The organism is Aeromonas veronii (assembly GCA_041319085.1).
Lineage (GTDB): Bacteria > Pseudomonadota > Gammaproteobacteria > Enterobacterales > Aeromonadaceae > Aeromonas > Aeromonas veronii_F.
Window position 1 is genome coordinate 3,247,280 of record CP101033.1, and the last position, 55,808, is coordinate 3,303,087.

Annotated in this window: 61 protein-coding genes and 1 pseudogene (1 of these 62 cut by a window edge); 41 read left to right on the plus strand and 21 right to left on the minus strand. The window is 59.6% G+C overall.

Translation table 11 applies throughout. The features are described 5' to 3' along the window. Positions 1-214: 214 nt before the first annotated feature. From NMD14_15300 to NMD14_15325, 6 genes and pseudogenes are all read right to left on the minus strand, one after another. A pseudogene (locus NMD14_15300) lies at positions 215-449 on the minus strand (transposase). A gap of 106 nt (positions 450-555) precedes the next feature. Then, the gene (locus NMD14_15305) at positions 556-1,857 is read right to left on the minus strand and encodes a TRAP transporter large permease (protein ID XEI32111.1); all 1,302 of its coding nucleotides are present in this window, start codon (positions 1,855-1,857) and stop codon (positions 556-558) included. 1 nt (position 1,858) lies between these two features. Next, positions 1,859-2,386: a TRAP transporter small permease gene (locus tag NMD14_15310; GenBank protein XEI32112.1), complete on the minus strand. Its 528-nt coding sequence runs from the start codon at positions 2,384-2,386 to the stop codon at positions 1,859-1,861. Positions 2,387-2,441: 55 nt separating this feature from the next. Further along, positions 2,442-3,440 (minus strand): TRAP transporter substrate-binding protein, encoded by a 999-nt coding sequence (locus tag NMD14_15315; GenBank protein XEI32113.1) that lies wholly within the window; start codon positions 3,438-3,440, stop codon positions 2,442-2,444. Between the two features lie 364 nt (positions 3,441-3,804). Beyond that, positions 3,805-4,938, minus strand: a complete 1,134-nt coding sequence (locus NMD14_15320) for a 3-phenylpropionate MFS transporter (protein ID XEI32114.1) — start codon at positions 4,936-4,938, stop codon at positions 3,805-3,807. A 290-nt stretch (positions 4,939-5,228) separates the two neighbouring features. Further along, on the minus strand, positions 5,229-7,334 hold the full coding sequence (locus NMD14_15325; protein ID XEI32115.1) for a TonB-dependent hemoglobin/transferrin/lactoferrin family receptor: 2,106 nt from the start codon (positions 7,332-7,334) through the stop codon (positions 5,229-5,231). A 192-nt stretch (positions 7,335-7,526) separates the two neighbouring features. Here NMD14_15325 and NMD14_15330 point away from each other — a divergent pair, with 192 nt between their 5' ends. The 3 genes from NMD14_15330 to NMD14_15340 are packed head-to-tail and all read left to right on the plus strand — an operon-like array spanning position 7,527 to position 9,499. Beyond that, positions 7,527-8,498: a ChaN family lipoprotein gene (locus NMD14_15330; GenBank protein XEI32116.1), complete on the plus strand. Its 972-nt coding sequence runs from the start codon at positions 7,527-7,529 to the stop codon at positions 8,496-8,498. Positions 8,499-8,523: 25 nt separating this feature from the next. Beyond that, positions 8,524-9,078: a cysteine hydrolase gene (locus NMD14_15335; GenBank protein ID XEI32117.1), complete on the plus strand. Its 555-nt coding sequence runs from the start codon at positions 8,524-8,526 to the stop codon at positions 9,076-9,078. A gap of 37 nt (positions 9,079-9,115) precedes the next feature. Next, positions 9,116-9,499 carry a hypothetical protein gene (locus NMD14_15340; GenBank protein ID XEI32118.1) on the plus strand — a complete coding sequence of 128 codons (384 nt, stop codon included), beginning with the start codon at positions 9,116-9,118 and terminating at the stop codon, positions 9,497-9,499. A gap of 87 nt (positions 9,500-9,586) precedes the next feature. Here the strand turns inward: NMD14_15340 and hutZ are convergent, their stop codons facing one another. Both hutZ and hutX read right to left on the minus strand, forming a co-directional pair. Next, entirely contained in the window at positions 9,587-10,144 is a 558-nt protein-coding gene (gene hutZ / locus NMD14_15345) for a heme utilization protein HutZ (protein ID XEI32119.1), read from the minus strand. Beyond that, positions 10,141-10,653 carry a heme utilization cystosolic carrier protein HutX gene (hutX, locus tag NMD14_15350; protein XEI32120.1) on the minus strand — a complete coding sequence of 171 codons (513 nt, stop codon included), beginning with the start codon at positions 10,651-10,653 and terminating at the stop codon, positions 10,141-10,143. The genes hutZ and hutX overlap by 4 nt, the downstream gene beginning before the upstream one ends. A gap of 170 nt (positions 10,654-10,823) precedes the next feature. Between hutX and NMD14_15355 the strand changes: the two genes are divergently transcribed. The 5 genes from NMD14_15355 to pepE all read left to right on the plus strand — a co-directional run bounded on the left by NMD14_15355 (position 10,824) and on the right by pepE (position 16,041). Beyond that, positions 10,824-11,675 carry an ABC transporter substrate-binding protein gene (locus NMD14_15355; GenBank protein XEI32121.1) on the plus strand — a complete coding sequence of 284 codons (852 nt, stop codon included), beginning with the start codon at positions 10,824-10,826 and terminating at the stop codon, positions 11,673-11,675. Beyond that, entirely contained in the window at positions 11,672-12,703 is a 1,032-nt protein-coding gene (locus tag NMD14_15360) for an iron ABC transporter permease (protein XEI32122.1), read from the plus strand. Before NMD14_15355 ends, NMD14_15360 begins: the two co-directional genes overlap by 4 nt. An 11-nt stretch (positions 12,704-12,714) precedes the next feature. Then, positions 12,715-13,527 carry a heme ABC transporter ATP-binding protein gene (locus NMD14_15365; protein ID XEI32123.1) on the plus strand — a complete coding sequence of 271 codons (813 nt, stop codon included), beginning with the start codon at positions 12,715-12,717 and terminating at the stop codon, positions 13,525-13,527. A gap of 207 nt (positions 13,528-13,734) precedes the next feature. Next, positions 13,735-15,084, plus strand: a complete 1,350-nt coding sequence (locus tag NMD14_15370) for an endonuclease/exonuclease/phosphatase family protein (protein ID XEI32124.1) — start codon at positions 13,735-13,737, stop codon at positions 15,082-15,084. A gap of 231 nt (positions 15,085-15,315) precedes the next feature. Then, positions 15,316-16,041 carry a dipeptidase PepE gene (pepE, locus tag NMD14_15375; protein XEI32125.1) on the plus strand — a complete coding sequence of 242 codons (726 nt, stop codon included), beginning with the start codon at positions 15,316-15,318 and terminating at the stop codon, positions 16,039-16,041. A gap of 131 nt (positions 16,042-16,172) precedes the next feature. Here pepE and alr read toward each other — a convergent pair whose 3' ends face one another. Next, complete coding sequence (gene alr / locus NMD14_15380) at positions 16,173-17,246, minus strand: alanine racemase (protein XEI32126.1); 1,074 nt, start codon at positions 17,244-17,246, stop codon at positions 16,173-16,175. A gap of 371 nt (positions 17,247-17,617) precedes the next feature. Next, a complete protein-coding gene (dnaB, locus tag NMD14_15385) occupies positions 17,618-19,012 on the minus strand; it encodes a replicative DNA helicase (GenBank protein ID XEI32127.1) in 1,395 nt (464 codons plus the stop codon). A 363-nt stretch (positions 19,013-19,375) separates the two neighbouring features. Between dnaB and NMD14_15390 the strand changes: the two genes are divergently transcribed. The 4 genes from NMD14_15390 (at position 19,376) to NMD14_15405 (ending at position 22,215) form a co-directional block, all read left to right on the plus strand. Next, on the plus strand, positions 19,376-20,236 hold the full coding sequence (locus NMD14_15390; protein ID XEI32128.1) for a Tim44-like domain-containing protein: 861 nt from the start codon (positions 19,376-19,378) through the stop codon (positions 20,234-20,236). A gap of 174 nt (positions 20,237-20,410) precedes the next feature. Beyond that, positions 20,411-20,752, plus strand: a complete 342-nt coding sequence (locus NMD14_15395; GenBank protein ID XEI32129.1) for a DUF2956 domain-containing protein — start codon at positions 20,411-20,413, stop codon at positions 20,750-20,752. A gap of 144 nt (positions 20,753-20,896) precedes the next feature. After that, complete coding sequence (locus NMD14_15400) at positions 20,897-21,232, plus strand: hypothetical protein (GenBank protein ID XEI32130.1); 336 nt, start codon at positions 20,897-20,899, stop codon at positions 21,230-21,232. Between the two features lie 113 nt (positions 21,233-21,345). Then, positions 21,346-22,215, plus strand: a complete 870-nt coding sequence (locus tag NMD14_15405) for a hypothetical protein (protein ID XEI32131.1) — start codon at positions 21,346-21,348, stop codon at positions 22,213-22,215. A 54-nt stretch (positions 22,216-22,269) separates the two neighbouring features. Here the strand turns inward: NMD14_15405 and NMD14_15410 are convergent, their stop codons facing one another. Together NMD14_15410 and fkpA are read right to left on the minus strand one after the other, a co-directional pair. Further along, positions 22,270-23,676: a sigma-54 dependent transcriptional regulator gene (locus NMD14_15410; GenBank protein ID XEI32132.1), complete on the minus strand. Its 1,407-nt coding sequence runs from the start codon at positions 23,674-23,676 to the stop codon at positions 22,270-22,272. A 150-nt stretch (positions 23,677-23,826) separates the two neighbouring features. After that, positions 23,827-24,630: an FKBP-type peptidyl-prolyl cis-trans isomerase gene (gene fkpA / locus NMD14_15415; GenBank protein XEI32133.1), complete on the minus strand. Its 804-nt coding sequence runs from the start codon at positions 24,628-24,630 to the stop codon at positions 23,827-23,829. A 118-nt stretch (positions 24,631-24,748) separates the two neighbouring features. Here fkpA and NMD14_15420 point away from each other — a divergent pair, with 118 nt between their 5' ends. Then, positions 24,749-25,717: a hypothetical protein gene (locus NMD14_15420; GenBank protein ID XEI32134.1), complete on the plus strand. Its 969-nt coding sequence runs from the start codon at positions 24,749-24,751 to the stop codon at positions 25,715-25,717. 14 nt (positions 25,718-25,731) lie between these two features. After that, positions 25,732-25,947, plus strand: a complete 216-nt coding sequence (locus NMD14_15425) for a SlyX family protein (GenBank protein XEI32135.1) — start codon at positions 25,732-25,734, stop codon at positions 25,945-25,947. Positions 25,948-26,047: 100 nt separating this feature from the next. On the opposite strand, the gene slyD is transcribed toward NMD14_15425, so the two are convergent. Beyond that, positions 26,048-26,719, minus strand: a complete 672-nt coding sequence (gene slyD, locus NMD14_15430; protein XEI32136.1) for a peptidylprolyl isomerase — start codon at positions 26,717-26,719, stop codon at positions 26,048-26,050. A gap of 142 nt (positions 26,720-26,861) precedes the next feature. Next, positions 26,862-27,065, minus strand: coding sequence for a YheV family putative metal-binding protein (locus NMD14_15435; protein XEI32137.1), 204 nt, complete (start codon positions 27,063-27,065; stop codon positions 26,862-26,864). Between the two features lie 39 nt (positions 27,066-27,104). On the opposite strand from NMD14_15435, the gene NMD14_15440 reads away from it, so the two are divergent. The 3 genes from NMD14_15440 (at position 27,105) to NMD14_15450 (ending at position 29,871) form a co-directional block, all read left to right on the plus strand. Beyond that, positions 27,105-27,764 carry a hypothetical protein gene (locus tag NMD14_15440; protein XEI32138.1) on the plus strand — a complete coding sequence of 220 codons (660 nt, stop codon included), beginning with the start codon at positions 27,105-27,107 and terminating at the stop codon, positions 27,762-27,764. A 154-nt stretch (positions 27,765-27,918) separates the two neighbouring features. Further along, positions 27,919-28,818 (plus strand): chemotaxis protein, encoded by a 900-nt coding sequence (locus NMD14_15445; GenBank protein ID XEI32139.1) that lies wholly within the window; start codon positions 27,919-27,921, stop codon positions 28,816-28,818. Between the two features lie 66 nt (positions 28,819-28,884). After that, a complete protein-coding gene (locus NMD14_15450; protein ID XEI32140.1) occupies positions 28,885-29,871 on the plus strand; it encodes a hydrolase in 987 nt (328 codons plus the stop codon). Here NMD14_15450 and NMD14_15455 read toward each other — a convergent pair. Further along, the gene (locus NMD14_15455) at positions 29,850-31,001 is read right to left on the minus strand and encodes a membrane-associated sensor domain-containing protein (GenBank protein ID XEI32141.1); all 1,152 of its coding nucleotides are present in this window, start codon (positions 30,999-31,001) and stop codon (positions 29,850-29,852) included. The two genes, NMD14_15450 and NMD14_15455, sit on opposite strands and share 22 nt — an antisense overlap. Positions 31,002-31,100: 99 nt before the next feature. Between NMD14_15455 and NMD14_15460 the strand changes: the two genes are divergently transcribed. From NMD14_15460 to NMD14_15470, 3 genes are read left to right on the plus strand one after another with little or no spacing between them, the layout of a single operon-like run. Beyond that, a complete protein-coding gene (locus NMD14_15460; protein ID XEI32142.1) occupies positions 31,101-31,325 on the plus strand; it encodes a YheU family protein in 225 nt (74 codons plus the stop codon). Between the two features lie 52 nt (positions 31,326-31,377). Then, a complete protein-coding gene (locus NMD14_15465) occupies positions 31,378-32,247 on the plus strand; it encodes a phosphoribulokinase (protein ID XEI32143.1) in 870 nt (289 codons plus the stop codon). A 16-nt stretch (positions 32,248-32,263) separates the two neighbouring features. Next, entirely contained in the window at positions 32,264-32,797 is a 534-nt protein-coding gene (locus NMD14_15470; GenBank protein ID XEI32144.1) for a DUF4136 domain-containing protein, read from the plus strand. A gap of 141 nt (positions 32,798-32,938) precedes the next feature. On the opposite strand, the gene NMD14_15475 is transcribed toward NMD14_15470, so the two are convergent. Next, the gene (locus NMD14_15475) at positions 32,939-33,235 is read right to left on the minus strand and encodes an MliC family protein (GenBank protein ID XEI32145.1); all 297 of its coding nucleotides are present in this window, start codon (positions 33,233-33,235) and stop codon (positions 32,939-32,941) included. A gap of 97 nt (positions 33,236-33,332) precedes the next feature. After that, positions 33,333-33,737, minus strand: a complete 405-nt coding sequence (locus tag NMD14_15480) for an OsmC family protein (GenBank protein XEI34779.1) — start codon at positions 33,735-33,737, stop codon at positions 33,333-33,335. A 304-nt stretch (positions 33,738-34,041) separates the two neighbouring features. Here NMD14_15480 and crp point away from each other — a divergent pair, with 304 nt between their 5' ends. The 4 genes from crp to NMD14_15500 all read left to right on the plus strand — a co-directional run bounded on the left by crp (position 34,042) and on the right by NMD14_15500 (position 37,744). Beyond that, positions 34,042-34,680: a cAMP-activated global transcriptional regulator CRP gene (gene crp / locus NMD14_15485; protein ID XEI32146.1), complete on the plus strand. Its 639-nt coding sequence runs from the start codon at positions 34,042-34,044 to the stop codon at positions 34,678-34,680. Between the two features lie 125 nt (positions 34,681-34,805). Next, entirely contained in the window at positions 34,806-35,606 is an 801-nt protein-coding gene (locus tag NMD14_15490; GenBank protein XEI32147.1) for a methyltransferase domain-containing protein, read from the plus strand. 261 nt (positions 35,607-35,867) lie between these two features. Continuing rightward, entirely contained in the window at positions 35,868-36,935 is a 1,068-nt protein-coding gene (locus NMD14_15495; GenBank protein XEI32148.1) for a porin, read from the plus strand. Positions 36,936-37,108: 173 nt separating this feature from the next. Then, complete coding sequence (locus NMD14_15500; GenBank protein XEI32149.1) at positions 37,109-37,744, plus strand: murein L,D-transpeptidase catalytic domain family protein; 636 nt, start codon at positions 37,109-37,111, stop codon at positions 37,742-37,744. 77 nt (positions 37,745-37,821) lie between these two features. On the opposite strand, the gene NMD14_15505 is transcribed toward NMD14_15500, so the two are convergent. After that, positions 37,822-38,253, minus strand: coding sequence for a universal stress protein (locus NMD14_15505; protein ID XEI32150.1), 432 nt, complete (start codon positions 38,251-38,253; stop codon positions 37,822-37,824). Positions 38,254-38,455: 202 nt separating this feature from the next. Here NMD14_15505 and NMD14_15510 point away from each other — a divergent pair, with 202 nt between their 5' ends. Then, positions 38,456-39,208 (plus strand): hypothetical protein, encoded by a 753-nt coding sequence (locus NMD14_15510; GenBank protein XEI32151.1) that lies wholly within the window; start codon positions 38,456-38,458, stop codon positions 39,206-39,208. A gap of 4 nt (positions 39,209-39,212) precedes the next feature. Here the strand turns inward: NMD14_15510 and NMD14_15515 are convergent, their stop codons facing one another. Continuing rightward, complete coding sequence (locus NMD14_15515; protein XEI32152.1) at positions 39,213-39,674, minus strand: RNA methyltransferase; 462 nt, start codon at positions 39,672-39,674, stop codon at positions 39,213-39,215. 203 nt (positions 39,675-39,877) lie between these two features. Between NMD14_15515 and NMD14_15520 the strand changes: the two genes are divergently transcribed. Next, positions 39,878-40,969: a PfkB family carbohydrate kinase gene (locus NMD14_15520; protein XEI32153.1), complete on the plus strand. Its 1,092-nt coding sequence runs from the start codon at positions 39,878-39,880 to the stop codon at positions 40,967-40,969. After that, positions 40,963-41,871: a pseudouridine-5'-phosphate glycosidase gene (locus NMD14_15525; protein ID XEI32154.1), complete on the plus strand. Its 909-nt coding sequence runs from the start codon at positions 40,963-40,965 to the stop codon at positions 41,869-41,871. The genes NMD14_15520 and NMD14_15525 overlap by 7 nt, the downstream gene beginning before the upstream one ends. Before the next feature lie 44 nt (positions 41,872-41,915). Here the strand turns inward: NMD14_15525 and NMD14_15530 are convergent, their stop codons facing one another. Then, positions 41,916-42,128: a hypothetical protein gene (locus NMD14_15530; protein ID XEI32155.1), complete on the minus strand. Its 213-nt coding sequence runs from the start codon at positions 42,126-42,128 to the stop codon at positions 41,916-41,918. A 23-nt stretch (positions 42,129-42,151) separates the two neighbouring features. Beyond that, positions 42,152-43,213: an SAM-dependent methyltransferase gene (locus NMD14_15535; GenBank protein ID XEI32156.1), complete on the minus strand. Its 1,062-nt coding sequence runs from the start codon at positions 43,211-43,213 to the stop codon at positions 42,152-42,154. A 698-nt stretch (positions 43,214-43,911) separates the two neighbouring features. Here NMD14_15535 and NMD14_15540 point away from each other — a divergent pair. The 14 genes in view from NMD14_15540 to NMD14_15605 are tightly spaced (at most 7 nt apart) and all read left to right on the plus strand, a layout consistent with a single transcriptional unit that may run on beyond the window. Beyond that, on the plus strand, positions 43,912-44,622 hold the full coding sequence (locus NMD14_15540; protein ID XEI32157.1) for a beta-ketoacyl synthase chain length factor: 711 nt from the start codon (positions 43,912-43,914) through the stop codon (positions 44,620-44,622). Then, a complete protein-coding gene (locus NMD14_15545) occupies positions 44,607-45,401 on the plus strand; it encodes a 1-acyl-sn-glycerol-3-phosphate acyltransferase (protein ID XEI32158.1) in 795 nt (264 codons plus the stop codon). Before NMD14_15540 ends, NMD14_15545 begins: the two co-directional genes overlap by 16 nt. Next, the gene (locus NMD14_15550) at positions 45,382-45,648 is read left to right on the plus strand and encodes a phosphopantetheine-binding protein (protein XEI32159.1); all 267 of its coding nucleotides are present in this window, start codon (positions 45,382-45,384) and stop codon (positions 45,646-45,648) included. Before NMD14_15545 ends, NMD14_15550 begins: the two co-directional genes overlap by 20 nt. After that, positions 45,648-45,893, plus strand: a complete 246-nt coding sequence (locus tag NMD14_15555; protein XEI34780.1) for an acyl carrier protein — start codon at positions 45,648-45,650, stop codon at positions 45,891-45,893. Before NMD14_15550 ends, NMD14_15555 begins: the two co-directional genes overlap by 1 nt. Beyond that, positions 45,893-46,468, plus strand: a complete 576-nt coding sequence (locus NMD14_15560; GenBank protein XEI32160.1) for a hypothetical protein — start codon at positions 45,893-45,895, stop codon at positions 46,466-46,468. The genes NMD14_15555 and NMD14_15560 overlap by 1 nt, the downstream gene beginning before the upstream one ends. Further along, positions 46,455-47,846 carry an AMP-binding protein gene (locus NMD14_15565; GenBank protein XEI32161.1) on the plus strand — a complete coding sequence of 464 codons (1,392 nt, stop codon included), beginning with the start codon at positions 46,455-46,457 and terminating at the stop codon, positions 47,844-47,846. The genes NMD14_15560 and NMD14_15565 overlap by 14 nt, the downstream gene beginning before the upstream one ends. Continuing rightward, positions 47,843-48,208 carry a hydroxymyristoyl-ACP dehydratase gene (locus tag NMD14_15570; GenBank protein ID XEI32162.1) on the plus strand — a complete coding sequence of 122 codons (366 nt, stop codon included), beginning with the start codon at positions 47,843-47,845 and terminating at the stop codon, positions 48,206-48,208. The genes NMD14_15565 and NMD14_15570 overlap by 4 nt, the downstream gene beginning before the upstream one ends. After that, a complete protein-coding gene (locus NMD14_15575) occupies positions 48,205-49,881 on the plus strand; it encodes a glycosyltransferase family 2 protein (protein ID XEI32163.1) in 1,677 nt (558 codons plus the stop codon). Before NMD14_15570 ends, NMD14_15575 begins: the two co-directional genes overlap by 4 nt. A gap of 7 nt (positions 49,882-49,888) precedes the next feature. Beyond that, complete coding sequence (locus NMD14_15580) at positions 49,889-51,439, plus strand: aromatic amino acid ammonia-lyase (GenBank protein ID XEI32164.1); 1,551 nt, start codon at positions 49,889-49,891, stop codon at positions 51,437-51,439. Next, entirely contained in the window at positions 51,432-51,854 is a 423-nt protein-coding gene (locus NMD14_15585; protein ID XEI32165.1) for an acyl-CoA thioesterase, read from the plus strand. The genes NMD14_15580 and NMD14_15585 overlap by 8 nt, the downstream gene beginning before the upstream one ends. Then, positions 51,854-52,450, plus strand: coding sequence for an outer membrane lipoprotein carrier protein LolA (locus tag NMD14_15590; GenBank protein ID XEI34781.1), 597 nt, complete (start codon positions 51,854-51,856; stop codon positions 52,448-52,450). Before NMD14_15585 ends, NMD14_15590 begins: the two co-directional genes overlap by 1 nt. Next, the gene (locus NMD14_15595; GenBank protein ID XEI32166.1) at positions 52,440-54,752 is read left to right on the plus strand and encodes an MMPL family transporter; all 2,313 of its coding nucleotides are present in this window, start codon (positions 52,440-52,442) and stop codon (positions 54,750-54,752) included. Before NMD14_15590 ends, NMD14_15595 begins: the two co-directional genes overlap by 11 nt. After that, on the plus strand, positions 54,752-55,309 hold the full coding sequence (locus tag NMD14_15600; protein ID XEI32167.1) for a DUF3261 domain-containing protein: 558 nt from the start codon (positions 54,752-54,754) through the stop codon (positions 55,307-55,309). The genes NMD14_15595 and NMD14_15600 overlap by 1 nt, the downstream gene beginning before the upstream one ends. Next, positions 55,306-55,808, plus strand: partial view of a beta-ketoacyl-[acyl-carrier-protein] synthase family protein gene (locus NMD14_15605; protein ID XEI32168.1) — the 5' end (the start) only. 664 nt of this gene lie beyond the right edge of the window; only the first 503 of its 1,167 coding nucleotides appear in the window; its start codon is at positions 55,306-55,308; its stop codon lies beyond the right edge, outside the window. Before NMD14_15600 ends, NMD14_15605 begins: the two co-directional genes overlap by 4 nt.

The following is a 55,808-nucleotide window of genomic DNA, read 5'->3' on the forward strand; positions in this document are numbered from 1 at the left end:
AAGAGAGATGGAAATAATAAAGGCTCCCAACATGCAGGGAGCCTTGACACAATATGAATCCGATTCGAAATGATAGGGTCTGGCGAACAACATGAAAAACCATCACGACCAGGTATATTTGATGGAATTTGAAGCACCCTGTTTGCAAAACTCATCGGGCAACCGCTTGCCGACATACATGGCTTTGATAACCTCAGAGGCCTCTTTGTAGAGGTCATGTGGCCTGTGCCAGGCGTTGTTTCGGCGTGTAGCCACCCAGCGCCATATTGGGCCGCTCATGGTTATAAACCCACAGCCAGTTCGTGGCAAACTCTTGTAACTCATTCAGTGACTCAAACAGGTAATGGCCCAACGCACCGTGCGGTTAAACCGCTCCATGCAGGCATTCTGCTGCGGGTTTCCCGGGTGGATATATTTAGCTCTATCCCCCCCTGCCACGCCCAGTCCCGAGTGCCAGGTCACTGAGATGCTGCCGGCCGAGGGGATGTGTTATCACGACAAAGAGGAGCCTTGGCTCCCCTTTGTCGTCGTACACCATCACGTATCACGTTCACATTAGTGCATGCCAAACAGTCCCGGCAGGAACAGGCTGAGCGACGGCACATAGGTGACCGCGATCAGCGAAGCCAGCAGCACCAGGAAGAACGGCAGCATGGGACGGATCAGTGACTGGATTTTCACCCCCGACACCGAGCAACCGACAAACAGGGCGCTGCCCACTGGCGGCGTGCACAGCCCGATACAGAGGTTGAACACCATCATGATGCCAAAGTGCACCGGGTCCATCCCAAGGTCAGTGACGATCGGCAGGAAGATCGGCGTGAAGATCAGCACCGCCGGGGTCATGTCCATAAAGATACCGACCACCAGCAGGATCACGTTGATGATAAGCAGAATGACAATCGGGTTATCCGATACCGCCATCAGCCCTTCGCTGATGGTGTAGGGAATATCAGCGTTGGTCATGGCCCACGACATCCCGACCGAGATACCGATCAGCAGCAGCACGATGGCGGTGGTGATCACCGAGTCGAGCAGGATGCGCGGAAGATCGGCCAGCTTCACCTGGCGATACACCAGCACCGAGAGGATAAAGGTGTAGACCACGGCGATGGCCGAGGCTTCGGTCGCGGTAAACACGCCACCGAGGATACCGCCCATCACCACCACCACCAGCATCAGGCTGGGCAGCGCATCCCAGAAGGAGGTGAGCACCACGCGCAAGGTCGGCCGCTCGGCCACCGGATAACCACGGCGCTTGGCGATAATGCCGCCCACGACCATGACCGACAGCCCCATCAGGATACCCGGCACATAGCCGGCCATAAACAGGGTGGCCACCGAAATGCCGCCCGCAGTGAGGGCATAGATGATCAGCACATTAGAGGGCGGGATCAGCAGCCCCGAGATGCAGGAGGTGACATTGATGGCCGCAGAGTAAGCCGGATCGTAACCCGCCTTTTTCTGCATCGGTGCCATGGTGCCACCGACCGCCACCGCAGCCGCCACCGCCGAGCCGGAGATGGAGCCAAACATCATGTTGGCCATCACGTTGACATGACCGAGCGATCCCGGCATCCGCCCGACCAGCACCTGGGAGAAGTTAATCAGGCGCTGGGCAATACCGCCCGAGTTCATCAAGGAGCCTGCCAAAAAGAAAAACGGAATAGCGAGCAGGGAGAAGCTATCCAGGCCGGTGGCCATCTTCTGGCCAATCACGGCGAGAATGGTTTCGAGCGGCAACATCATGACACCGGCAGCCAGGGTAGCCAGGCCGATAGAGAACGAGATCGGCACGCCGGCAAACACCAGCACAAAGAACGAGCCGAACATCACCAGAGCAATAGTCCAATCCATATTAACGACCCTCCTCGGCAATAACGGCCGCGCTGTGGCTGCGAGTGAGCAACTGCTCACTGATGGTCTGCAGCACAAACAGCACGCTGTAGTAACAGATAATCAGACCGCTGAGCGGCAAGACCACATAGACATAGGCCATCGGCATCTGCATCGCCGGTGACAGCTGACCGGTCGAGTAGACCTTGGTCACCAGCGTCAGTCCGCCCCACACCATGGCGCTGGCCGAAAAGAGCAGCACGCAACCGTCAACGAACAGCAGATTGATCACCCGCCGTGTTCCTTTGAGATTGGCGGTAAACAGATCGATAGAGAGATGGCGACGCTGACCGACGGCATAGGCGGCGCCAAACAGGCCGACCCAGATCATGCTGAAACGGGCGATCTCGTCGGTCATGGTACTGGGCTTTTGCAGCACGTAGCGGCTAAACACCTGCCACACCACGCAGACCACCAGCAGCGCCATGACTGTGATGGTAAAACCGGCCAGCAGGCGGTCGATGGGTTTCTTAAATGTCTCGATATTCATGATCTCTTCCTTGTACAACAAAGGGCGGCCTTGGCCGCCCTTCTCTGCTTATCCATTACAGGGTGATGTTGGCGCCCGCCTCCTCCACCTTGGTGATCCAGGGGCCCTTGACCGGATCATGCTTGAACTCGTCATACAGCGGCTTGAGTGCCTGGCGGAACGGCTCCTTATCCACATTGATAAAGGTTGCACCCTGCTGCTCGGCCTGCTTTCTGGTCTCGCTCACCAGCGTGTTCCACATGGTCTCTTGCTCCTGCTCGGAACTCTTCACCACCTTGGTCAGCGCATCACGCTGCTCCTGGGAGAGCTTGTTCCAGCTCTTGTCGGAAATGACCAGATAGTCGGGCATGGAAGTGTGCTGGTTTTCGGTGAAGAACTTGGTCACCTCTACATGACGGGTCTGCACGAAGGAGGGCTCGTTGTTCTCGGCGCCATCAATCACCCCCTGCTGCAGGGCGGTGTAAACCTCACCAAACGGAATCGACACCGGCGAGGCACCGAGCAGCTCGATGAACTTGATGGTGGTCGGGGTGGTGATCACGCGGATCTTCATCCCTTTCATGTCAGCCGGCGAGGTGATGGCCTTCTTGGCGTAGAAGCTGCGGGTTCCCCCCACATAGGCACCAATCGGGAAGAAGCCCTTGGACTTGGTCTCTTCCATCATCTGGTTGCCAATCTCACCGTGGATAACAGCCTTGAAGTGCTCATCGTTTTTGAACAGGTAAGGCAGGCTGAAAATGGAGTAAGCCGGGGTAAAGGCTTCCAGCTCGTTGGCCATGGCCTTGGTCATGTCGAGGGCACCGTTTTGCAGCAGCTCCAGCGTCTCACGCGGGCCACCCATCTGGCCGCCCGGATAGATGCGGATCTTCATCTTGCCACCGGTAGCATCGCTCAGATCCTTGGCCATCTTGACCCAGGTCTGGTGTACCACGTGGCTGGTGTCCAGATTGTGGGCCAGCTTGAGCGTGACGCTCTCCATGGCCTGAGCGGCAAAACCGGTCAGGGTGAGCGGCAGGGCAAACAGAACGCTGGCGGCAATCTTCTTCATATTCATGGATGTTCCCTCAACATGTTTATTTGGTTGCTCGACAATTCACTGGTCATCGATTGGTGGCCAGCTTATAGCTACTCGACCACGCGAAATGTGAAAAAAATCACAAGCAACAAACATAAGGAAACATTGTTTTAATTTTTTCGATCCGCATCACCAAATTAAATTAATATATCCAGCGATCATTCAACCACTACGCCAAATCCTCTCCTGTCGATGAGGGACGGTGCGAACCAGTCCCTATCTCACTCACTGGCCGGTGTCGCCGTTTCCCTTTAACTCCCTGCCGGATTGTTGCCCAGCGTTGCCTCACTCACCGCGGTATTGGGATGTGAATCGAAGGAAGATGCGGACCAAACGTGCCAGATTAGCCAGGCGCAAAGGGGCGCAGCCGCAGGAAGAACACCGGCAACACCACCAGCACCATCAGGAAGAAGATGCCGCCGCCGAGGGGCTCGAACAGCACGCCACAAACCGCCATCAGGGCCGCCACCGTCATGCCAAGGCCAAGGGCCGCATAGAGCGCCTGGGTCGGGATCAACTGCTCGGCGGGCAGCTGGCGAGTCATAAAACGCACCGCCCCCAGATGACTCATACCGAACGTCACCGAGTGGAGCAACTGCCCCAGTACCAGCACCCACAGCTCGGTCGAGGCACCCAGCAATACCCAGCGCACCACACAACCGATGGCACCGGCGATAAAGAGACTCTGGGCGCCAAAGCGCTGCAAGAAACGCTTGTCGGCGGCGAACATGCAGATCTCCGCCACCACCCCGAGCGCCCAGAGATAGCCGATGATGGTGCCGCTATACCCTTGCGCCTTCCAGTAGATGGCGCTGAAACCGTAATAGGCGGCGTGGCTCCCCTGAAGCAGGGCGGTCAGCAGCAGGAAACGGCGCACTGGAGCGCTGCGCAGGGTCGCCAGCAAGGACGCCTTGGCGCGCTCGCCCTGACTATCTTGCGGTGCAGGATAGAGCGGCAGCCAGCTGAGTAGCAGCATCAGCACCAGCCCCGCCACCATGGTGTGCAAAATCCACTCGCTACCGAAGTTGCCCACCAACGCCCCCACCAGCGTCGAGGCGACGATAAAGGCAAAGGAACCGCACAGCCGCACCTTGCCGTAATCGAGGTGGGCCTGCACCACCATGCGGGTCGCCAGCGCCTCTCCCACCGGCATCAGGGTCGGATAGATAAAGTTCGCCAGCAGGGTCAAGCCCACCAGCCACCAGAGGTGATGACTGAGATAGAAGCCGAGAAAGGCCAGCAGACTGAGCAGGGAGAGCAATCGGGTAATCGGCAGCAGATGACCCGCTCCCTTGATCTGTCCCATCACCATCAGGTTGCCGGCAAAGCGGATCGCCATCCCCGCCCCCAGCAGCAGACCAATCATCTCGGCGCTGACGCCCACCCCCTCCAGCCAGAGCGACCAGAACGGCAAGTAAGCGCCGTAGACAAAATAGAAGGCGCCGAAAAAGAGCGCTAACCAGGAAAACGCGGGCATAGATCCTCTGTAACCGGATGACGGGAGCAGAATGATAACCCATCAGCCCCCACAGATCCCGATGGAAACCCTGTGCAAAAAACGAAAAAACTTCAATAAAATTGAACTATTAGCGAAGGAGCCGAGTCTACTTGGTAACACCTCCTCCTGGTTAGTGTTGCAATCCTTCCACCCGCCCATGGCGGGTTTCTTTTTTTAGGCCAACATCCGCCCTGCGCCATCGTCACAACATGGCGGCCGCAAAAAAGGGGCCGAAGCCCCTTTGATCATCTGCGTCTGTTGTTTGCTCTTTAGAATACGTATTTGACCCGTGCACTCAGGTTGCGGCCCGGTTCGGTCATCAGGCTGTTATCGGAGCCTTCGGCACGACCGGCGATGCGCTCGTAGCTGGTGTACTCCTTGTCAAACAGGTTGAAGACCCCGACGTTGAGCTGCAGATCGGTCATCGGCTTGAACTGGGCGTACATATCCACCACACCCCAACCGGCGCTCTTCACGTAATCCTTGCCTGTGCTGTCTTTACGTACTTTGTCCATATCGTCGGCAAAGCGCAGCGCGGTGTTAAAGTTCCATTGGGACTGTTCCAGACGCACACCGACCGAGCCGTTCAGCGGGCTCAGGCTGTTGATGTAGTTGCCATCCCCATCCTTGCCTTCGATGTAGGCGAGGTTGCCCCAGACATTGACGATGTCGTTGAGCCAGTAATCCGCCTTGGCTTCGACCCCCTTGGTGGTCGCCTTGCTCAGGTTCTGGTACTGGTAGACGGCGGTGCGCCCCTCTTTGCCCACTTCCACCATTTCGATGAAGTCGTCGAACTTGTTGTAGAAGCTGGCGACTTCATAGCTGAAGCCGTGGCTGTTGCCACGTACACCGAGATCGATGCCGTCGCTGCTCTCCGGATTGAGGTTCGGGTTAGGCTCGATACGGTAGCCATAGGCCTGATGGTTCAGGGTGGAGAAGGCGCTGTCATACATGGGGGCCTTGAAGCCGTGGCTGTACTGGGCGAACAGGTTGGCCGCCTCGTGCGCCTTAAACACCAGACCCAGCTTGGGTGACAACTCCCCTTCGGAGAACTTGTGCAGCTTGTCGCCTGTGTAGGCCGGATCGTTGTCCGGGGTCATCCGGTAGTAGTCATAACGGGCACCCGGGGTCAGTACCCAGCGCTCGCCAAACTTGATCTCGTCAAAGGCCCACAGGGCGCTGCGCTCGCTGGTGGTAGCCGGGAAACTCAGCTCGTTGTAGCCGACAAAATCACCGGGAGTGGTCGGCCCCTTGTAACGGGTACGCTCGTTGTCGGTGTGCTCGTATTCAACCCCCCAGGCCAGACGGTGATTGGCGACCGCTTTGTGGAACTGCAGCTGGGCGCCGATGTTCTGCTGATCGAACACGTTGTGATCCAGCGAGTTTTTGGTCACATAGGGGTTGCCGGGGCTGACCGGATATTTGGATGAGGCGTACTGATCCAGCGTCTGCTTGGTGCGGGCGAAGTAGACCTTGCTATCCATCCGATCGGCCCAGCCTTGATTCAGCGCAATGCCGTGATCCAGCACCACAGAGAGGTTGTCGGTCTGCTTGTCGGTGATGGGCTGATCAAAGACGCGGGCGGTGCCAGTACCGACCTTGTTGAGCTTGACCGCATCCGGCTCCTCGCCATCGGTCAGGTAGTCAACGGTCAGCTTGAGGAACTGCTCATCGGAGAGGTTCCACTTGCTCTTGAGCAGCAGGGCGTGGGTACCGATATCGAATTCGTTCTTGCTGGAGTCGAAATTCTGGGTCACCCCACCATCGCGCCAGGTGTAGCGCAGCAGGTTCTCCACTTCACCAGTGCGCAGGGCGCCGGTAAAGCCCGCCATCTTCTGGTGGCTGCTGGAGGCGTAACCGCTGGTCACATCCAGATAGCTATCCTTGCCCTTGAGGAAATCGCTGGCATCCTTGGTGGTGATGGCAATCACGCCACCCAGCGCATCGGAACCGTAGGCGGCAGACGCCGGCCCCTTGGCCACTTCCACCTGTTTGATCATGTCGGTATCGAAGTAGCTCTGACCGACACCGCCCTTGCTGTAGGCATCGTTCTGGCGCACGCCGTCGCGCACCACCTTGACCCGGTTTTCACCCATGCCGCGGATGACGAAGGTCTGGGCATCACCCTGACCGCCGAGCACGGTCACACCGGGTTCGTAGCGGAACAGATCGGCGACATTGGTGACGACCTGCTCTTCAATCTGCTTGGCGGTGATCACCGAGATGGGGCCGGAGACATCTTCCAGTTTTTGCTCCATCCGTGAGCCGCTGACGACCAAGACTTCATCCGCCTTCTGGGTGGCAGCAAAGACCTGGGAGGAGAGACCGGCCGCCACGGCGAGGGCAACCAGAGAGAGTGCGTTATGATGGGTCACAGCGAATCCTTATTGAGAACTGTTATCAAACAGGCCGCATATTACCCGGCTCTCGACAAAGATCAACAAGAAACGAAATCATTCTCATTTGTTTTGAACCAAATTGGTTTTACACTGTCGCCCTGTGTTGCCCTTATTCTCTATTAGCCCCCGAGATGCACCGGCATCCGGGCATATAAGCCGTGAGATCCCATGATTAGACGACGTCCCCTGCTCGCCCTGCCGCTGCTGCTGGCAGCCTGTGCCACCCCCACCCAACCGACCGTGTCATCACAGTTGCAGACGCTCTATGACTACCGGCTAAGCGGCGAGGGAGACGCAGACTTGACGCTGGAGCAGGCGATCGCGCGCATTGCCGACGCCGACATCATTCTGGTGGGTGAGCTGCACAGCCATCCCGCCGTGCATCTGTTGCAATCGCGCCTGCTGAGCGGGCTCTACAGCGCCGGTCAGCAGCACGGGCGGCCATTGGCCCTCTCCATGGAGCAGTTCAGCCGCGCCGATCAGAAGACGCTGGATGCCTATCTGGCGAACCAGATTGGTGAAGCGGCCTTGATCCGCGCAGGCAACGCCTGGCCCAACTATCCGAGTGACTACCGCCCGCTGGTGGAGTTTGCCAAAGCGCACCAGATGCCGGTGATCGCCGCCAACGCCCCCAAACCGCTGGTGAGTTGCGTCGGTCAGGAGGGGGCTGAGTGGCTCGACAAACTGCCCGCGTCGCGCCGCAGCCAGCTGGCCCGCCAACTGACGCTGGGGGATGACCCCTATCGCCAGAAGTTTATGGCTTCCATGCATCACGGCGACGCCGACAGCAACACCCGCCGCTTCGCCGCCCAGACCAGCTGGGACGACACCATGGCCGAGAGCATGGTGGATTATCTCGCCAAGCACCCGGGCCAGCAGATCATGCATATCGCCGGCAATTTCCACGTCGAGGGGGGGCTTGGGCTCGCCAGTCGCATCGCCAGCCGCAATCCAGCCCTCAAGGTGGCGCTGGTCGTCCCCCGCACAGATGAGACCTCTGTTGCAGATCGCGCAGCCGATGTGCAGGTAACCATCATGCCGCTGCCTAAGCGCTGGCAAAACAGTGACGAGATGAAGCAAGATATGGGCGCGCTGCATCAATCCCGCAGTCGTGACTGCAGCCAGTGGCTGCAACCCTAATCTTTCAGGAAACGGCGGGTAAAATATGGATGTGTTACTGATCATCGATGTGCAGCAAGGCTTGTTCAACGAGCCCCGTTACCGCCAGGAGCAGGTGCTGGCCAATATCAATCGGGCGGCGGCCCATGTCAGGCAGCAACAGGGACGGGTCATCTATATCCAGCATGACTCGCCCCCTGGTACCGAACTGGAACCGGGCACCCCGGGTTGGCAACTGCACAGTGCGCTGCAGCCAGCCAAGAGCGATAGCCGGGTACGCAAGACAGCCTGTGACAGCTTTCTCGATACCGAGCTTGCCTTCCTGCTGGCCGAGCAGCCGGTCGATCGACTGATCCTCTGTGGCTGCGCCACCGATTTCTGCGTCGATACCACGGTGCGCAGTGCCGCCTCCCATGGGTACGAGGTGCTGGTGTTGAGCGATGGTCACACCACCGCCGATCGCCCCCACCTGAACGCGGCCCAGATCACCGAGCACCATCACTGGATGTGGCGCCACCTCAGCCTGCCGGAGGGGCGCAGTGTCACCCTGCTCACCACCGACGAGCTGCTGGCAGTAACACCCGCCCTGCAGCCGTGCTAATCTGCGAGCCTAGCCTCGTTTCTCACCGGAGTCTGTCGTGCGCCTGTTGTCTGCCACCCTGTTGTTGATTGTTCCCCTGCTGTCGGCCTGCTCCAGCTTGCCCGGACAGAAGTATGACAGGCCGGAACCCCTGTTTCTGACCCACATCAACGAGGAGGGGAGCAAGCGCTTCACCTTTGAAGCCGCGCCCAACGACACCTTGCCGCGCGGCCTCTCGGCGGCCCAGAGCCAGCGGCTGCAGGAACAGCGGGAAGCCTTGCAGGAGAACCTGCTGACCGAGACCCTGGCGACCAAGCAGTATTGCCGCCAGGGGTACATAGTGCTGAGCCAGACCTCCTGGAAGGTGCGGGGGGAGTGCAACGAAACGGCCACCGATGCCGATCGTCGCGCTTTTCCCAACAAGGCCAGCTGGCAGGATTGAACAGGCCGGATGAGATAACGCAATAAAAACGGGCAGCCCAGTGGCTGCCCGTTTTGTTATGACGGCTGTCGTGGTCGGCAGGGATCGTCAGACCGGCGCATCGGCCGGGCTGGTGAGCTCGGCACCGTTGTCGATGCGCTTATGCCCTTCCACCAGATGGACGAAATCCACCAGCTCGTCACCGGAGACCGCAAACGCCTGGCCGAAGCCCTTGACGAACAGCCCCTGCTCCGGCTTGAGGCGGAACAGTTTGAAATCCTTGAGGTTGGAGAGACCCATGATGATCTCGCCAAAACGCCCCTCCAGCGCCGCCACCGCCTTGCTCCAGCGAGCGTCGTCACGGGCCACCACTTCGGCCACCGCATCGAAGGTCAAGCGCTTGCGGGCAAACAGCTCGCGGGCACCGCTCTCATCCTCGATCAGCATCAGGGATACCCTGGGCACCTGTTGCAGGTTGCGGGCGTGGCGGGCGATCTCGGAGATCAGCACATAGTAGCCATCTTCCTGCAGCACAAACGGGGCATAGCTGGCATTGGGATTGCCTTCGCCATCGACGGTGGCGAGCTGCAGGGTACGGCAGCTGTCGCGAAACTCGCGGATCTCCGGTTGCAGGCGGTTCTGCAGACGCTCCTGACGTTCACTCATGCTTTGACTTCCTCTTGAGAGTTGTGGCGCAGCGCCATGAAACGGGTGACCTGATCGGCCAGCAGCTGGCGTTTCTCGTCACGACCCAGATAGACCTTGAAAATGCAGCGGCCGGAGTGACCGAAGAATTGGAAGGAGTGCCCCTCCTTGCCCATGAACAGCTTGCTGACCAGCGCAATCCCCGCCACGTTGTCGAGCTTGAGGTGACCATGCAGCTCACCATCGCGGCCCATCAGGTTGTAGTAGCCGCGTGCGTCCTTGCCTTTCGGGAAGGGGGCTTTTACCTCGAAGATGGAACCTTCTGATTCGACGATGGTGGTCACCGGGCCCCAGTCGGCCAGATCTTCCAGCAGACCTTGCGCGCGATCGGCCGGTAGCAGGGTCACCAGCTCGGCGGGCAGATGGCGAACCACCTCCCATTCGCTGATGGCAAGCTGGGCCGCCATGGTAGACGGATGAGCGCCGGGATCCTGCTCCAGCAGCGCGTGAATGCGTTGTGCAATGCTCATGTTTTCTCCCTCTGCGGAACTAGGTCGTCCCGCTGTTTATCATGGCGGCTACTCTAATAAAGCACCGAAATCAATGCAATTGATAATTGCTATCATTATCAGTGCATTTTTTCCAAAGCCTTGATATTCTCGGCGGCACACCCGTTTCATTCACCCCTTCGGAGGTTAGCATGGGCCGTCGTCTTGCCCTCGCCATCACCCTGCTCTGCAGTTCACTGTCTCACTTCTCTGCCGTTGCCGCCGACGGCCAGCAAGAGCGTATCGTCAGTATCGGTCCCGCCACCACAGAACTCATTCTGGCCCTTGGCGGTGAATCGAGCCTGATCGCCACCGATGTCAGCAGCCCCTTGCCAAAAGGGCTGCCCAAGGTGGGTTATCACCGGGCACTGGCCGCCGAAGGGATCCTGAGCCTCTCCCCCACCCGACTGGTGGGCAGTGACGAGATGGGCCCGGCCCCGACCCTGGATCAGCTGCGCCGTGCCGGGGTCAAGGTGGAGGTGCTGGATACCGCGCCGACCCTCGCCAACCTCAATCAGCGTATCGACACCCTCGCCAGCCTGCTGGGCAACAAAGCAGCTGGCGATCGCCTGAAGGCAGAGATCCGGGCCCAGACCGATCAGCTGGCGACGCAAGCCAAACAGAACAAACCGCTCAAGGTCGCCTTCCTGTTGCTGCACAAGGGGCAACCCACCAGCATCGCCGGGGGGGACACCACCGCCAGCGCGCTGGTCTCGCTGGCGGGCGGCATCAATCCGGTCGCCGAATTGCGTAACTACAAGCCGGTATCCGCCGAATCCCTCATCGAGATGCAGCCCGATCTGGTGCTGGTCAGCGGTCGTGACTGGCAGCAGTATGCCGATCCGGCCAAGGTGCTGGCGGAAGTGCCCGCACTGGCCGCTACCCCGGCTGGCAAGCGCAACGCCATTCACGCCATCGACGGTCACGCCCTGCAAGGGGGCCTGAGCCTCAACTCCCTGCAACAGGCGAACCAGATCGCCCAGTGGATCAAGAAGGGGTCATGATGCGCTTGCCCCTCCCCTGGCTGCTGGCCTTCACCACGGCCGCACTGGCGCTGTTGCTGCTCGGTTCGCTGGCAACCGGCCCCATGGCGCTCACCCTGGGCGAGAGTCTACGGGCACTGTTTGCCGGGCAGGAGAGCGGGATTGAGTCGCACAAGCTGCTGATCGTGCAGGAAATTCGTCTGCCGCGTACCCTGCTTTGCATCGCCGTGGGCGGGATCCTCGGGCTCTGTGGCGCCGTGATGCAGGGGCTGTTTCGCAACCCCCTGGCCGACCCCGGCATCATCGGGGTCTCCGGCGGTGCAGCGCTCGGCGCGGCGCTCGCCATCGTGCTGCTGGCACCACTCGGTCAGCAGTTGCAAGCCACCATCGGGGTTGGCCTGCTGCCGCTGCTCGCTTTTCTCGGCGGCGCGCTCACCACCACTCTGGTCTATCTGCTCGGCACCCGTGAGGGGGGCACCTCGGTCACCGTCATGCTGCTGGCCGGGGTCGCCATCACGGCGCTCTCCGGCGCGGTGATCGGCCTGCTCACCTATCTGGCGGACGATCAGATGCTGCGCAACCTGAGCCTGTGGCAGATGGGAACGCTGGCGGCGGGAAAACCGGCCGATGTGGCGCTGGCCCTGCTCACCCTGGCGGCCCTGCTGTGGCTCTTTATGCGCGATGCCAATCCCCTCAACGCCCTGCTGCTGGGTGAAGGAGAGGCTCGTCATCTTGGGGTCAATGTGCAATCCCTCAAGCGCCGCCTGATCCTGCTCACCGCAGCGGGCGTCGGAGTGGCGGTGGCGGTATCGGGGATGATCGGCTTCGTCGGGCTGGTAGTGCCCCATCTGGTGCGCCTGCTGGCGGGCCCCAACCACGTCAGGTTGCTGCCACTCTCGGCCCTGCTTGGCGCCACCCTGCTGCTGGCGGCCGACATGCTGGCGCGCACCCTGCTGGCCCCGGCCGAGCTGCCGGTGGGCATCATCACCGCCCTGCTCGGCGCCCCCTTCTTCATCTGGCTGCTGGTAAAAGGCCGCCGCGCTCTGTGATACGGACTGTTATGCAACCACTCTCATCCTCACTCTCCGCCCCCCTGTTAAGCTGCACCCGACTCAGCCTGCGCCGTGGCCAGCGCCAGATCCTGGATGGGCTCGATCTTAGTCTCGAGAGCGGTACCCTCACCGCCCTGCTCGGCCCCAACGGGGCGGGCAAGAGCTCGCTGCTCAAGTGCCTGACCGGCGAGCTGGAATATGAGGGTTCCATCACCCTGTTTGGCGCGGATCGCCAGCAGTGGGACAGCAGCCAGCTGGCCCACCGGCTCGGGGTATTGCCGCAAAGTTCCTCCCTCAACTTCCCCTTTCTCTGCGAGGAAGTGGTCGCCATGGGGCGCTTGCCCCACAGTGAACCGGCGGCGCGGCGTGACGAGATAGTGGCGGCGGCCATGACCCATGCCGGGGTCGAGCATCTGGCCAAGCGGCTCTATCCGGGGCTCTCCGGCGGCGAGCGGCAGCGGGTGCAATTTGCCCGGGTGCTGGCGCAGATCTGGCAGGCCCCCTCCCCGACCGAGCAGACCGAGCAACCCCGCCTGCTGCTGCTCGATGAGCCCACCTCGGCGCTGGATCTGAAATACCAGCATCAGCTGCTCACCATGGCGCGTGCCCTGGCCAGCCGCAATACCGCGGTGCTGGTGGTACTGCACGACCTCAATCTGGCGGCGCGCTATGCCGATCGGCTGGTAATGCTGGAGCGGGGCAAGCTGATGGCCGATGGCACACCTGCCGAGGTGCTGACCCCTGAGCTGATCGCCCGTCTCTATGACTATCCGGCACAGGTGATCCACCACCCCGAGAGCGGCCTGCCGATGGTGGTGTAATAGAAAAGGGGGTGTCGACAGCGAAGGGGAACATTTTCGCTTGATTCCCTTAAGCCCATCTAACCACATCAAAATTCATCACTGCATAATAAGTGGTGTGAATATCCTCACACTTTGCTCAGGCAAAATCCCCGCAGCATCTACATCTTCTTATAATGGTGCCGCCTCACAGAAGGCATAACTCATTGATGCTACGGAACAAAAACAATGAAAAATATCAACAAGACCCTACTGGCTGCCGCCATCTCCCTCGGGATGCTGGCTGGCTGCAACAGCGACAACGATTCAAAGGCAGCTGATCCCATGGTTCGTTTTGCCACCTTCAACCTCTCTTTTGACCGCACTGCCGCCGGGATGCTGACCGGTGAGCTGGCGCTAACACGCACCGAGCAGGATGCCCTGCTGGCCCGCCTCGCCGAAGGGAGCCTGAGCGGCGCCACTGAAACCAAAGCCAAGAACGTGCAGCAGATCCGCAACGTGGCGGAGATCATCCAGCGCACCCGCCCGGATGTATTCCTGCTCAACGAGTTCGACAACGATGGCAAAGGCGAGAGCACCGCCGATCTGAAAGCCTTCAATGACAACTATCTGGCCCACGCCCAGCACGCCGAGGTGACGGCCATCAGCTATCCGGTGCTGCAGAACTTCGCCACCAACACCGGCTTGCAAAGTGGCTATGACCTCAATCTCGATGGCAAGACCACCGCCGATGATGGCTGGGGCTTTGGCAACTACCACGGCCAATACGCCTTTGCGGTGATGTCCCAATATCCTATCGACACCAAGCAGATCCGTACCTTCCAGCACTTCAAGTGGAAGGATATGCCGGGCGAACAGAACCCCATCATCGACGACTGCTACAACACCGCAGCCAAGATCCCGGCCAGCCGCCAGTGCGGCGATGCCTGGTATGACGACGAGGTGTGGCAGCAGTTCCCGCTCTCCTCCAAGAACCACGCCGATGTGCCGGTGCGAGTGAAGACCGACAAGGGGGAAGAGGTGATCCACTTCCTGATCTCCCACCCGACGCCTCCCATCTACGGCAACGCGGCACGCCACAACGTCAAGCACAACCGCGCCGAGATCGCCTTCTGGAACGACTACGTCAAGGGTCTCAACTACATGACCGATGACAATGGCACCAAGGGTGGGCTGGCCAAAAACGCCAAGTTCGTGATCGCCGGGGATCTCAACGCCGATCCGCTCACCGGCGATGGTGATCTGACCGCGATTCAGGCGCTGCTGGACAACGCCCTGATGAATCAGGCTGTGACCAATGGCACCCTGATCCCGGTGAGCGAAGGGGGCCCCGAGTGTCTGGACAAGGCGGCCGATTGCAAGCGCAATAATGCTCGCCCACACCCGGAGCGCATCACCAGCAGCAGCGGCTTGCAACTTGATCACGTTATCCCCTCTGCCAACCTCAACGTGGTCAAGAGCGGCGTCTTCTGGCCTGCCAGCTTCGAAGCCGGTTATCACCTGGTCTATGATGCGAAACTCGGCATCGCCAAGGGGGTCAGCTCGGATCATCGTCTGGTCTGGATTGATATCGACTAACTCTGCCATGACCCCGCTGCGGCGGGGTCTTTTATTGGCGATGTGTGCAAGTTGACCGCGGCTCATTCATCCACCGCTTGGCATGGCGTCACCCATCCTCAGCCATTGAATGGGCCACCCGATCACAGAACTGCCGTGCCAATGGTGGTATTATGCCTCCTCTTGCCATCCGGCCGCGCGGCGGATCCGGTGGCCCGCCCTCCTCCGCTTTCACTTTTTGAGGACGTATTGATGGAACTGCTTCTGCTTAGCAATGGTAAAGCCAACGAATTTCCCGGTCTGCTCGGCTGGGCCCGGGATCGGGTTCAAAGCCTGCTGGTCCGCAAACAGGTCAAGCGCATCCTGCTCATCCCCTACGCGGTGATCCGCAGCGACTGGGATGCCCGCGCCAACGATCTGACCGAGAGCCTCGGGATCGAAACCATCAGCATTCACCACTTCGATGATCCGGTCGATGCCGTCAATCAGGCCGACGCCATCTTTATCAGCGGCGGTAACACCTGGCGCCTCAACCAGCTGCTGCATGAAAATGGCCTGATCGTGCCGATCCAGCGCGCCGTGCGCGAACGTGGCGTTCCCTATGTGGGCTGGAGCGCCGGTTGTAACGTGGCAACCCCGAGCATCCGCACCACCAATGACATGCCGGTCTGCAACGCCGCCGTGCTGCCTGCGCTGGGCCTGTTCCCGCTGCAGATCAACCCCCACTATCTGGACGCCAGCATCAGCGGCCATATGGGCGAGACCCGCGACGAGCGGCTGGCCGAATTCTGCGCCATCAACCAGAGCGAATATGTGGTGGCCCTGCGCGAAGCGAGTCTGCTGCAGGTAAGTGGTGAGCATCTGGAGTACTGGAGCGCTCGCGATCAGGACTTCAAGATCTTCAAACATGGCCAGGAGCCGCAAGCCTTTATGGACGCGAGCCCCTTGGCCGAGCTGACCCCCTTCAAGGTCGGCTGAGCCACGCAGAGCGCTTCACCACGGGCAAGCGGATAGCTCGCGAAACCGTAAAAACAAAAGAGGGATGGCTCGGCGCCATCCCTCTGTTTATCTTGGGTCTTTATCTTGGGTCTACAGGCACTGCTGCCACATCAGACGTATTCCATAAAGACGCGGGAGGTGAGCTTGGTGATGAGCTCGTAGGGGATGGTGCCAATCTCGTCGGCCACCCGCTCCACCGGCAGCCCCTCGCCCCACAGCACCGCCTCGTCACCGGCCTTGTCGGTCGCGCCCGGCCCCAGATCGACCGTGCTCATATCCATGGAGACACGCCCCACCAGCGGCACGATGCGGCCATTGATCAGCACGGATGTGCCGTTGGGTGCCATGCGCGGATAACCGTCACCGTAGCCGATGGCGATCACGCCAAGGCGAGTGTCACGATCCGCCACCCAGTTGGCGCCGTAGCCCACCGGCTCGCCCGCCTTGTGATCCCGCACCGCAATCAGCTGGGTCTTCAAGGTCATCACCGGCTGCAGGTCATAATCGGCCGCCACCGTGTTGGGGAAGGGCGACACGCCATAGAGGATAACGCCGGGGCGAACCCAGTCGCAGTGGGAGTCCGGCCAGGCCAGAATGCCCGCCGAGTTGGCCATGGCCCGCTCACCCGCCAGCGGCGCGGTCAACTTGCTGAACAAATCGATCTGCTCGCGGGTAGTGGGCTGCTCCAGCTCATCTGAGCGGCTGAAGTGGGTCATGATGTTGAACGGCTGCACCACGTTCTTGCACTTGCCGAGTCGTTCGATAAAGGCGGGCATCTCGTCGGCACGCACCCCGAGGCGGTGCATGCCGGTGTCGAGCTTGAGCCAGGCCACCACGGGGGCTGGCAGCTCGACCTGCTCCAGCGCTTCGAGCTGCTCCCAGGTGTGAACCGCCGTCTGCAGGTTGTTGGCCGCCAGCACCGGCAGATCGTCAGCGGAGAAGAATCCCTCCAGCAGCACGATGGGCTTGACCACGGCGCAGGAGCGCAGCATCAGCGCCTCTTCGATACGGGCCACCGCATAGGCATCCGCATCCACCAGGGTGCGGGCGACCGGCAGCAGTCCGTGGCCATAGGCGTTGGCCTTGACCACAGCGATGATCTTGCAAGCGGGAGCGTGGCGCTTGACCACGGCGAGGTTGTGGCGCAAGGCCGCAGTGTTGATTTGGGCAGTAGCCGCTTTCATGGTTTTCCCTTACGAGGGCACAAATGGTCTCCCCCTCATCGGGCCGAAGACCGCCACTCACTTATCGTCGTCGAAGGCCGGACCGGCATAATTGTCGAACCGGGAAAACAAGCCCCGACCAGCGGCCACTATCTGCTTGCGCCATCGGTCAGGGCAGTCGTGGTGATGGCTAATCCCCCATCACCCTGGGTTTACATCAATAGTCGTCATCAAACGCCGGACCGGCGTAGTTGTCGAACCGGGAGAACTGGCCCTGGAAGGTGAGGCGCACACGGCCGACATTGGCACCGTTACGCTGCTTGCCGGAGATATCCGCCATCTTTCAGGGCACTCCTGGCAATCCCTATCCGGACGGCCTTATCCATTACTTATCAATAATCATCATCAAACGCCGGGCCGGCGTAGTTGTCGAACCGGGAGAACTGACCCTGGAAGGTGAGGCGCACGCGACCGATGGGGCCGTTACGCTGCTTGCCGATGATGATCTCGGCAATCCCCTTGTCCGGGCTGTCATCGTGATAAACCTCATCACGATAGATAAACATGATCAAATCCGCGTCCTGCTCGATGGAGCCCGATTCACGAAGATCCGAGTTGACCGGACGCTTGTCGGCCCGCTGTTCCAGACTTCGGTTCAACTGGGAGAGCGCCACCACCGGGCACTGCAGCTCTTTAGCCAATGCCTTGAGAGAGCGGGAGATCTCGCCGATCTCCAACGTACGGTTGTCAGAGAGCGCCGGCACCCGCATCAGCTGCAGGTAGTCCACCATGATCATCGAGAGGCCGCCGTGCTCGCGCGCCACCCGACGGGCACGGGAGCGCACATCGGTTGGGGTGAGGCCGGAGGCGTCATCGATATACATCTTGCCCTTCTCCAGCAGCAATCCCATGGTGGAGGAGAGGCGCGCCCAATCCTCGTCGTCGAGCTGACCGGTACGCACCTTGGTCTGGTCGATGCGACCGACCGAGGCGAGCATACGCATGATGATCTGCTCGGAGGGCATCTCCAGCGAGAAGATCAGCACCGGCTTGTCGGCGGTGAGGGCCGCGTGCTCGCAGAGATTCATGGCAAAGGTGGTCTTGCCCATGGAGGGACGGGCCGCCACGATGATCAAGTCCGAACGCTGCAAACCGGCGGTCATCTTGTCGAGATCGCCATAACCGCTCGATACCCCGGTCACGCCGTTGTGCGGGGTTTTGAACAGCTCTTCAATCTTGTCGACGGTCTGTTCGAGGATCAACTTGAGCGGCTGGGGCCCCTCGTTGGCGCTGGTGCGCTGCTCGGCAATCTTGAATACCTTGCTCTCGGCCAGATCGAGCAGATCGCCGGAGGTACGGCCCTGTGGCTCGTAGCCCGCTTCGACTATCTCGTTGGCGACCGAGATCATCTCCCGCACCACCGCCCGCTCGCGCACGATTTCGGCGTAGGCGTTGATGTTGGCGGCACTCGGGGTGTTCTTGGCGATCTCCACCAGATAGGCGAAGCCACCGGACTCCTCCAACTGCTCGGAGCGCTCCAGCTCCTCCTGCAGGGTGATGAGGTCGATGGGGTTGCCCGCGTTGGAGAGGCGGGTCATGGCCTGGAAGATCAGCCGGTGCGGACGGCTGTAGAAATCCTGATCGATCACCCGCTCGGCAACCCGATCCCAGGCATCGTTATCCAGCATCAGGCCGCCCAGTACGGACTGTTCGGCCTCAAAAGAGTGGGGAGGAACTTTCAGCTGTTGTGTCTTGGCGTCTTTTTTCGCCGTCACTTGCTCTGCCATACACATAAAAACCGCAGCGGGAAGGGGACGGGAATTTTACAAAAGAAAGCCAACTACGGCGAGCCCTATCTGGCGGCTCATACCATCATAAAGGGCCAGACCAGGGCCGGCTCACTCTTGTTACTTTTGATTTTGCTACGCATTTTGCGTTCCTTGCGACTCAATCGTCTGCTTTTCATGCGGTGTACTCCTGCTCTTGACGCCTGATGACCAGACAACTCGTTCATGAATAATTCATGCCAACAGTGATAATGATGAATACAAGCTGCGACACAATTAGGGACAGGCAGCCTGCCATGCGCCTTGCTGAGCTTGCCAAAGCGGAGCATGCCCCACCCACAGACGAGAGTGAAAAGAGTCAAAATGAAAAAGATGCTGACCCTGTTTGCCGTGATCCTGGCCATTGGCCTGGGGGCACCTCACGCCGAAGCCAAGAAATTTGGCGGCGGCAAATCCTTTGGTAAAAGTTACAAAACTGCGCCGGCCCAGCCTGCGGCCAAACCGGTCGACACCAAGAACCCGGCACTGGGTGCCCAGACTGCGCCGAAAAAGAGCGGCATGATGGGTGGCCTGCTGGGCGGCCTGCTGGCCGGTGGCCTGTTTGCCTACCTGCTGGGCAGCGGTGCCTTTGAAGGTCTGCAAGGAATGGACTTCCTGCTGATCGCCCTGCTGGCACTGGGTGCCGTGTTCCTGCTGCGCACGTTGCGCCGGGGCAAGGTCGCGATGCCACAGCCACAACAGGCGGCCTATGCGGGCTATCAGCCACCGCAATCCGCGGCCCCGCAGCAGTTCGAGCAGAACAACAGCGCACCGCAAGCGACCGGCTTTGCCGACAGCGACGTGCCGTTCCGCCTGCCGCCAGGCTTTGACATGAACAGCTTCCTGGCCGGTGCCCGCGATCACTATCGCACCCTGCAAGAGGCGTGGAACAAGAACGATCTGGAAAAAGTGCGCGAGTATGTCAGCCCGGAGCTGTTCGAACAGCTCAAAGCCGAGCGCGCCGAACTGACTGGCGACCAGCACACCGAAGTAATGTACGTTGACACCCAGCTGGTGCGCGCCGACTACGGCAGCGACTGGGCTCAGGTGAGCGTACGCTTCAGCGGCCGCTACATGGACCGTCAGGAGCAGGTCGAGGAAGATATCAAAGAGGTGTGGCACCTCGAGCGCGATCTGGCCAAGAACAATGCCCCCTGGCATATCGTCGGTATCGAGCAGCTGTAAGGTTTAAGATTGTCACTGCGCAAGAGGCGGCCCACGGGCCGCCTCTTTTCATTTCATCCCCTCATTTCTCACTGGCAATGGTCATCGTCATGGGTGAGTGAAGCGTTGTGACCACCACCCGGACGTGCCTTTATGGCATACTCCCCAGCCAGCCATGCCCGAGGAGATGATTTGATGGCCAAGTACGACAAGATTTCCCCCGAGACCCAGCAGGAGGCGATGAAAATTGCCCGTGCCAACCAGAAGCCGGGGCAGACCAAGGAGCAGACCCAGCTTATCGCGCAAGGGATCCAGAAAGGCATCGACGAATACAAGAAGCAGATGAAGGCGCGGGCCCGCGAAGCGAGCCGCCAGAAAAAATTGCAGGCCAAAGCCAGGCAGCCACAGGGCACGCCACAAACCGAAGAGCAAGACGATCAGCTCGAACTGGTTGAAGTGAGCCATCAGCATCCCCTGCCCTGGATCTTGCTGGTGCTGAGCTGGCTGGGTTTTGCCGCCTGGTTCTGGTTGCGCTGAGGCTAGCGGTAGCAAACCATTATCCGGGATCCTCTTCACAGCCCGAGCCCGGGCTGCTGGTGATTACCTGCAAAGAGTGATTAAATCCCGCGCCTCTTGCTTAAGACACCCGTTTTTTGACGATCAGTTTTCAGGAAAGATGTTATGAACCCCGCTCCGCTCTATCTGCTGGCCCCTTTTGTGCTGTTCCTTGTGACCATGCTGCTCTATCGTATCTCGCCGCTGCGGGCTGTCGCCGCCGGTGGGGTACGCTGGTTTATCCTGCCGGCCTTCACCCTGTTTATTCTGCTGATCATCATCAACGGTGCCGCCGATCCCGCCCTGCGCAATCCGGCATTCCACTGGCTGATGCCGGGGCTGGGCTTTGCCCTGAGCCTGTTTCCAGCCCTGCCCAAAGCTCTGGTACCACGGCTCGCCATCAAGGAGGGTGCCTTCGCCGCACTCGGCCTGATGCTGATGAGCCTGGCCATGGTCTACTGACCGACTGGCCACCGCCGTTAGCATGACGCAAGGGGCGCTCTGTGACGGGCGCCCCTTGCACCAACAATGGCCTGCAGGCATCTTGGTGACAGGATATCCAGCAAGGAGGCCAGATGGACAATCCGCCCGATTTCATGGCGCTGTGGGACTATCAGGATCCCGCCGCCACCGTACTGCGTTTTCACGCACTCCTTCCCGAAGCACGCGCTGCCGCCGACCTGCAACTCGAACTGGAGTTGCTGACCCAAATTGCCCGCACCCATTCGCTGCAGCGCCAGTTTGCGAAAGCCCATCAGTTGCTCGACGAGATAGCGCCTCGCCTCACCGATGCAACCCCCAGAGCGCGGATCCGGACCCTGCTGGAGCGAGGCCGCACCTTTAACTCGGCGGGTGACAAGACCAGTGCCAAAACCCTGTTTGAACAAGCCTGGCAGTGGGGACTCAAGGAGAAGGAGACCTATCTCGCCATCGACGCCGCCCACATGATCGCCATCGCGGCGCCGCTGGAAGAGCAGAGCCGCTGGCATCAACTGGCGATGGAGCTGGCGGAGCGCAGCAGTGACGAGAAGGTGCGTGGCTGGCTGGCCCCCCTTTACAACAATCAGAGCTGGACCCTGTTCGAGCTGGGCCGCTTTGAGGAGGCGAAAATCCAGCAGCAGAAGTGTCTGGCCTGGCATCTGCAGCATAACCATCCGGCCAAGGCGTTTATCGCCCGCTGGAGTCTGGCTCGGCTGACCCGGGCCATGGGCCTGCATCAACAAGCGCTGGCAGAGCTACACCAGCTCAAGGCCGATATGGCCGAGGCGGGTGAGCCGGAGGATGGTTATCTGTTCGAGGAGTTGGGGGAGAATGCCTTGGTGCTTGACGATCCGCTGGCCGCGGAATACTTCTCCCGCGCCTGGTTTTTGCTGTCGCAGGACCGCGGGTTCAGCACCAACGAGGGGGAGCGACTGGCCCGCCTCAAGCACCTTGCCAAACTCTGATCCCCAAAATAGAAAGGGCGGCACGCTAGCCGCCCTTTACTTCGACAAGATGGTTCAGGCCCGATTGGACTCTTCCCACCCCTGCTTTTTACGGTAAATGGTGGAGGGGCTGATCTCGAGCAGTGCCGCCGCCTTGGGAATATTGCCGTCACAGCTGGCAATGGCCTGTTCGATCACCTCTTTTTCCACCAGCCAGAGCGGGCGGATCGGCCCATTGGCCGCCCCGGTGGCCGCCGGAGCCGATGTCACCGCTGCCGCAATCGCCGCCGGCAGCTGGGGACGAACCCCATTGAGTGGTGGCGGCAGAATATCCGGGCTCACCAGCTCCTTGTCGTTGAGCACCACGATATTGCGCACCACGTTTTGCAGCTCGCGTACGTTGCCGGGCCAAGGGTAGTCGAGCAGCACTCGCGCCGCCTCGACATCGAAATCCTTGAAGCGTTTGTTCTCTTCTTTGGCGTAGCTCTGCAGCAGGGTGCGCGCCAGCAGCAGGATATCCTCGCCCCGCTCCCGCAGCGGCGGTAGGGTGAGCGGAATGACGTGGAGCCGATAGTAGAGATCTTCGCGAAAACGGCCCGCTTTCACCTCCACCAGCGGATCCCGGTTGGTGGCGCAGATAAAGCGCACATCCACCGTCTCTAGCTTGCCGCTACCAACCCGCTGCACGGTGCCGGTCTGAATGAAGCGCAGCAGCTTGCTCTGCAGATCCAGATCCATTTCGCAGATCTCGTCGAGAAACAGGGTGCCGCCATCGGCCAGACAGGCTGCGCCTTTGCGATCCCCCTGGGCACCGGTAAAGGCACCCTTCACATGGCCGAAGATCTCGCTCTCCATCAGATCGTGGGGAATGGCGGCGCAGTTAAGGGCAATAAAGGGCTGTTCGCGGCGGGGACTGCACTGGTGGATCGCTTCGGCACACACCTCTTTGCCGGTGCCGCTCTCGCCAGTGATAAAGACGGTTGCCTTGCTGGGCGCCGCACTCTCGATGATGCGATAGACCGCCTGCATCGACATAGAGGCACCGATAAAGCCAAAAAATGAGCTGCGTTCGAAACTCTCCCGATAGTGGGCTATCAGCGAGCTCAACTGCTGGTGTTGCAAGGCGTTGCGGACGGTGGCGCAGAGCCGCTTGCTATCAAACGGTTTAGTCAGAAAATCTAAGGCACCGAGGCGCATCGCCTCTACCGCCACATCTACCGAGCCGTGGGCGGTGATCACCACCACCGAGCAGGGCAGTTGCTGTTCGGTGATCATCTGCAAAATATCCATGCCGGGCATATCCGGCAGCTCCAGATCCAGCAACACCACGGGGGGAGGACTTGCCAGCAACAGCGCTAGCGCCTGCTGACCGCAGTCGGCCAGCACCACCTCGTACCCCTCCTGGCGCAGGTACTGTTCATAGACCACCGCCAGACTACGAGTATCTTCCACCAGCAGGACACGTGATTTATTTTGAACCACTGGACTCATCCTTGTATTTGATTCTGCGATCTATTTTGCCTTATTTTCGCGCGCAAACCCAACGCCAAGACAGCTCTGTTATCCCGCGATTGCAGAGAATACACAAGTAAAAACGGCTCCTTAAGGAGCCGTTTTTCACTACAAGAAGAATTACTTCTTGGCGTCGTCAGCAGTCGGCTTCTCGATAGCCAGCAGCTCAACGTCAAACACCAGCACGGCATTCGCCGGGATGGAACCTGCACCGTGCTCGCCATAGGCCAGCTTGGACGGCAGGAAGAACTTGAACTTGGAACCCACCGGCATCAGTTGCACGCCTTCGGTCCAACCCGGGATAACCTGGTTGAGCGGGAAGGTAGCCGGCTCACCGCGATCGACGGAGCTGTCGAACTTGGTGCCGTCGGTCAGGGTGCCGGTGTAGTGAACCTTGACGATGTCGGTAGACTTCGGCTTGGCGCCGTCACCCATCTTCTCGACCACGTATTGCAGGCCGGATTCGGTGCTCTTCACCCCCTCTTTCTTGGCGTTGGCCGCCAGGTACTCTTCGCCTTTCTTCAGATTTTCAACGGAGTCTTTCTCGGCCTTGGCCTTGGTCAGCTCGTTGATCTTGGCATCGTAATCCTGCAGTACTTTTTGGATCTCTTCATCCGTCATCTTGGCTTCTTTGCCCAGACCATCGGTGACCCCTTTCAGGATCACGGCGTTGTCCAGTTTGATGCCCAGTTCCTGCTGACGCTCGAGGGTGTTTGCGATATAACGACCCATGGAGAGGCCAATTGCGTAGCCGGATTGCTCTTCAAAGCTCTTGGCTTCGGCCTTGGTCGCCTCTGCCGGCTTGCTGGCTTCTGCCTTCACTTCGGCGGTATTGGCCGCAGCAGGCTTCTCGTCTTTTTGGCAAGCAGTCAGACCGACGGCAACCGCCGCCGCCAACAGGGACACCTTCAGAAATTTGTTCATCAGTTTCTCCAAACTCCAAATACCGCTCTCGGTTCCATCGTGAAATGAGAGGTTTATCGTGATAAGCGCCTTATACTAACGCCGTGATCGCAGGTAACAAAAGCGTGAGACCGCAAAAATGATAAAAAGTGCCATTTATCTGGTGAGCCTCTGTTTAATGCTCACCGGTTGCGAGCAGAGCTCCCAACCCAACCAGCAAATGACCCTCGCCAGCACGGGTCTGCTGACTGCAGATCTCTCCAGTGATGGCAAGCAGGCCATTGTCTCCAGCATCCGCCAGGGCATCATCGTCTGGGATCTGGAACAGAACCGTCAACGCTGGCGCTGGAAGCAATCCGACTCAGCTGATGATCTGGTGTTCATTACCCGCTTTTCCGAAGGCAACAGCCATGCCGTCACCGCCACCTCCGACACCTTTGCCATCTGGCGGCTGCAGGACGGGCAGTCACAAGGCTACTACTCCCTTCCTGAATCCAAACTGAGGGATATAGCGCTCTCTGCCGACGGGCGTTATGCGCTGATAGGTCGGGAAGATGGCAAAGCCGAGTGGCTCGATACCCGAAGCGGTCGTCGCCTGCAGTTCCTGGGGCATACCGAACAGGTCAATACGGTGGATCTCTCCGCCAACGGTCGCTACGCCCTGACCGGCGGCAACGACTATAGCGCCTATCTGTGGGACACTCGCAGCGGGCAGGTGATCTGGCGGTTCAACCATGGTGGCCGGGTGATCATGGCCAGACTGGAGCCGAGCGGCCGCTACGCCTTCACCGCCGACAGCAGCCGGGCCAGCATCTGGGATCTGAAAACCGGCAAGGAGGTGAGTCAGCTGCAATATGATCACCGCTTCGAGGTCTACACCAGCGCCCGCTTTGTCAATGATGGCAAGTGGCTCATCACTGGTGCCCCTTCCCGCCAGCTCTCCCTGTGGCAAGTGAGCGATGGCGCCCTGTTGCAGAGCTGGCGTGTCTCCCCCACTCCCAAGGTGAAACCACCCAGTGCTGTGGTTTATGGCGTTGCTTTGCGCGACAATAGTCACCTTGTCAGTGCCAGCTCCAGTGGTCTGGCCGAAATCTGGACAATCAAGTAAGGACCCGAAGGCCCATGAGTCAGCATTTAAACGAACGAATCGAAACCCTGGAAACCCGTCTCGCCTATGCGGAGTACACCATAGAGCAGCTCAACGACGAGGTAACCACCCAGGGCCGTGAACTCGATCGACTCAAATACCAGATCCAGCTGCTGATCGACAAACTGCAAAGCGTACAACCCAGCCAGATTGCCAGCATGGCCGAAGAGACCCCGCCGCCGCACTACTGAACCGGCGCTATCTCTGCTCAGGCAATATGGTCTGGCACCACCGTCAGCCAATAAAAAACCCGCGATAATCGCGGGTTTTTTATCATCGGCCTGGCCGTGATCAGTGGTGATGGCCCTTGCCACCACAGCCGCCGCCACCGCAGCAGCCGCCCTTACCCTGACCATCAGCATGGTCGTGGCCATGATCGTGACCGTGGCCAGCACCACCACAGCAACCGCCCTGGTCGTGATCGTCATCATGGTCGTGACCATGACCGCCACAGCAGCCGCCGTGATCGTGGTCATGACCGTGATCGTGGCCGCAACCACCGGCACCGTGAACGTGACCATGGGCCAGCTCTTCGGCAGTGGCAGCGCGCACGTCCTTGATCTCGACCTTGAAGCCCAGGGTCACGCCAGCCAGCGGATGGTTGCCATCCACTTTGACGAACTCTTCGGACACCTCAACCACGGTCACCGGGCGGTGGCCATCGTCGGTTTCAGCCACAAAAGTATCCCCTTCGGAGACTTCCATGCCGTCGAACAGCTCGCCCGGTACTTCTTGTACCAGCGTCTCGTCATATTCGCCGTAGGCCTGGCTCGGTGCCAGTGTCACTTCGAAGGCTTCACCTACCGCGCGACCTTCCAGCTCGGCTTCCAGGCCAGAGACCAGGTAACGGGTGCCGTGCAGATAGACCAGCGGCTCTTTGCCGACAGTGCTGTCGATGACTTCACCGTGCTCGTCGGTGACTGTGTATTCCAGCGTAACCACGCTCAGAGGAGCTACTTTCATGTCAGGATCCTGCGGATAGAAAAAAACGGGCTCAGAATACCCTAAAAAGCGGGCCGCGCATATGCCGTGCGCCGCCACTGAGTGATGAAAAAAGCGGCAATTGCGTCAGCGAGGGACCCGCATTCCAACCACCGTAGCCTTATCAGGGACGAAACACCCCGATCACCTCTTCCGCCTCGCGCGTCTGCTTGTCAACCTCGGCAGGCGTTTGCACCTGGGTATCGCCGCAGGCGACGCAGGTCACCTTCTCGACTCCATGCTCCAGATACAGCATCATGTTGTCCAATTTGCCGCACGCCGGGCAGACCGCACCGGCAATGAAGCGTTTTTTACGTCTGGTTTCCATATTTGTTACCTCCAGGCAGCATCATATCAGGGTTTTTACATGCATCACGCCATCGAGTACCACCATTTTTCCTGCCAGGGCCTGCACGCTGGCAACCGCAAGCGGAGCCCGGTCGGGCAGCTGTTGCGGATCACCCGGGGCGCCGCGCTGCTGAAACTGGGCCAGCATGAGCTGTTATTGCCCGCAGGCAGCAGCTTCTGGCTCTGTGCCGATGCCCTCGCCGCCTTCAGCCCCCTCAGCGGTTGCGATTACGATCAGCTGAATGTCTCTTTGCGCGTGGCTCAGCCGCAGCAGGCTGGCTGGCTGCAGGCCACCCCGCTGCTCGATGCCCTGCTCGACTCGCTGGCCCAGTGGCAACGCCCGAAAGAGTGGCAAGGGGCACATGGTCAACGACTGCAGGTGATCCTGGATGAGCTGCAACAGTGCGCCATCAGCCAGCAGGGTCACTGTGAGCTGCAAACCTGCTGGCAAGCGCTGGCCAGTGGCCAGCCGGAGTCTCTGCAACGGTGGGCACAACAGGCCGATGCGCCTGTAGAAGGCCTTGCTCTGCAACAGCAGTGGCAACTGCTGCAGGCGCTCAGATTGCTCAAAGGCGGCAGCAAACCCCCCCAGGTGGCCAGCAAGCTGGGCTATGCCGATGCGGCCACACTGCAAGCCGCCTGCCAGCTGTGGGGCGTTAGTGGTGATGATGGCCAGTAGCCGATTGTCAGCGTGATAACGCCAATAAAGTCTGTGAAACGAGTCCAGTTTTTTGCCAGATGGTCGTTAACAAGGAAGGGCCATCTCCCCCCGTAATCCTTTATGCTAGAGGCATGAAGTGACGACCAACGTTTCGACCAACAGGACATCTGCCATGACGAGCAAAGCCAATCAATCCCAGGGCATGTTGCTGTTTCACCTTTCGGCCAAACAATCCTTTGCCATCGGCACCCTCAAGGTGAAGGAGATAGTGCCCTACACCCAGCTGACGGCAATGCCGCACTCGCACCCGACTGTGCTGGGGGCCGCCAATATGCGTGGCTCCACCATTCCGGTGATCGATATGGCGATGGCCGTAGGTTATCGCGCCATCAGTAAGGCGGAGATGCCCCACTGCTTCATCATCATCACCGACTGCCGCCGCACCCTGGTAGGCTTTCTGGTACGGGGCATCGACAAGATCACCGAGTGCAACTGGCGCGATATCGAGTCACCGCCCGCCGCCCTCGGCCACAATGTGTTCGTGACCGGTGTGACCCGGGTCAATGACCAACTGATCCAGCTGCTAGATGTGGAGCTGATCCTCTCCCGGGTCTATCCGGATGATCCGAGCCACCTCTATCCGGTGCTGACCGATGTGCAGCGGGAACGGATCAAACCGATGCGGATCCTGCTGGTCGATGACTCCTCGGTCGCTCGCCGTCAGCTGATGGCAGCGCTGGACTACATCAATATCCCCTATGAGGTCTGCACCAATGGCAAGGATGCACTGACTCTGATGCAGCAGCGGGCAAGCCAGAAGAGCCCCATCGACATTCTGGTAAGCGATATCGAGATGCCGGGGCTCGATGGCTATGAGCTGGCCTTCGAGGTACAGAGCAACAGCAAACTGGCGGGGGCCTACATCATTCTGCACACCTCGCTCTCCAGCGAGATCAGTGTGGAGCGAGCCTATCAGGTGGGTGCCCATGAGGCACTGACCAAGTTCGAGGCCAACGAGCTGATCCAGGCCATGCTGCGCGGCGCTGAACATCACGATCGCCTGCTGAAATAAGCCAATGACTGGCGGGAGGTGCACACCTCCCGTCCTCCTTATCTTCGACCCAGACCGACTGACCCCATGCTGACCGAGAGCCACTTCCACGCCCCCTGGTGGGCCCGTAATCCTCATCTGCAGACCATATTGCCCAAGTGGCTGCGCCGCACGCCTGCCCGTTTTGTCGCGGAGCGGTTTGAACTGCAGGATGGGGACTTTGTCGACCTCGCCTGGAGCGGGGAGGTCAGCCTTGACGAGCGGCCATTGGTGGTGGTGTTTCACGGGTTGGAGGGGAGCATTCACTCCCACTATGCCAAGGGATTGTTCGGCCATCTGCAGCAAGAGGGCAACGAGGCGGTGCTGATGCACTTTCGCGGTTGCAGTGGCGAGCCCAATCGCCAGCTGCAGGCCTATCACTCCGGCGCCATCGGTGATGCGCAGGAGCTGATTGCCGAGCTGAGCCAGCGCTTTCCGGGCAAACCGCTGATCGCCATCGGCTTCTCACTTGGCGGCAATATGCTGGTCAATCTGCTGGCGCGGGCCTGCCCCGCAGCACTGCAGGCGGCAGTGGTGGTCTCGGCCCCGCTGCAACTGGCGAGCTGCGCCGAGCGAGTCAATCAGGGCTTCTCGAAGGTCTATCAGAACTATCTGCTACGCACCATGCGCCACAACCTGCTCAGCAAGATACGCCAGCAGCAGCAAGCAAGTGAACGCTGGCAACCCCGACAAGTGGAGCAAATTGCTACCCTGCGTGATTTTGACGAGCAAGTCACCGCCCCCCTGCACGGCTTTCACAGCGCCAGCCACTACTACCAGAGCTGCTCCGGTCTGCCGCTGCTGCGCCAAATCCCGATCCCGACCCTGGTCATCCACGCCGCCGACGATCCCTTTATGTCACACGCGGTCATTCCCCGACCGGAACAACTCTCGCCCACGGTGTGCTATGAGTTGAGCCAGCGTGGCGGCCATGTCGGCTTTCTGCACGGCACGCCCTGGCGGCCACGGTTCTGGCTGGATGAGCGGATCAGCCGCTGGATTGCCGAACAGCATCACTCTGCGACGCAGAACTGATTGCGCCCCAACGCCTTGGCCCGATAGAGCGCCTGATCGGCCCGCTCCAGCAACGGGTCCGCCCCTTCGCCAGACACTCTGCTGGCAATTCCCTGACTCACCGTCACCCAGGCGGCGACATCGGATGCCAGATGTTCCAGCTGCAGGCTGGCCAAGCTATCTTGCAGCCGCTGCGCCACGCTGGCCGCCGCCTGACGGTCGGTATTGGGCAGCAGCAGCACAAACTCCTCCCCGCCATAACGGGCCACCAGATCAGATGGCGTGCGTACCGCACGATTGAGCGCTTGTGCCACCTCCTTGAGGCAAATATCCCCCACCTGATGGCCGTAGTGATCGTTGAAGCGCTTGAAATGATCCACATCGATCAGGATGAGCGAGAGCGGGGCGCCGCTTTCCAGGCTATGGGCCAGTGCACGCTCCAACTCGATATTGAAATGCCGTCGGTTGGCGACGCCGGTCAGGGGATCTTGCCTGGCGAGCAGATCAAGTTGCCGCAGCAGCATCAGATTTTCATGCTCCCGCACGCTCGCCAGCTCAAACCTGCGGTGCAACATCCGCCGCCCCACTTCCAGTGCGATAACGCCAAACAGCACACCCAGCAGGTAGATCTGGGGAAAATTGACGCGTAAAAAGAGCTCGAACCCCACGCCTATCGTCATCGGGCCAACGAGATAGCCGTAAAACACCTTGCGATCGGGATACAAAGCGATGAGCGCGGCCAGCAGGTTGAGCTGCATGATCCCGTTGGCATAACTGAGCCCACCCCGCAGCTCCACCTGACTAATGGTGTAGATATGCAGAGTCCAGAGCCCGCCCCAGAGCACCATCACCAGCGCGGCGATCCGTAACCAGAGGCGATCTTGAAGAGGGTCACAAAACAGGTTGACAGCAGGTAACAGCAACAGCGCCATCATGACCAGGGCAAGTTCACTCTGAAAACGCCATGGCAAGTGGTCATCACTGGCGAGCCCGACCTGATGGTAAACTTCGTAACGTATCGCAAAAAAAAACACCATCAGCCAGTTCAACAACCAGAACCACACCATGCCACGGGCAATCGCCTGTCGACGTGCGCGGTCCAGATGCTCAGTCAGGGTTAACGGCGCGCGGCGCTGCGCTTCAGACAACATCTCTCAGACTCCGGTGAAAGGGTAAAAAGTGATTGCATTCACAGGATTCAGCACAACAATAAGCTGGATAATTATCTCTATTCGCATTGAGACCCCTGCATGATCATTCCCTGGCAAGAACTGAACGGCGACACCCTGACCCACCTGATCGAACACTTTGTGTTGCAGGAAGGAACCGAGTATGGCGAGCAGGATGTGCCGCTTGACGTCAAAGTCGACGCAGTGAGAACACAATTACAACAAGGCAAGGCAGTCATCGTCTATAGCGAGCTGCACGAATCGGTGAATATCGTGATGAAAGACCGCTTCATCGAGCAGTCTTGACCAAACCGAAATCCTGACCTTATAACGGAATTCCCAAGGAAGAGAGAATCCCATGTCGGCCAAGCACCCCATTATTGCCGTCACCGGTTCATCCGGTGCCGGCACATCTACCTCCACCAACGCCTTTCGCTCCATGTTCCATCAACTGGGATATACCGCGGCGGTGGTGGAAGGTGACAGTTTTCACCGCTACACCCGACCGGAAATGGATGTAGCCATCCGCAAGGCGCGCGAACAGGGGCGCCATATCAGCTATTTTGGCCCGGAGGCCAATGACTTCGGCCTGCTGGAGAGCTTTTTCCAAGGCTATGGGCAGGATGGCAATGGCCAGTATCGCCGCTACCTGCACAGCTTTGACGAGGCGGTGCCCTTCAACCAGATGCCCGGCACCTTCACCCCCTGGCAGCATCTGCCCAGCAATACCGATCTGCTGTTTTATGAAGGGCTGCACGGCGGCGTAGTCACCGAGGATCACAATGTGGCGCGCCACGTGGACTTTCTGATCGGCGTGGTGCCCATCGTCAACCTGGAGTGGATCCAGAAGCTGATCCGCGATACCTCGGAGCGAGGACATTCGCGCGAGGCGGTGACCGACTCCATCGTTCGCTCCATGGATGACTACATCAACTTCATCACCCCGCAGTTCTCGCGCACCCATATCAACTTTCAGCGCGTACCGACGGTGGATACCTCCAACCCCTTCAGTGCCAAGGTGATCCCGAGTCTGGACGAGAGTATGCTGGTGATCAGGTTTCGCGGTATCAAGCAGGTGGATTTTCCCTACCTGCTGTCGATGATCGATGGCTCATTCATGTCGCGGATGAACACCATAGTGGTGCCGGGCGGCAAGATGGGTTTTGCGATGGAGCTGATCCTGCGCCCGCTCATCCAGCAATTGCTCGAAACCGGCAAAATAACCTGATTCAAAGGAGTTCACCATGCGGCTTGCTTATCTCTCTGTGGCGCTGCTCGCCCTGCTGGGCGGTTGCAGCAGCGGGCCGGCGGCCCCCACGCTGGAGTCCGGCACCATGCTGGTACGCCCGCTTGGCACTTGGACCTATGGCGCGGCCCCGCGCTACGCCTTGGCCGAGCAGTATCAATTCGCCGGTGAGTTGGCGGAAGGGTGGCTGGAGCCGATGCAGCAGGCGGTGAGCCAGGAGCTCAATGGTAAGGGGTGGCAGAGTGCGCCGCTCGACGAGGCGGATCTGTGGGTCGCCATCGGCGTTGCGGGCAGCAAGGATATGAGCGACGGCGAGATTTTCGCACGCCTTGGCATGACGCCCGGGGTATACGCCTCGGCCAACCAGCGCAAAGGCTCGCTGGCCATCGTGCTGCTCGATCGCAAAACCCAGAAAGCGGTCTGGAGCAGCATCATCCAGCTGACCAGCGATGTGAGCATTGCAGACAGCCAGCGTCAGGCGCTTAGCCAGCAGCTCGCGGCCGAGCTGCTTCATCGCGTCCCGACCAACTAACGCTTGTTTAGTGATAATGGATAGATAGAAAAACGGCTTGCCTCCCGGCAAGCCGTTTTTTGTAGCCTCAACCTCTTGATCCAATCCAGCCTTGGCCAGACTCGGACACAAAGCCGCACACCTTCAGATATCTGTGGTCACTTATTTAAGCGTACAGGTCAACAGCGTCACCCCTTTCTGGGTGAGGAGCGCTTGTTTGTCCTGATTCCAGAAGGTGGTAACGCTGTCAGAATATTTGGCACCGGACTCTGACTCCACACGCGCCAGCTTGTAGTAAACCCCGGCATAGGGGAACTGCACCATGTCAGCCTGGGCATCATAGGTAACGGCCAGCATCTCTTCGCCACACTGATATTGACTGTATTGATACTGGGTGGGTTGCGGGCTGCTGCACGCCGCCAGACCCAACAGGGGAAGCAGAGCGATCAATTTTTTCATTGCACTTTCCTTATTTAATGGCCTTCTATCATGGCCTCATGCAGGGGCATTGCGTGATGGCTTTATGCCAGGCTACCAACGAAACAATCGTCAGTTATCAAGCTTCAACAATTTGATAACTATGGGTAATTTGTACCGCTTTTTCCAACATCAGGGAAACAGAACAGTATTTTTCCATCGACAGATCCACCGCTCTGGCTACCTGCTTCTCTGCCAATCCCTTGCCTGTCACCACGAAGTGCAGATTAATCGTCTCGAAAACCCGCGGCACGCTATCGACTCGTTCGCCACTGACATCGACATGGCATGCGGTCACCGACTGGCGCGCTTTTTCGAGGATAGATACCACATCAATAGAGCTGCAACCACCGACCGCCAGCAGGATCATCTCCATCGGACTGGCCCCCTCACCGGGGTTGGCACCATCCAGGATCACCTGGTGACCAGACTCACTCTCCCCGACAAACTTCATCCCCTCGACCCAGCTGACCTTGGCTTTCATCTCGCACACTCTCCGGTTAATCATGATGATGGATCCCTAGCATAACGCAGCAGTATATCTCTGCCGAACAGGCGAAGTTGGAATATAACTAGATCAAAATCAACATATCCCCCTCCCATCTTCCCTAGAATGGCTAACGTAGCGCAGCAGGCATTACTCAAAGGGCTCTTTCAAAAACCCGCAAAGCCTTGTCAGCACAGGCAAAGGCTCTTATCCTACTGCGACTAATGAAAGGAATGGCAAGCAAGATTGGCGGCTTGCCCGGACGCACAAGTCCATAAAAAGACACTACAGAGGAATTCTCATGGTTATTGGCAAACCGCAAAGCGATCCCACCCTGGAGTGGTTCTTGTCGCACTGCCACATTCATAAGTATCCCGCCAAGAGCACCCTTATCCATGCGGGTGAAAAAGCGGAGACTCTCTACTACATCGTCAAGGGCACTGTGGCCGTCTTGATCAAGGACGATGAGGGTAAAGAGATGATCCTCTCCTATCTGAACCAGGGCGACTTTCTGGGCGAAATGGGGATGTTCGAAGAGAACGAGAATCCGGAACGCTCCGCCTGGGTTCGCGCCAAAGGTTCCTGCGAAGTCGCAGAGATCTCTTACAAGAAGTTCCGCCAGCTGATCCAGGTCAACCCGGACATTCTGATGCGTCTCTCTGGCCAGATGGCCAAGCGCCTGCAGCACACCAGCCAGAAAGTGGGTAACCTCGCCTTCCTGGATGTGACCGGCCGGATCGCCCAGACCCTGCTCAACCTGGCCAAACAGCCGGATGCCATGACCCACCCGGATGGCATGCAGATCAAGATCACCCGTCAGGAGATCGGCCAGATCGTCGGCTGCTCCCGTGAAACCGTGGGCCGCATCCTCAAGATGCTGGAAGAGCAGGAGCTCATTTCTGCTCACGGCAAGACCATTGTGGTATTTGGCACTCGCTGATGACCCGTCCGCAGGCCTGACTGAGGCCGTGGGATAAACAAGGCTGCTACGGCAGCCTTTTTTGATCCTCTCCCCTATAATCCCGAACGCCCTTCACTGTTCCGGCATTCGCCAAGAGAGTTTCTATGCACCTTCAATGTCCCCGTTGCCGCTGCCCGCTCCATCTTCATGAAGCCTCCCAGGGGCGCTATTGCGACAATAAGCATCACTTCGATCCGGCGCCGGAAGGTTATCTGGATCTTATTCCCGGCAAGAAGAACCCCAAAGACAGCGACAGTCGTGCCCTGATGCGCGCCAAGCACCATTTTCTGGAAGCCGGACACCAACTGCCGCTGGTCGAGGCCATGGCCTCCCTGCTCTCTCCCCTTGCCCCGCAAGAGCTGATCCATCTGGGATGTGGTGAAGGCTACTACTGCCGCGCGCTGGCAGAGCGCCTGCCCGGCTGGCAGTTTGCTGGCATCGACATCGCCAAGAACACCATTTTTGCCGCCAAAAAAGCGCAACCGGACGGCCAATTTGTCATTGCCGATCCCGCCCGTGCGCCGCTGCAACCGGGCTCGGCTCAAGTGCTACTGGTCAACGATCTCAAGATCAAGACCGAACAGCTAGTCAGCTGGCTGGCCCCCGGTGGCTATCTGCTCTATCTGCAGCCAGGCCCCCGCCATCAGTGGCAACTGCGGGTCAGTATCAACCCGGTGAGCATGGAGCACCCCCTCAGCTGGCCAACCCTCGGCGGCCTCAATCCAGTGGCCCAACAGCGCTGCCAGTTCAGCCTCACCATGGATCAGGCCCTGCGCAGCTTCATTCTGGAAACCAGCCGCCTCGGCTGGCGGGCAACCGGTGAGCAGCGTCACGCTTTCGCTCAACAGGGCCCGGATGAACTGGCACAGGATCTGCTGCTGACCCTGTGGCAAAAACCGCTCTGATAGCGTTCAAAACGGCAGTGTTTTTTGCAAACACTGCCGCGTTCATGTTTACCAACAAAATCTAATCAATTGATTTTTAACAACAAAAGTACAGTTCGCTCGCCCGCCCAATAATGACAAGAAATGCATCAAAAAGTAACTCTCCTCTGATTCAGCTCCAGTCAAGGTTGACCGCTCTACCTTGTTCCCATCGGTTCAATCCCGATCCAACGAACAAAGACCGAAACAGGTCCACGTGTTTACATCAGAGGAATAACGCATATGAAGAAGTCTGCACTGACTATTGCTATCTCCAGCCTGCTGCTGGCGAGTGGCGCTCATGCTGCTACCGTTTACAACCAGAATGATACCAAACTGGACATCGGCGGCCGTGCACAAGGTGCTTACTACGGCACTGACGACAAGGGTTCCGAAGGTGACCAGAGCTACTTCCGTGTAAACATGCGCGGCGAGACCAAGATTGCTCCCGAGATGAAGGCATTCGGTTTTGCCGAGTACAACCTGCCGACCTCCGGTTCTGACAACGACGAGTTGCGTTATGCCTATGCCGGCATCAAGCACGACCGTTTCGGCGCATTCAGCTATGGTCGTCAGGATGGCCTGTTTGCCATCGTGAACGACTACACCGACGTTCTGCCCGAGTGGGGCGGTGACGGCCTGGGCAAAGGCACCGAAGTATTCGGTACCGGCCGCACCAATGGTGTTGCCAAGTACATGTTCAACCAGAATGGTCTGACCCTGGGTGCCCAGTTCACTGGTAACAACACCGCCCAGAATGAGGACCGTTCCCTGACCTCTTGGAAGAAAGGTTCCAAAGAAGGTTTTGCCGTAGCGGCATCCTATGATTTCGCTATGGGCTTGGGTCTGTCTGCAGCTTATAACCAGGCTGGCAAAACTGCAGACCAGGTTAAATTCGCCTCTTTCGGCGCTGACAGCGATGCCAAATTGATGGGCTTCGGTGCCAAATATGCGGTCGGTGATCTCTACTTGGCTGCTACCTATGCTCACGGTGAAGATCACATCTTCGTCAAGAATGGCTATGCCGAGAAGAGCGATGGTTATGAAGTTGTTGCCCAGTACACCCTCGGCAAGTTCAAGCCTTCTCTGGCTTACCTGCGCACTGACGTGAAGAATGACACCAATGTCAGCTTCGATGACACCCTGACCGAATATGTATCCATCGGTGCCTGGTACAACTTCACCAACAACTTCAACGCCTACGTTGATTACAAGCTGAACCTGCTGGATGACGGCGCTGTTTCCGGTACCAGCAAGCTGGGCCAGAACACTGACGACGTAGTTGGTGTGGCTCTGCAGTACAACTTCTAAGCAATTGGAAGTCAGTTATACCCTGTAATACCAATGTCTACTGTTTGAATTACTTCCGGCCGCTCTGCGGCCGGTTTTTTATTGCGCCTTTTCAGCGCCTTGCATATAACTATCGAGCGGATTGATGGCAATATCCGCGCCGTTGGCAGGGAGTGACAAGGAGATATTCACGGATGAGACAAGCGCGCGGGAACAGAGGCTGGCAACGCGGGTGGCTGCTGTTGCCACTGCTGTTGATATCGCTCATTTGGAGCAGCACGGCAGATGCCAGCGGGGATCCGAGCCTCTATCGTCAGCTGGGTCTGGCCGGCAAGCTGGATAAACAGACCTTCCGTCAGGCACTCAACAGTTATCAAACCGTGCGCCACAAGCGCAAAGCCATTCTGACCATCATCGATTACAGCAAGCCATCCACCCAGCGCAGGCTGTTTGTCATCGACATGAAACGCCACAAGCTGCTCTATCACACCTGGGTCAGTCATGGCCGCAACTCCGGCGAACTGGCCGCAGAGCGCTTTTCCAACCAGCTCAACTCCCGTCAAAGCTCCCTCGGCGTCTATCGCACCGCAGAAACCTATCTGGGCAAGCATGGCTACTCCCTGCGGCTGGACGGGCTCAGCCCCGGCAAGAACAGCAATGCCCGCAAGCGTGCCATCGTGGTACATGGCGCCGCCTATGCCAGCCCGACCCATCTGCGCAAATATGACAAGCTGGGCCGCAGCTGGGGTTGCCCCGCCCTGCCCAAGGAGCAGGCCAGAGCCATCATAGATACCATCAAGGGAGGGAGTGTCATCTACGCCCACGGCTAGCGGGCGCAACACCAGAAAATGCAAGGCCAGCACTCGCTGGCCTTGTTTGTTACGCTTTTCACACTAAACATGGTGCGTTATTGGCGCACCACCAGTACCGGACAGGGTGCATGACGCACCACAGACTCGGCGACACTGCCTACCAGCAGATGGCTGATACCGGAACGACCGTGGCTGCCCATCACGATCAACTCAACCTCATCCTCCTTGGCCTGAATGATGATCTCATCGGCGGCACGGCCAAAGCGAATATCAAAGGTGGCCGGGATCGCCAGGGTAGCAATCAGCTCTTTGAGCTGGGTTCTGGCCTGACGCTCCATCTCGTGGCTGATCTCGATGGCCGTCATATGCAGGATCTTGTAACTGTCAAAACCGTGCAGCTGATCAACCACGTGGATCAGCTTGAGCTGGGCCTGATGGCTCTGCGCCATAAATACGGCATAGTCGAGTACCGCGCGGGACATTTGGGAAAAATCGACCGGACAGAGCAGCGTTTTGATCGATGGCATAATGCAGTCTCCTCTCCTGATTGGGCTACTATTGAATCTTTTCTTGATCATAACAACCCGACCGCAAATAACCCTCGACCCGGTCGCAAAATGGAGATGCGAGATTTTTTCTACGCTCGGTCACGCTCAATGCCATGGTATAAAATAGGGTATCGTTTTTTCCTCTGTCCCAACGAGGCCAGCAACGAGGCCCGCTCTGATCATGCTACGCATCTGTCTGTTGCTCTGTTGTTTGTGCACGGTGGTTAATTGCCGAGCAGAGTCTATTGACGTTTATTGCGATGACTGGACCGGCTTTTGCCAACAGGATGGCAAAGGCATTTATCTCGATCTGGTTCGTGCCATCTACCAACCACTCGGCTATCAAGTCGTTCCCCATATCGTGCCCTACAAACGCGCCATCGCTATCATTGCCAAAAAAGGAGGCGATATGGCGATGGGGGTATATCGCGATGAAGTCACTGGTGTACTACAACCGAGCTATCCCGCCGCCGCCGATGACCTGACCGTGTTCATGCTGAAAAAATGGCTGCCCACGTGGCAAGGAGAAAAAAGCCTGCAGGGACAATCTGTGTTATGGCGACGGGGCTGGGCATTCGACAAATACATTGCTGTCACCATGCAGTGGCATGAAATCGATAGCGATGAGATGGCTCTGCAGCTGCTCGGCAAAGAGCGCTATCGCTATTTTCTGAGTGCGGGCGTGCTCTACAAGGAGGATGACCTCCCCCCCAGTTTGCATCGCGCCTTCCTGCGCTGGATCCCGACCTACCCCATCTTTGCCGACACTCCCCAAGGCCATCGGCTATTACAACTCTGGGATAAGGGGATGGTTGGGTTGATCCGCAGCGGGACGCTGGCTGCAATATATAAGCACTATCGGCTCTATCACTACCACCGAGGTTTTATCAGGGAGCTGGAACAGAAAGCCGCCGCCAGCCCGACCTCGAAATGATCGCCTAGCGCTGATTGTCCCCCCTCATCCCCTTCGCCAAGCGGTCATAGAGGATCACGTTGACCGAAGCAGCCAGATTCATGCAGCCCTGAGTCGGGACATAGACCACATCTTTCACCGCCCCGTAGCGCGCGGGATCGAGCGTGCCATCCTCCGGTCCGAAGATGTAGAAGGCGCGCTCCGGGTGAACATAGTCGGGCAGCGGTGTAGCGCCATCGATCAGATCGACCACCACGGGCACACATCCCTGCGGGATAAACGCCATCAGGTCATCCACCCCGAGCAGCGGGATCTTCTCCACCATCTGCTTGGTATCGGTGGCAAAGCGGCGCGCCAGCTCGAAGCGGTTACCGGTGTAGTAGACCTCGTCCACCCCGTAGCAACCCGCAGCCCGCATCACGGCGCCGACATTTTCCGGGGACTTGGGATTGACCAGCCCCACGCAGCAGAATGCACTCTTTTCCATCATCGCTCCTCATCTTGTGGCGGCCATTATAAGCCGCTGCAGGGCCACCGACCCGTTAAAAGTACCCCACCCGGCTCAACCGCTTGCCAACCCATCGCCGATGTCGATTTTTTGTGCGCGCCCCGGCATTTTTGACACGAACCGGTGACGGGCAAACGTTTTTCGACAATAATAGACAAACGTTTGTAACTGGATGTTTGTCTATGACGGAACGTGAGCAAGAGATCCTCGCCCTGCTGCGTCAGGATCCCATGATTGCCCAGCAGGATCTGGCCGATCGCCTCGGCATCAGCCGCTCCGCGCTGGCCAGCCATATCTCCAGCCTGATCCGGCAAGGCTATGTGCAGGGCCGCGGTTATGTATTGCGAGAGGGCCCCTACGCCGTGGTGATCGGCGGTGCCAATATGGATATTTGCGGCACCAGCCACGACAACCTGCTGCTCGGCGACTCCAACCCGGGCAAGGTGCGCACCTCGGCCGGTGGTGTCGGCCGCAATATCGCCGAGAATCTGGCGCGGCTTGGCAGCGATACCCGATTGCTGACAGCAGTCGGCAATGACCAGTATGGCCACCATCTATTAGAGGTGAGCCAGCGGGCCGGTGTCGATGTGCGCCAGACGCTGGTGCTCGATGGCCACGCGACCTCCTGCTACCTCAGCCTGCATGATGGCAGCGGCGAAATGAGCTGCGCCATCAACGACATGGCCATCATAGAGCAGCTCACCCCAGCCCGCCTGACTCCGCTCGGCGGCTTTCTCGGCGGAGCCCGGCTCTGGGTGCTCGACACCAATCTTGCCATCCACACCCTCGACTGGCTGTTCGAACGACAAGGGGATCACGCCATCTTTGTCGATACCGTCTCGGTGGCCAAGGTGGAGAAGATCCGCCCCTGGCTCGGCAAGATCCACACCCTCAAACCCAATCGCAGCGAAGCGGAGCAACTGTGCGGCATGACCATCGCCGGGCCCGACACCTGGCCCATGGTGGCCGCCTGGTTCCACCGTGCCGGGGTCAAGCGGCTGTTCCTCAGCCTGGGCGAACAGGGGATCTTCTACAGCGATGGCGAGCAGCAGGGCCACCTGCCGGTGCTGGGCAGTCCGGTACTCAACGTCACCGGCGGCGGCGATGCCTTTATGGCTGGCCTCGCCCATGCCTGGCTGCAACAACTCGACATCGCCCAGACCACCCGCTTTGCCCTGGGCTGCGCCGCCCTGACCGTCAATTGTTCCGATACCGTTTTTTCCGGTCTCTGCAAGACCGCCGTTGATCGCATACTGGAGGAGTACTCATGCTGAACGCTTACCTCGATATCCAACCCGAAGTCGCCGCCGCGCTGGCCGCCGGCAAGCCGGTGGTGGCTCTGGAGTCCACCATCATCTCCCACGGCATGCCCTATCCGCAGAACGTGGAGACGGCCCGTCAGGTGGAACAAGTGGTGCGCGATAACGGCGCCATTCCGGCCACCATCGCCATCCTCGACGGCCGCCTCAAGGTGGGTCTCGATGCCGGTGCGCTGGAAGCGCTGGGCCGGGCCGGCCATGCCGTCACCAAGTGCAGCCGCCGCGACATTCCGTTCGTGCTGGCGCGCAAGGGGATGGGCGCGACCACGGTCGCCTCCACCATGATAGTGGCCGCCATGGCGGGGATCCGGGTGTTCGCTACCGGTGGCATTGGCGGGGTACATCGCGGCGCACAGGAGACCTTCGATATCTCGGCTGATCTGCAGGAGCTGGCGCAAACGCCGGTGGCCGTGGTCTGCGCGGGTGCCAAGTCGATCCTCGATATCGGCCTGACCCTGGAGTATCTGGAGACCCAGGGCGTACCGGTGATTGGCTATGGAACCGAAGAGCTGCCCGCCTTCTACACCCGCGAGAGCGGCTTCAAGGTCGATTATCGCCTAGATACCCCAGCCGCCATCGCCGAAGCGCTTCGCCTCAAGTGGGAGCTGGGACTGGCGGGCGGTGCCGTGGTCGCCAACCCCATCCCGACCGAGTTTGCCATGCCAAAGGCCGATATCGACGCGGCCATTGCCCAGGCACTGCGTGAAGCGGATGAGCAGGCAATCAAGGGAAAAGCCTCGACGCCCTTCCTGCTGGCCCGCGTCTGCGAGCTGACCGGCGGCAACTCGCTCGCCGCCAATATCCAGCTGGTACTGAACAACGCGGCGCTCGGCGCCCGGATCGCCGCCGCGCTGTAATCAAAAGCCCAAATGAAAGGAGGGCCACGTTGGCCCTCCTGCTATCACATGTTTTTGATCTCGTTGCCGATGCCCTTGACGGTATCGCGCGTGCCGTTACCTATCTCCTTGGTCACATCACGGGTCGTATGGCCTATCTCTCGGGTCACATCGCGAGAGGTATGGCCAATCGTTCGACCCATTCCCTTCATCTCGGCACACCCCGCCAGTACAACGCCGGCAATCAGCACAACGAATGTCATCTGTGCAGTGTTCATGTTTGTCACGTCTCCAGCAACGCTCACAATGGCTTGGCAACCAGCAGGGTATGACCTGGCCCCGGAATGTCGTGATCCTCCTCGACATGAAACTCCGCCTCTCGCAGACACTGATAGAACTCCTTGGAGTGGTAGAAGCGGCTGTTGCCATTGGCCAGACAAGTAAAGTAGAGGGAGGTGGCATTGAGGCTGAAACTCGCCGCCTCGAACGGCTGCCGATCCCAGAACAGATCCAGGATACACAACCTCGCCCCCTTCTTCATACTGCTCCTGATCCGCCGCAGCATGGCGACAATCTCATCATGGCTGAAGCAATCGAGGAACTGGCTCATCCACCAGATGTCCGCCTCGCCGGGCAGCACTTGCTCCGACAACAGATTGACAGGATACCCGTGCACCCGTTCGGCCAGCCCTGCGGCCCGGATCTGCTCGCTGGCCATGGCAATCTGCTCTGGTAGATCGAGAATGGTCACCTGCAACTCGGAGCTGCGTCGAGCGCACGAGATAGCCCATTTGCCGGTGTTCCCCCCCAAATCGTAGATGTGGCTCGGCTCATATCCGAGCACCAGATCCTGCGCTTGCTTAAACGCCCAGTCTGAATAGAAGTGATCGAAGCGAAACCAGCTGCTTCGTGCCGGCTCCGGCAGATCCTTCAGGTGGGCATAGATATTTGACCAGTCACCAAACTCCTTGAGCCCGGCAGGCGTACCGCTTTCGATGGCCTGTTGCAGATGGGCAAGCGGCTTGTAACAGACGTGTTGAACAAAATCCATGTTGACCCGGGTCATGGGGTCGCTCAGCAGATAGTGGCCCACCTTGTCCAGCAGGTAACACTCCCCGTTGAGGTGGCAGATACCGCCACCCAACCCCATATCGAGCAGTACGCTGACCGCATACTCGGTCAAGCCGGTCGCCTCGGCGATCTGCGTTGCCGTCGCGCCCTGCCGCTCTTTGGCAAGAAATGCCAGAATACCAAATTCGCGCAAACTCCAGGCTGCCTGAAACAGCATGGGAGCAAACGCGATACGCTGGGCCTGGCTGATGGCATCCAGTGCGTTATAACGATCCGACTGATAGTGATTCAAAATACACCAACCTTACTTGTAACTGCTGGCGCGATTCAGTTCGAGTTGAATGGCCTGTTTCAGACTGTTAATCCAACGGTTGTCATTACGGTGGATTTTCCCTTTACCTTTGCCATCCCAATTGATACTGATCAAATAATTAATGGAATAGTTGGTCGTGTTATTAAGGAGTGCTGATATTGGCCAGATGCTGACGAACTTGAATATAGCCAGTAATTAATCATGAGTGTTCTTAACGCATCACCCACTTTTTATTGACGCAGACATTAATAATCGTTTAAGAAATTATCTGTCACTCTCTACCTTATAACGACAGGCGCTAAGATTGCTCGGCACCGAACGAATTGTCATATGCTCATGATCGGTTGGGTGGTGGAACAGCTAGCAACCGGTGCTAAGATAAACGCTACAAAAATATACTTTTGCACTTTCATTTCATTAACCTTTACACTGTGACAGCTACTAAAAATCACCGTAATAAAACAATAAAAAACGTAAGCTTTCAATAAATAAAATAATTTGAATTAACTTTGTATTGCGCATATTGGCATGCATACACATTCCCTCTAGCCATCAAGGAAAAGAATGGTAATATGCGACCCCTATCTCAGAATTCTTAACCGGAGCTGAATCGACTTTTTCTGGGCCCGGTTACATCTCCCCAAGTATCACTGTCGTTAGCGCATCAAGGTCGTCTCGTGCACAGAATACCCACTTTTTCCATCGCTGAAAGCCACGCCCTCGCTCCGGGCATGTCGACCCGGGAGCAGTGGCTGACATGGGCGAAAGATGGCTTCTGGCTGCCACCGACAACCGTTGTGACACCCCATATTCCCATGATGGTAGCGCGGCGTATGAGCCTGGGTGGACGCTTGGCCGTCGAGCTGGCACTGACCATGATGGAGCGGCATCCCCTTGATGCCGCCGTGTTTGCCAGCCGCCATGGGGAGCTCGAACGCTCCATCACCCTGCTGCAGGCGCTGGCGGCACAGCGCGCCCTCTCCCCCACGGATTTCTCTCAATCGGTACACAATACGTCGGCGGGTCTGGCCTCCATTCAGGGGCAGCAGACCATACCTATGAGTTCGCTGGCATCCGGTGAGGGCAGCTTTGCCGCTGCCTTGCAGGAGGCTATCGGCATGTTGGCCGATGGTCTGCAAAAGGTGCTGGTGGTGGCATTTGAAGGTCATATCCCGCCATTTTCCCAACCCTGGCTTGCCCATGAGCTGCCGCCACGCGCCGTGGCACTGGTGTTGGCAAAAGGTGGGGAGTGGCAGGGATGCAGGACGACAACTTCTGTCCCACCAGAGACGGATGGCGCATTATCGTGCTGGCGTGCCCAACTGATGGGGTTATCGCAATTCACGATATTTGATGGGCGGCAGGGGTGGTTATGGCAACGCACCTGAACCGGTTGTGGCGATTACTGGGCACTATGCTGGGTTTTAGTCTGTTTGGCTGCGGCGGAATATGGCTGACACTGTTCTGGTTCCCTTTGCTTAGCCTGTTTTTTCATGGTGAAATGCGCCGCCGCTGGGCTCAGGGTTCGATTCGTCACTCCTTTCGCCTCTTTATGCGTTTTTTAAAGATGATGGGGGTGCTTGATTATCGGGTCGAGGATATTCCCGCCAACCTGGAAGGTACTTTGGTCTTGGCGAATCACCCCAGCCTGCTTGATTATGTGTTGCTGGCTTCTGAGATGCCAAACTGTGATTGCATCGTCAAAGAAGCGCTGTGGCGTAATCCATTTGTTGCCGGCGTTGTGCGCGCCGCCGACTATATTCCCAACGTGGCTGCCGAGCGGTTATTGCCATTATGTATCGAGCGGATCCGGCAAGGGGGGATATTGCTGATATTTCCCGAAGGCACTCGCACCACCCCAGGAGCCCCCCTGCGCCTGCAACGCGGTGCGGCGCAGCTGGCGGTGCGCAGTGGCGCCAGGTTGCAGCCGGTTAGCATCCACTGCTCGGCCAGATTTCTGACCAAGCAGCACAAGTGGTTTCACGTACCCGAACACAAGCCGGTGTTTACCGTCCAGTTTTTGCCCCAGTGTCAGGCGCAGGATCTGGTCCCGGCACACGAGGCCCCTTCACTGGCGGCCCGTCATCTGACTCACTATTTCACCCGGGTATTGAGCCCGGGCAATCAAGACCCGGTATGGACTCAAGATGCAACAAGCCCTAATTGAAGAGATCAAGCAACTGATTATCGACAGCCTCAATCTGGAAGGCATGACTCCGTCCGAGATTGAGACCGATGCCCCGCTGTTTGGCGATGGCCTCGGCCTCGACTCCATTGATGCGCTGGAGCTGGGCCTCGCGATGAAAGGCCGTTACTGTATCGTGCTCTCCGCTGATGATGAGAACACCCGCCGCCACTTTGCCTCGGTCGCCGCGCTGGCCGCGTTGGTGAAGGCCCAGCAGGAGCGTGCATGATGACCAGAGAGGAGATTTTCAACGAGATCCGCAGTGCTCTGGTCGATCTGTTCGAGATTGATGCCGACGCCGTGACCCTGGATGCCCAGCTCTATCAGCAGTTGGAGCTCGATAGCATTGATGCCATCGATCTGGTGGTGCATCTGCAAAAGCTCACCGGCAAGAAGATCAAGCCGGAAGAGTTCAAATCCGTGCGTACCGTGGCCGATGTGGTGGACGCGGTAGAGCGCCTGCTCGCAGCCTGATGGTGCGTGGTCTCAACCTGCTGGCAGGGGGAGTGCTGCTGCTCTATCCCCTGCTGGTCTATTTCGGTATGACCCGCTGGAGTCACGACTCGCTGGCGCTGTTGCTGTTACCGCTGTTTGCCTTGCGTTTGCTGCCAGGTGGCGCACTGCTGCGCGAATGGTGGTGGGCGGCGCGTCTGGCCAGCGTGGTGGGATTGTCGCTGGTGGTGCTTAGCCTGTGGTTTAAAGCCCATAACTGGTTATTGTTCTATCCGCTGGTGGTTAATCTGACTCTGCTGGCGGTATTTGGCTGGAGTCTGCGCCAGCCCATGACGCTGGTGGAGCGGCTAGCTCGCCTGACCACACCTGACTTGCCGCCACGTGGCGTGCACTATACCCGGCGCGTTACCCAGGTGTGGTGCCTGTTTTTTATCGTCAACGGGACCTTGGCCGCCCTGACCATCCTGCACGGCGATCTTGCGCTGTGGAGTCTCTATAACGGTCTGATTAGCTATGTGCTGATCGGCGTCTTGATGGGGGGAGAGTGGCTTGTGCGCCAACATGTGATGCGGGGAGGGAACGATGACCCTGCTTGATGAGCTGTGGCAGGCTCCGGCCGAGCGGGTGGTGGCCTTTGGCGTTGAGGGCGATCTATCACTGGCCGACTTGCGCTCGGGGGCTCTGCAACTGGCGGCTCGCATGAATGGTGCGGGCGCAACACGTTGGGCGGTCTGTCTGACAGACAGTTACCATTTTTGCCAAGCCTTGCTAGCGTGCGCGCTCACCGGTCACGAGATGATCTTGCCCGGTCACCAGCGCCCTGCTGCCTTGGCAGCCTTACTGGCGCAAGGCGCATTTGATGGCGTGCTGAGCGACGAACCGGTTGACCTCTCCTGTCCGCGGCTGCTGGTCGATGCGTTTGCGCCAGGAGTGCCGTGCTCATTGAGTCAACCTGCTACCGATGTATGGCCACAGCGGTCACTCTCACCCACCATAACGCTCTACACCTCGGGCTCAAGCGGTGATCCCAAGCCTATTAGCAAGCAATGGCGACAACTGGACGCCGAAGTGCGCGTACAGCGCTCCCTGTGGGGTCAGTGCAGTCACGGTGCCCGGCTCTATGCCAGTGTCAGTCACCAGCATATCTACGGTCTGCTGTTTCGTATCCTGCTGCCGCTGGCGCTGGGAATTCCACTGGCACGCCGTCAGACCGATTATCCCGAGCAATTGCAGAGGTGTCACGGCCCCTGGCTGCTGGTCAGTTCACCCGCCTTCTTGTCCCGCCTCGATCCTGCTTTACAGAGCAGTGGTTGCCAACTGCTGCTCTCTTCCGGTGGTCCGCTGGCCTGGCAGGATGCCCGGCAGTGCGCGGCGTTGCTTGGCCAGCGGCCGGTCGAAATCTATGGCAGCAGCGAAACCGGCGGGATTGGCTGGCGCCAGCGTGAACGGGAAGATCAGTGCTGGCATGCGTTTCCCGGTATGCAGCTAAGCTCGGGGGGCGATCAGTTGCTGACGCTGATTTCTCCGTTTTTACCGGACAATACGCCTTGGCTTGGCAGCGATCGCATTGCGCTGGAACAGGGGGGTCAACAGTTTCATCTGCTGGGTCGTCGCGATCGCATTATCAAACTCGAAGAGAAGCGCATCTCGTTGGATGACGTCGAGTTGCGGCTGTTGTCACTGCCCTGGGTAAAAGAGGTGGCAGTGATGCCGCTGGAGCGGGGCGGTCGTCAGGTGCTGGGGGTGGCACTGGTGCCAAGTGCCGAGGGGCAGGCGGATTATGATGCGTTGGGGCATGGCCCCTTCTTACAGGCACTGCGCCAGAGGCTGCGTCCCTGGCTGGAGCCGGTGGCGCTGCCCCGTTCGCTACGGATGTTTAACACTATGCCATTAACCGGTGCTGGCAAACGCGATGGGGTGGCGCTTCGCCATAGCTTTGCTTGCGATATCACCCTGCCGGAGGGCGATGCATGATGAACGCGAGCTTGTTACCCGAGGTGCTGACCTGTCGACCAGATGAATCAGGTGTGCTGCTGACCCTCTACCTTGCACCAGATTTGCCCTGGTTTAGCGGCCATTTTCCCGGTGCCGCGCTGCTGCCGGGCGTCACCCAGCTGCACTGGGCGCTGGCGCTGGCGCGCCGCGAAGGGGTGATTGAGGGCGAATTTGCTGGCATGGATCAGCTTAAATTCCAGCGCCCTTTGCGACCAGGCATGCGCTGCATATTGTCTTTGCAACGCCACGCCGAGGGACGGCTGCGCTTTGAATATCGGCTGTTACAGCCGGATGGTGAGCCGGGCGAACTGGCGAGCAGTGGTCGAGTGAGCCTGACATGAATCCTTGTATTATCATCCCCTGCTACAACCATGCGGCCCCGCTGCGCAACGTGCTCGCGCAGCTTGAAGGCTACCAGCTTCCCTGTTTGCTGGTCGATGATGGCAGTGAGCCGCAAGCGGCTGCGATGCTCGATTCGCTGGCTGCCGAGCATGCCGGCTGGGTCACCTTGCTTCGCCACGAGCGCAATCGTGGCAAAGGTTGCGCCGTAATGACGGCGCTACGGGCCGCCAAGGCGCAGGGATTTAGCCATGCGCTGCAGGTCGATGCCGATGGTCAGCACGATCTGACCCGCTTGCCGGATCTGTTGGCCGAGGCCGAGCAACACCCGACGGCGCTGGTGTCCGGCGCACCCGAATATGATGACTCGGTGCCCAAGGGGCGCCTCTACGGCCGTTATCTCACCCATGTCTGGGTCTGGATTGAGACGCTGTCGCTGGATATTCGCGACAGCATGTGCGGTTTTCGGGTCTATCCGCTGGCCGCGACCTGTGCGCTGTTAGAACAGCGTCATGTTGGCTCAAGAATGGATTTTGATACGGACATCATGGTGAGGCTCTATTGGCGTAAAACGCCAGTCCGCTTTATTCCGGTTCATGTTCATTACCCTGAAAATGGGACCTCTCACTTTGATATGTATCGGGACAACCTGCGCATCTCCTGGATGCACACCCGACTGGTGTTGACCCTGCTTGGTGAAGGCGCTCGCCATCTGCTGCGTTGGCCCAAAGCATGGCTGGCATTGGGGCGCGCCCACTGGTCGCGCACCCCTGAGCGCGGCACCTTGCTGGGGCTGCGCATCATGCTCTGGAGCTACAGTCTGCTCGGTCGCTCCGGCTTCAAGGCCATCTTGCTGCCAGTGATCGCCTATTTCTGGCTGACCGGGCGCAGTCAGCGCCAGGCTTCCCGGGATTATCTGGCGCGCTTGAGCAAACGGGCGGCAGACCTTGGGGTGACCCTGCCCGGGCCGCTTGGCAGCCTGCGCCACTTTCTGCGCTTTGGCGAGGCGGCGCTCGACAAACTGGCCGCCTGGCGCGGTGATATCCGGCTCGATCAGATTGAGCTGGTGGGCCGCGAACACTATCAGGCGGCGCGTGGTCAGGGGGCGTTGATCCTGGGCTCGCACCTAGGCGATTTGGAGCTGTGCCGGGCGCTCGGCCATCAGGAAGGGGCGGTGCGCATCACGGCACTGGTCTTTACCCGGCATGCCGCCCGTTTTAATGCCTTGCTGCAGAAGATCAACCCGCAGGCTGGCCTTAATCTGGTTCAGGTGCAGGAGTTGGGGGCCGATACCGCCATTTTGCTCAAAGAGCGGCTCGATGCCGGCGAGTGGGTGGTGATCGTCGGCGATCGCACCTCGGTGACCCGTGAAAAGCGGGTGGTGTGGGCCGATTTTCTTGGCGCACCAGCGCCGTTCCCGCTCGGGCCATTTGCGCTCTCTGCCGTGCTGGGATGCCCCACCTATCTGATGTTTGGTCTCAAGGAGCAGGGGCGCTTTCGGGTGCACTTCGAGCCGTTTGCTGATGGCCAACCGCTACCCAGAGCCCACCGCCAGCAACTGCTGGAGGCGCGCGTGCGCCATTATGCCGAGCGGTTGGAGGCTCACTGCCTGCAAGCCCCGCTCGACTGGTTCAATTTTTTCGACTTCTGGCATCTGACCGATGAGCAGGACTGAGTAACCCATGCGCGAGATAGTCTTTGGGGCGGCCCCCCTTACGATTGAAGATGTGGTCGCCTTGGCAGAGCGCCGTGCTTTGCCAAGGCTCAATGCCGACCCGGCCTTTCGGGCGCGTATTTCGCGTGGCGCCGATTACCTCGACCGCCTGCTGAGCGAAGAAGGGGTGATCTATGGCGTGACCACCGGTTATGGCGATTCGGTCACCCGCGCCGTGCCGCTCGATCTGGTCGATACCTTGCCGTTGCACCTGACCCGCTTTCACGGTTGTGGCCTTGGCGCCAACCTTGATCTCGCTGCAACGCGGGCGGTGCTGGCGACGCGTCTTAACTCATTGGTGCAGGGGGTATCCGGCGTCAGCATGGGGTTGCTTGAGCGCCTTCACTGGCTGCTGGAGCAAGACCTGCTGCCGCGCATTCCCGAAGAAGGATCGGTGGGAGCCAGCGGCGATCTGACGCCGCTCTCCTACGTCGCTGCAGCCCTGGTGGGTGAGCGTGAGATCTACCGGGATGGTGAGTTGGTTCCGGCGGCAGATCTCTATCATGAGCTGGGCATCACGCCATTGACCCTGCGCCCGAAAGAGGGGCTGGCATTGATGAACGGCACCTCGGTGATGACGGCGCTGGCCTGCCTCGCGTATTCGCGCTGCGATTATCTGATGCGCTTGTCTACCCGCATTACGGCACTGGTGAGTGTGGCGATGGAGGGCAACGCCTTTCACTTTGACGAACGGCTGTTTGCGACCAAGCCCCACCCGGGGCAGCAGCAGATCGCCGCCTGGCTGCGCGCCGATCTGCAGAGCGGCGAGCTGCCGCATCACAGCAACCGGCTGCAGGATCGCTACTCCCTGCGCTGCGCCCCTCACGTCATTGGCGTGGTGGCCGACAGCTTGCCCTGGTGGCGTGCCCTGATTGAAAACGAGCTCAACAGCGCCAATGACAATCCTCTGATCGACGGTGAGGGGGAGCATGTGATGCACGGCGGCCATTTCTATGGTGGCCATATCGCCATGGCCATGGACAGTATGAAGATCGCCGTAGCCAATCTGGCGGATTTGCTCGATCGTCAGTTGGCCCAGCTGGTTGATAGCAAGTTCAATCAGGGGCTGCCGAGCAACCTCTCAGGCGCAAGCGCCGAGCGCCGCTTTATTAACCACGGTTTTAAAGCCGTGCAGATTGGCACCTCGGCCTGGACGGCAGAGGCACTAAAACACACCATGCCGGCCAGCGTATTTTCACGCTCCACCGAGTGCCACAATCAGGACAAGGTAAGCATGGGCACCATTGCCGCCCGCGATGCGCTGCGGGTGTTGACCCTGACCGAGCAGGTGGCCGCCGCCAGCTTGTTAGCTGCCGTGCAGGGAGTTGAGTTACGCCTTGCTCTGCAGGGCGCTGCCGCCCAGCCCTTGAGTCCGGCGCTGACCAATATGGTGGCAGCGGTGCGCCGCGATCACCCCTTCTTGCAGGAAGACCGTCCACTTGAGGCCGAATTGCGCGCCTTGCTGGCCCGCCTGCAAGCACGCCACTACCCGCTGTTTGATGAGGTGTCCCATGTCTGAGTCCTGGCAGCTAAGCGCCGAGGTGGATGTCACCATCCCGTTTCACGACGTGGACATGATGGCCGTTGCCTGGCATGGCCACTATCTACGTTATGTCGAGCTGGCGCGCTGCGCGCTGCTCGATCGCATCGATTACAACTATCCGCAGATGGAGGCCTCCGGCTATCTCTGGCCGGTGATCGATGTGCGGATGAAATACATAGCGCCGCTGCGTTTTGGCCAGAGCGTGCGGGTGCGTGCCACCCTGGCGGAGTATCAGAATCGCCTCAAGATCGACTATCTGCTGTTTGACCCGGCAACCGGCCAGCGCACCAGCAAGGGGTACACGGTGCAGGTAGCGGTCAGCAAGCAGAGCGGCGAGATGTGCCTCGCCTCGCCCCAAGTGCTGCTCGACAAGCTGGGAGTGAGCGAATGATCGCCCGCTTCCCCCTTCTGCTGCTGGCCCTGCTCTCCTGGCCAACGCTGGCAATCACCCTGGCCGACGTGCAGCAACAGCTCACGGCGGCCGATTCACGCAGCGCCCATTTCGAGCAGGAGCGCCAGGTAAGCGGCCTTACTCAGGCGCTGCGATCCAGCGGTGAACTGCTGTTGGTGAAGGGCAAGGGGCTCTGGTGGCAGCAGCAGAAACCCTTCCCCCTGACCCTGACCCTCACGCCAACGCGCATGGTGCAGCAGCTTCCCGGTCAACCGGCCCAAACCCTCGACAGCCCGCAGCTGCTGGAATTCAGCAACCTGATGCTGGCCCTGTTCGACCCGAGCGAAGCGGCGCTGGATAACTACTTTCGCCACACGCTCACCAACGAGGGCGAGGAGTGGACCCTGACCCTCACGCCCATCCGCTCGCCCCTCGACAAGGTCTTCGCCAGTCTGGTGCTCAAGGGGCGTCACCAGCTCGCCTCGCTCGCCATCCATGACAAGCAGGGGGATGTTACCCTGATCCGCTTTGTTGACTGGCAGCTTAAAACCCGGCCCCTGAGTGCCGAGGAGCAAGCCCGTTTTGATGCTCACTGAGAAACAGTGGCGCCTGCTGGGGCGCGGGTGGCTGCTGCTCTGCGTGGCGGTCTGCCTTGTCCTGGCGCTGGCCCTGCCCCGCGCCCGCTTCAATACCAGCGTGATGGATCTGCTGCCCAAGGAGGAGCACCAGCAGTGGCATCCTGAGCTTCGGGCCGGACTGCTCGCCAACCTCGACCGGCAACTGGTGTGGCTGGTGAGCCTGCCCGCTGGCAAAGATGGCGAAGCCGCCGCGACCGAGTGGAGCAAGCAGCTGGCCGGTATCAACTCGCTGGAACATCTGAAGATGGCCCAGCCGACCCTCGCCGGCGCCTGGCAGGTCTACATGCGGCAGATGGCGTGGCAACACCTCACGCCAAGCGCGCGGGCACGGCTGGCCAGCGGTCCCGAGGGGTGGAGCCAGTGGGTACTGGGGCAGATCTACTCCCCCTTCGGCGGCGTCTCGCGCGCCGAGTGGCAGGCCGATCCCCTGCTGCTGACCCGCGCCGCGGTACTGGAGCAGAAGAGTCCGATGCAGCTGGACGAAAAGGGCTGGCTCAGCAGCACCGGGGCGGATGGCCGCCGCTGGTATATGGTGCGGGCCGAACTCAACCTCTCTGCCTTCGACATGGGGCGCAACCGCCAACTGCTCAGCGAGCTGACTGCGGCCGAGCAGCAGTTACGCCAGCACTATCCGGGCGTTGAGCTGCTGCGCCGCGGCACTCTCTTCTACAGCCAGCACGCCAGCTCGCTCGCCGAGCAGGATATCTCGACCATCGGGTTGGGCTCTCTGGTCGGCGTCATCGTGCTGATCTGGCTGGCATTTCGTTCGGTGCGGGCCCTGCTGCTCTCCCTGCTGCCGCTGGCGATGGGGATGTTGTGGGGGCTCGGCGCCGTCCTGCTGGTGTTTGGCGAGATCCACGTCTTCACCCTGGTGATCAGCTCAAGCCTCATCGGCATCTCTATCGACTATGCCATCCACTTCCTGAGCGAGCGGCGCCTGCATGGCCACGAGACACCGGCGCAAACCCGCACCCACCTGCTGCCGGGGCTGAGTCTGGCGCTGCTCACCACCCTGATCGGCTATGCCCTGCTCTGGCTCGCCCCCTTCCCGGGGCTGCAGCAGCTTGCCATCTGCGCGCTGGCAGGCTTACTGGCCGCCTTCCTGACCGTGTTGCTGATCTTCCCCTACTGGCTGGGCGAGCTGCCGCAGCGGGCCTTGCCTATACGCCACTGGCAGGTGCGCTGGATTGCGGCCTGGCAGCGCCCGGGGGGCCTGCGCCGCTGGCTACCGCTATTGATGCTGGCGATCAGCGCCATCGGCATCAGCCGCCTCGCGGTCGATGACGATATCCAGAAGCTGCAACCCCTGCCCCACGAGCTGCAGGCGCAGGAGCGCCAGATCCAGCAACTGACTGGCCAGCAGGGCGGTATGACCGGCTATCTGGTGGTGGGCAGTGATGGCGAGCAGGCCCTCACCCGGCTCGAAACGCTGGCCGACCAGCTTGAGCTGGCCCGCCAGCACAAGGTGCTCGACCAGTTTGTTGCCATCAGTCAGTGGATCCCCTCGAAGGCCCGCCAACAGGCGGATCATCAGGCCATTATGGCGCTGCAACCTGGCGTCATTAGCGCGCTCAAGGCCGCCGGCGTACCGGTGGAGGCCAGCGCTCGGCCCCTGGATCTGCTGACCCCCGATGCGTGGCTAACCAGCCCGGTCAGCGAAGGGAGCCGTCTGCTCTGGTACGCCCTGCCCGATGGCCGGGCCGGGATCTGGGTGCCACTGGCCGGCATTCACGATGCCGCCGCACTGGCCCGGCTGGCCAACGAGTATGACGGGGTTATCTGGCAGGATCAGCGCAGCCAGTGGAGCCAGCTCTTTGCCGATTATCGCCTCAAGCTCGCCGAGCTGCTGCTGGTCGCGGTGGTGTTGGTGATGGGGCTGCTCTGGCATCGCATCGGCTGGCGCCGGACGCTACGCATCCTGCTGGTCAACGGGCTGGCCATCGCCATGGGGCTGGCGCTGCTCGGCTTCAGTGCTCAGCCGCTCACTCTCTTTGGCGTGCTGGCGCTCAGCCTTATCTTTGGCATCGGCATCGATTACGGGCTCTTCTTCGCCCACTGCGGCAACGAACCAGCTCGTCAGCAGTCGGCCCTGCTCGCCATCTTGCTGGCGCACCTCACCACCCTGCTGGCCTTCGGCCTGCTGGCGCTCAGCAGCACCCCCGCCATCGCCGGTTTCGGGATAGTGCTGAGCGGCGGGATCTTCACCGCGTTTCTGTTATCGCCCATGGTGCTGGCCCCACGGCCGGCTGCGGAGTCATGATGAGATACTGGTTTTCCCTGTTGTTGGTCGTGCTGGCAGGTTGTAGCAGTTCGCCGCGCCCTGAAGCCTTTATGGCACCGGGCGTGGCCATGTCACTGCCGGCCCCCCAGCGCACCGAACCGCTCAACCGCCAGCAGTTGCTGATCGCCAGCGTCCAGGGCAAGCAGTATCAGCTGCTCACCGCACTGGAGGCCGGCCAGCAGGGCATTACCCTGGTCGGACTGATGCCGACCGGGGCGCGCCTGTTCAAGGTGCAATACGACCAGCGCGGCATTCACAGTGAGCGGCTGATCCCCCTGCCCGGCAACGCCCTGCCCCCGCCGGCTCAGGTGCTGGCCGATGTGATGCTCTGCTACTGGCCGCTGGCCGAGTGGCAATCCCGTCTGCCGGCGGGCTGGCAGCTGATCGATGAGGGGGATGTTCGCCGCCTCACCGACCCTGCCGGCGTGCTGGTCACCGAGATCCGCTATCAGCACTGGCAAGGCCAGCGCGAGCCGGTTAGCCTGACCCAGCACCGCTTTGGCTATCGCCTGCAACTGGAGAATCTGGCGCCATGACCCTCTATATTCACGCCTACAGCCTCATTAACGCCCTCGGCCGTGGCAAGGAGGAGGTGAGTACCGCCCTCGAGGCGTGGCGCACCCATGGCGCCAGCCCGCTCGATGGCGAGCGCTGGACGCTGGTCGATGGCCGCACCTCGCCGGTTGGCCGGGTGCGCCATTCACTGCCGGCGGTGACGTTGCCCCCCTACGACTCGCGCAACAACCGGCTGCTGCTTGCGACGCTGGCCGATATCGCAGACGAAGTGAACTCTGCTATCGCCCGTGTCGGCCCGCAGCGGGTGGCACTGGTGCTCGGCACCAGTACCTCCGGCATCGGCGAGGCCGAGGTTGCCGTTGCGGCGAATGAACGTGGCGAGACGCTGCCACCGCAGTTTGACTACGTGCAGCAGGAGCTCGGCTCACCCTCGCTGTTTCTTGCCTCCCATCTCGGCATTGAAGGGCCCGCGATGACCATCTCGACCGCCTGCTCCTCGAGTGCCCGTGCCTTTATCAC

Bases quoted from the DNA above. Each gene is read 5' to 3' on its own strand.
- NMD14_15545 (XEI32158.1), top strand. From the start codon at position 44,607: ATGGCAACGCACCTGAACCGGTTGTGGCGATTACTGGGCACTATGCTG.
- NMD14_15475 (XEI32145.1), bottom strand. From the start codon at position 33,235: ATGAAAAAATTGATCGCTCTGCTTCCCCTGTTGGGTCTGGCGGCGTGC.
- NMD14_15450 (XEI32140.1), top strand. From the start codon at position 28,885: ATGCTGACCGAGAGCCACTTCCACGCCCCCTGGTGGGCCCGTAATCCT.
- NMD14_15600 (XEI32167.1), top strand. From the start codon at position 54,752: ATGAGATACTGGTTTTCCCTGTTGTTGGTCGTGCTGGCAGGTTGTAGC.
- NMD14_15400 (XEI32130.1), top strand. From the start codon at position 20,897: ATGAACCCCGCTCCGCTCTATCTGCTGGCCCCTTTTGTGCTGTTCCTT.
- NMD14_15465 (XEI32143.1), top strand. From the start codon at position 31,378: ATGTCGGCCAAGCACCCCATTATTGCCGTCACCGGTTCATCCGGTGCC.
- NMD14_15445 (XEI32139.1), top strand. From the start codon at position 27,919: ATGACGAGCAAAGCCAATCAATCCCAGGGCATGTTGCTGTTTCACCTT.
- fkpA (XEI32133.1), bottom strand. From the start codon at position 24,630: ATGAACAAATTTCTGAAGGTGTCCCTGTTGGCGGCGGCGGTTGCCGTC.
- NMD14_15595 (XEI32166.1), top strand. From the start codon at position 52,440: ATGCTCACTGAGAAACAGTGGCGCCTGCTGGGGCGCGGGTGGCTGCTG.
- NMD14_15500 (XEI32149.1), top strand. From the start codon at position 37,109: ATGAGACAAGCGCGCGGGAACAGAGGCTGGCAACGCGGGTGGCTGCTG.
- NMD14_15555 (XEI34780.1), top strand. From the start codon at position 45,648: ATGACCAGAGAGGAGATTTTCAACGAGATCCGCAGTGCTCTGGTCGAT.
- NMD14_15480 (XEI34779.1), bottom strand. From the start codon at position 33,737: ATGAAAGCCAAGGTCAGCTGGGTCGAGGGGATGAAGTTTGTCGGGGAG.
- NMD14_15510 (XEI32151.1), top strand. From the start codon at position 38,456: ATGCTACGCATCTGTCTGTTGCTCTGTTGTTTGTGCACGGTGGTTAAT.
- NMD14_15335 (XEI32117.1), top strand. From the start codon at position 8,524: ATGGATGTGTTACTGATCATCGATGTGCAGCAAGGCTTGTTCAACGAG.
- NMD14_15470 (XEI32144.1), top strand. From the start codon at position 32,264: ATGCGGCTTGCTTATCTCTCTGTGGCGCTGCTCGCCCTGCTGGGCGGT.
- NMD14_15495 (XEI32148.1), top strand. From the start codon at position 35,868: ATGAAGAAGTCTGCACTGACTATTGCTATCTCCAGCCTGCTGCTGGCG.
- hutZ (XEI32119.1), bottom strand. From the start codon at position 10,144: ATGAGTGAACGTCAGGAGCGTCTGCAGAACCGCCTGCAACCGGAGATC.
- NMD14_15585 (XEI32165.1), top strand. From the start codon at position 51,432: ATGTCTGAGTCCTGGCAGCTAAGCGCCGAGGTGGATGTCACCATCCCG.
- NMD14_15315 (XEI32113.1), bottom strand. From the start codon at position 3,440: ATGAATATGAAGAAGATTGCCGCCAGCGTTCTGTTTGCCCTGCCGCTC.
- NMD14_15550 (XEI32159.1), top strand. From the start codon at position 45,382: ATGCAACAAGCCCTAATTGAAGAGATCAAGCAACTGATTATCGACAGC.
- NMD14_15525 (XEI32154.1), top strand. From the start codon at position 40,963: ATGCTGAACGCTTACCTCGATATCCAACCCGAAGTCGCCGCCGCGCTG.
- NMD14_15565 (XEI32161.1), top strand. From the start codon at position 46,455: ATGACCCTGCTTGATGAGCTGTGGCAGGCTCCGGCCGAGCGGGTGGTG.
- NMD14_15365 (XEI32123.1), top strand. From the start codon at position 12,715: ATGCAACCACTCTCATCCTCACTCTCCGCCCCCCTGTTAAGCTGCACC.
- NMD14_15490 (XEI32147.1), top strand. From the start codon at position 34,806: ATGCACCTTCAATGTCCCCGTTGCCGCTGCCCGCTCCATCTTCATGAA.
- crp (XEI32146.1), top strand. From the start codon at position 34,042: ATGGTTATTGGCAAACCGCAAAGCGATCCCACCCTGGAGTGGTTCTTG.
- slyD (XEI32136.1), bottom strand. From the start codon at position 26,719: ATGAAAGTAGCTCCTCTGAGCGTGGTTACGCTGGAATACACAGTCACC.
- NMD14_15355 (XEI32121.1), top strand. From the start codon at position 10,824: ATGGGCCGTCGTCTTGCCCTCGCCATCACCCTGCTCTGCAGTTCACTG.
- NMD14_15575 (XEI32163.1), top strand. From the start codon at position 48,205: ATGAATCCTTGTATTATCATCCCCTGCTACAACCATGCGGCCCCGCTG.
- NMD14_15515 (XEI32152.1), bottom strand. From the start codon at position 39,674: ATGGAAAAGAGTGCATTCTGCTGCGTGGGGCTGGTCAATCCCAAGTCC.
- NMD14_15360 (XEI32122.1), top strand. From the start codon at position 11,672: ATGATGCGCTTGCCCCTCCCCTGGCTGCTGGCCTTCACCACGGCCGCA.
- NMD14_15440 (XEI32138.1), top strand. From the start codon at position 27,105: ATGCATCACGCCATCGAGTACCACCATTTTTCCTGCCAGGGCCTGCAC.
- NMD14_15425 (XEI32135.1), top strand. From the start codon at position 25,732: ATGAGTCAGCATTTAAACGAACGAATCGAAACCCTGGAAACCCGTCTC.
- NMD14_15370 (XEI32124.1), top strand. From the start codon at position 13,735: ATGAAAAATATCAACAAGACCCTACTGGCTGCCGCCATCTCCCTCGGG.
- hutX (XEI32120.1), bottom strand. From the start codon at position 10,653: ATGAGCATTGCACAACGCATTCACGCGCTGCTGGAGCAGGATCCCGGC.
- alr (XEI32126.1), bottom strand. From the start codon at position 17,246: ATGAAAGCGGCTACTGCCCAAATCAACACTGCGGCCTTGCGCCACAAC.
- NMD14_15530 (XEI32155.1), bottom strand. From the start codon at position 42,128: ATGAACACTGCACAGATGACATTCGTTGTGCTGATTGCCGGCGTTGTA.
- NMD14_15460 (XEI32142.1), top strand. From the start codon at position 31,101: ATGATCATTCCCTGGCAAGAACTGAACGGCGACACCCTGACCCACCTG.
- NMD14_15570 (XEI32162.1), top strand. From the start codon at position 47,843: ATGATGAACGCGAGCTTGTTACCCGAGGTGCTGACCTGTCGACCAGAT.
- dnaB (XEI32127.1), bottom strand. From the start codon at position 19,012: ATGGCAGAGCAAGTGACGGCGAAAAAAGACGCCAAGACACAACAGCTG.
- NMD14_15455 (XEI32141.1), bottom strand. From the start codon at position 31,001: ATGTTGTCTGAAGCGCAGCGCCGCGCGCCGTTAACCCTGACTGAGCAT.
- NMD14_15405 (XEI32131.1), top strand. From the start codon at position 21,346: ATGGACAATCCGCCCGATTTCATGGCGCTGTGGGACTATCAGGATCCC.
- NMD14_15560 (XEI32160.1), top strand. From the start codon at position 45,893: ATGGTGCGTGGTCTCAACCTGCTGGCAGGGGGAGTGCTGCTGCTCTAT.
- NMD14_15390 (XEI32128.1), top strand. From the start codon at position 19,376: ATGAAAAAGATGCTGACCCTGTTTGCCGTGATCCTGGCCATTGGCCTG.
- NMD14_15520 (XEI32153.1), top strand. From the start codon at position 39,878: ATGACGGAACGTGAGCAAGAGATCCTCGCCCTGCTGCGTCAGGATCCC.
- NMD14_15320 (XEI32114.1), bottom strand. From the start codon at position 4,938: ATGCCCGCGTTTTCCTGGTTAGCGCTCTTTTTCGGCGCCTTCTATTTT.
- NMD14_15395 (XEI32129.1), top strand. From the start codon at position 20,411: ATGGCCAAGTACGACAAGATTTCCCCCGAGACCCAGCAGGAGGCGATG.
- NMD14_15435 (XEI32137.1), bottom strand. From the start codon at position 27,065: ATGGAAACCAGACGTAAAAAACGCTTCATTGCCGGTGCGGTCTGCCCG.
- pepE (XEI32125.1), top strand. From the start codon at position 15,316: ATGGAACTGCTTCTGCTTAGCAATGGTAAAGCCAACGAATTTCCCGGT.
- NMD14_15330 (XEI32116.1), top strand. From the start codon at position 7,527: ATGATTAGACGACGTCCCCTGCTCGCCCTGCCGCTGCTGCTGGCAGCC.
- NMD14_15420 (XEI32134.1), top strand. From the start codon at position 24,749: ATGATAAAAAGTGCCATTTATCTGGTGAGCCTCTGTTTAATGCTCACC.
- NMD14_15580 (XEI32164.1), top strand. From the start codon at position 49,889: ATGCGCGAGATAGTCTTTGGGGCGGCCCCCCTTACGATTGAAGATGTG.
- NMD14_15305 (XEI32111.1), bottom strand. From the start codon at position 1,857: ATGGATTGGACTATTGCTCTGGTGATGTTCGGCTCGTTCTTTGTGCTG.
- NMD14_15505 (XEI32150.1), bottom strand. From the start codon at position 38,253: ATGCCATCGATCAAAACGCTGCTCTGTCCGGTCGATTTTTCCCAAATG.
- NMD14_15310 (XEI32112.1), bottom strand. From the start codon at position 2,386: ATGAATATCGAGACATTTAAGAAACCCATCGACCGCCTGCTGGCCGGT.